This is a genomic window from Acinetobacter sp. ANC 3882 (assembly GCF_022549545.1).
Classification (GTDB): Bacteria; Pseudomonadota; Gammaproteobacteria; order Pseudomonadales; family Moraxellaceae; genus Acinetobacter.
On record NZ_JAKZGB010000015.1, the window covers coordinates 1 to 57,651 of the forward strand.

Below are 57,651 nucleotides of genomic sequence, written 5' to 3' on the forward strand. Positions count from 1 at the left end.
GAGAAATTTCTACCATTCAATCAATGAAATATTTTCGATTGATCAACCAGTAAAAATCCACACAAGTTGTTCTTCTATTCTCTTAATGATCTTCTTGCTACTTCGTCAGTAGCAAATCAACGCAATAAATACCTAACAACTTAACCAGTAAAGCTAAGTTATTTTTGCTTCATCGCGTCGGGATGTGTGCATTATAGGAGATTTTTTTTGGTGTGCAAGCTTTTTTAAACCCTTGTTTTATCGAGTGTTCTTTTTTTACACACCAATATGTTTAACAAAGCAACAATATTGCCGTAAGCATATAAAATTAAAGCAGAAATATTTTATACATATTTCTGCTTTGCTTTTTACTTAGTGCTTTTTATCTGTACACTGATAATTTTAATCGGCTGTTTTGGTACATTTTGATGCATCCCAAAGTTAGCTGTCGGTACTTTTACGATTTTATCGACAATATCCATTCCTTTCGTCACCTTACCAAAAACGGCGTAACCTGCATCCATCGGTGATTTATTTAAAAAGTTATTATCTGCGACATTAATAAAGAATTGGCTACTTGCAGAGTTTGGATCTTGGGTCCGTGCCATTGCTAAAGTACCACGGGTATTTTTCAAACCATTATTGGCTTCATTCACAATCGGTGCTTTGGTTGTCTTCTCAACCATATTTGCATCGAGACCACCACCTTGAACCATAAAACCAGGAATCACACGGTGGAAGATGGTACCTGTATAGAAGTTACTTTTTACATAGCTTTCGAAATTCTTTGCAGACACAGGTGCTTTATCATCAAAAAGTTCGATTTCGATATTCCCCATACTGGTTTTCATATCAATCATGGTATTTGCAAATAAATGGCTGCTTGCCAAAATTAAACTGGTTGCCATGAACAACTTTTTCATCATTGCTTTTCTCGACTTGAACATAGATTTGTTGTGAAAGTTCATCTTAGTTTTGCAAATCCAATTTTGCTATTTCTATTTGTTATCTTTGATAAAGAAAAACCGATGTTTCACGTGAAACATCGGTTCAAGGATTTTGTTAGTTAGTCATTAACTATGTTTATCCCAAAACTTTCTAAAGTTCTTGGCCATTTCAATGGTATTGCGTTTGGCCTTACTTGAGACAGGCGTTAGGTTAATAAAGCCATGTGTTTGATCTGGATAATCGACATATTGGACTTTGACCCCATTCTGTCTCAGCTTATGACTATAAATCGCCCCTTCATCATGCAGTAAGTCATGTCCCGCAGTAATGACATAAGCAGGTGCTAATTTTCTAAGACTTCCATAGGTGGGTGAGATCAATGGATCATCGAGTGCAACATTATGCTGTGCTGCATAATAGTCTGTCACGTAATCCACATCTTTACTGGTCAGCACCAAACCCACTCCATATGCATAGAAAGATGGATGACGGCTTTTGAAATCAACTGCTGGGTAAATCAATAGTTGCGCTTGTGGTGCATAAGCTTTCCCCACGGAGTGCTGTGCAACCACCGTACTAATATTGCCACCAGCACTGTCACCAGCGACGGCAATACGATTCTTATAAATTTTCAATTGACGGCGATTTTGATATACCCATGCCAACGCATCTTCACAAGTTTTGATCAATAGCTGTGGTGATGCTTCGGGTGCGAGTGGATAGTCAATACTGAGTACCTGTACTTTTGCATACTTGGCAATTAAGCGGCACGCTTCATCATGTGTATCCAAACCACCGACCACAAAACCACCACCATGATAGAACACGATGATCGGCAGTTTTTTATTGGGTGCTGGATGATAGTGTCTGGCAAACACCGTTCCGCTTTGTAGAGGTAGACGGATATCTTCAACCGATGCAACTGAAGTTGGTTTATTGATAATTGCCAACATTTGCGCATCAAACTGACGGCGAGACTCAATCGGATCATCACCAATAAAACCAATGCGGCCTTGTTTAATTTGCACAGCCATCAGACATTTGGTAAATGAATCTAAATCTGGATATTGGTGCGGGTAAGCTAAAATCTTAGCCAAAGATTCTTGTACGATTTTGGGGAGCTTATCGAGTGCTCGTGCAGCAGGACCTTGTCCTTTATCTAAAATCGTCTGAATTTTTTGAGGTAATGCTGTCACTTTTGTCCCCTTCTTCGCTCTATCCATAATTCTTGTTGCCTTCGACTATATGCTTTTATAAAGTCTTAGATCAAGTTCAAGATTTTAAATTATGTCGTACGCTAAAGGGCTCTTATTAAAAAGTCATTAACCATTGTGCTTATTACCACCTACTTTTTATGTCAATTCAATCGTGTTTTAAGCTTCGATTTTCCAAACAATAAAACCAGAGCCAAAGTCTTGGCTCTGGTTTTATACCACTTTTAAAGTGTCAATTTGATGAATTAAGTCGCTGTGCAAATATGTATAGCAGTACATAAATCGATTGAAATTAAAGTTGGCATCTCATTTCCAATCTCATGCTCGCAGACTTAATCAAAAATTATTGCGCAGAACCGCCTGCTGAACCAGATACAGAACCTGAAACGTCAGCAGAAGCTCCACCTGGTTGAACATCTACCGATGTACCTGCTTGCACGCCAACACCACCTTGTACACCTGATGGGCTTGCACTTGTTGTTTGAGCTGAACCAGAAGCATCCAACCCACCTTGAGTTGAGCAACCCACAGCTGTTAATGCAACACCAGATACAACCATAGAGATCAATGCTAACTTTTTCATTGTGTATTTCCTTTCATTATGACAAAAAGCAAAGTTGTCTTTGCGTTGCCTATAATTCACAATTTTTTTCTTGGACGTGATGCGTATTAGTTGCAGTTTGTTAAGCAAGCAGCATTGTTTTGCAATTTTTCTTAAATCAACTACGTTCAGGTTTCACACATTTTTGACGTGCTGCAAAATAGCTAAAGTGTTATGACTCAAGTGATTTCATCTTTATCTAGTCAATTAAAACGCCTTTATCTTATTTTTTTATAATTCATAGAAACACTGCACAATCTGCTTAAAAGATTACAATCAGATAGTTTTGATTAAAAATAAATGTAGTGCACATAAAAAACCGTGATTTTTCATCACGGTTTTTTGTAAAACACTAGTCTAGACTTAAGGCCATTGCATTTCGCCTTTAACAACTTTGGCACCCAGTTCCAAACTGCTCGACTCACCTAAAGCTGGATATTGTTTTTGCATTGTTTTGATTAATTCGGCCGAGTTTTTCGTCACTTTAACCGCTTTTTCATACTGCTTTAAATAGTCGATTGAAAAGTTAACTGCATCCAGACCTTCAGCAGCGCCTGCTTTCATATGCGCAGGGACAACAACCTTCGGATTCAAGGCTTTAATGCTTTCCAATGTTTGGACAACTTCAGTACGGTCTTTTGCTGTAGGGGTATCCGCAGTCCAAAGATGAATGCCTGATGACACTGGAATACCACCAACAACCGCTTTGGCACTCGGAATCCACAAGTAAGTAAGTTCTTTCTTACCCTTAATTTCGATGTTTTCATTTTCAAGCTTTAAAGTTTTTGCGGTGTAGGCTTGAGGAACAATAATTTGACTCGGTGCATTAGCACCCATTTTCGGTCCCCAATACGCCACTTTCAGTGCCTGAGTATCCTGAATATGTTTCACTGTTTCAGGCGTCGCAATAATTTGCACATTTGGGAAGTATTGTTTAAATACATCTAAACCAAAATAGAAATCTGGGTCGCCATAGCTGACAAAAATGGTTTTTAATGTTTTACCACTGTCTAAAATGTCAGCAGCGATACGCAATGCTTCTGATTTAGAAAATTGAGCATTCACCAATAGCACTTCTTTATCACCTTCGATCAAGGTTGAAGTCACACCGAAGTGCTCAGGTTGAGCTAGAAAGTTTTGGATTTTTAAATCTTGTGCAAAAGCAGCAGATGTTGCTGCCAAAGTAGATAAAGCAATAATATAAGGTTTAGTGTTCATCTTATCGTCTCCAATTTGATAAGGAACACTTTAAATTGCAATTATTGCTGAAGAAACACACTAAACTAAGATAAAATGTTGCATATCTTGCAACAATGATAATAAACATGGATACCTTAAAAGCCATTCAAGTCTTTGTTTGTATTGCGCATCAAGGCAATCTGAGCAAAGCTGCAGAACATTTAGATTATTCTAAAGCAATGGTGTCTCGCTATTTAGACCACCTCGAACAAACCTTTTCGACCCGACTGTTTCAACGTAATACCCGTAAAGTGTCGCTCACCCCAGCAGGTGAGAAAGCGCTAGTCTATTGTGAAAATATTTTACAACAGCAACAGCTATTAGAAGGTTTGGCCGCACCCGAACAACATAACGGGACAATTCGTTTTACTTGTGGTTTGTTTTTATTTCAGCTCGGTGTCAATGAATGTATTAAACAATTTAAAAAGCGCTATCCACAGATTCATTTTGATGTGTACCTCACAGAGAATACCGTTGATTTAATGGATGCACATGTCGATTTGGCTTTGCGTATTACTCAGAAAGTTGCAGATGGATTAATTGCTCGACCTGTCTGTCAAATCGAATCAACCTTTTGTGCACATCCTCACTATCTACAAGACCACACTCCCCTGTTACATCCCAGTCAACTCATTCAACATGAATGCATTGCCCATCACACACATAACCAATACTGGACCTTGTTTGATACAGATCAGCAACCCCAGAACTATCCATTAAATGTTACGTTTAAAAGCAATGATGTGATCGCGCTTTATCAGATGTGTCTTAAAGCACAAGGTATTGCGATGTTGCCAACATTGCTGGTGCGTAAAGATATCGCTCAACAACGTTTGCAACAGGTGTTTACCGATTTTTCAGCACCCGATCTGACCTTATCGTTGGTTTATGCATCCAGACAACATTTACCGAAAATAACCCAAGAATTTATTGCTTTTGTGATTGAAAACTTAAATTTTTACTTAAATCAGCAAAATTAAAAGATTTAAATCGACCTGAACGCTTGAATTTTGTCGCGTTGCCCATACTTCATCCCTATCTATGAATGACCAAGATGTGGCAGTTCGGGTTTAACCCTATGAGCATTAACGCCAGAAGGACTGTACATGTTTAAGAACTTTTTTCAACGGAGATCGTCAATGGCTAATGAGCACAATGAGCAAGCTCAAGACATTCAAAATGAGCAACAAACTGAACAAACTCAAGCTGAAGGTGTAGAGCAGGCAAACGAGCTTAGCGTTGAAGATTTACAAGCTCAAATCACTAAACTCGAAGAAAGCTTAAAACTCGAAAAAGCACGTACAGCCAATGCTGTTTATGAAGCACAAAAGAGTGTTGAACGTATTCAACGTGAATCTGAAAAGCATAAAGAGACTGTGCTGGAAAAATTTGCGAAAGAATTATTAGATTCTGTTGATAATTTAGAGCGTGCAATTCAAGCTGCGGGTGAAGAACAAACCCCTGTCCTTGAAGGGATTAAGCTCACTTTGAAATCGCTACTCACCACACTAGAAAAATTTGGTGTCGTTGAAGCAGATACCCAAAATGGTTTCAATGCGGATTTACACCAAGCTGTGGGAATCGACCCAAATGCGAAAGCCAATCAAATTGGCACCGTTTTACAGAAAGGCTATACCTTAAATGGTCGTTTACTTCGCCCAGCGATGGTCATGGTCGGTCAATAAGGTAAAAATTTGAGAGTTTTTTGATTTTTTTTCACAAAAATGCTTGAAAAAAACCGATTAACTCTCATATCGAATAACAAGCAAAACATTGCAACAAAATTTTAGAGGAACACAATCAATGGCAAAAATTATTGGTATTGACTTAGGTACTACCAACTCATGTGTTGCTGTACTTGAAGGCGATAAAGTAAAAGTAATCGAAAATGCAGAAGGTACGCGTACAACTCCATCGATTATTGCCTATAAAGATGGCGAGATCCTTGTAGGTCAAAGCGCGAAACGCCAAGCGGTAACCAACCCGAAAAATACATTATTCGCAATCAAGCGTTTAATCGGTCGTCGTTATGAAGATCAAGCGGTACAAAAAGACATCGGTCTTGTACCTTACAAAATCATCAAAGCAGACAATGGCGATGCTTGGGTTGAAGTCAACGATAAAAAATTAGCACCGCAACAGATCTCTGCTGAAATCTTGAAAAAGATGAAGAAAACTGCAGAAGACTATTTAGGTGAAACAGTCACTGAAGCAGTGATTACTGTTCCTGCTTACTTTAACGATGCACAACGTCAAGCGACTAAAGATGCAGGTAAAATTGCAGGTCTTGATGTTAAACGTATCATTAACGAACCAACTGCTGCGGCACTTGCGTTCGGTATGGACAAAAAAGAAGGCGATCGCAAAATCGCGGTTTATGACTTAGGTGGTGGTACTTTTGACGTATCAATCATTGAAATCGCGGACCTTGATGGCGACCAACAAATCGAAGTGTTATCAACCAATGGTGATACTTTCCTTGGTGGTGAAGACTTTGATAACGCGTTAATTGAATTCTTGGTTGAAGAGTTCAAGAAAGAACAAAGTGTGAACTTGAAAAATGATCCACTTGCGTTACAACGTTTAAAAGAAGCAGCTGAGAAAGCGAAAATTGAGCTCTCTTCATCGAATGCAACTGAAATCAACCTTCCATACATCACGGCTGATGCGACTGGTCCTAAACACTTAGTGATCAACGTAACACGTGCAAAACTTGAAGGGTTAGTTGCCGATTTAGTTGCTCGTACCATTGAGCCTTGCCGCATTGCGCTTAAAGATGCAGGTCTTTCAACTTCTGAGATTTCTGACGTGATCTTGGTCGGTGGTCAGTCTCGTATGCCACTTGTACAACAAAAAGTACAAGAATTCTTCGGTAAAGAGCCACGTAAAGACGTGAACCCTGACGAAGCAGTTGCGATTGGTGCTGCGATTCAAGGTGCAGTATTGTCTGGTGACAAAACTGACGTACTTTTATTAGACGTAACACCGTTAACTTTAGGTATCGAAACAATGGGCGGCGTATTGACTCCGATCATTGAGAAAAACACCACGATTCCTGCGAAGAAATCACAAGTGTTCTCTACAGCTGCTGATAACCAGCCTGCAGTAGACATTTCGGTTTACCAAGGTGAACGTAAAATGGCTCAACAAAACAAATTGTTGGGTAACTTCCAGTTAGGCGATATCCCACCTGCTCCACGTGGCGTACCGCAAATTGAAGTATCGTTCGACATCAACGCTGACGGTATCTTAAAAGTATCGGCTAAAGATAAGAGCACTGGTAAAGAGCAATCAATCCAGATTAAAGCAAACTCAGGTTTGTCTGATGCTGAAATCGAAGCAATGATCAAAGATGCTGAAGCGAATGCTGAAGAAGACCGTAAGTTTGAAGAGTTAGCAAAAGCACGTAACGAAGCAGATGCGCTTGTTTCTAGCTCGACAAAAGCAGTAAAAGATCTTGGTGACAAAGTCACTGAAGATGAAAAAACTGCGATCACGACTGCGGTTTCTGAGCTTGAAGCAGCAACTAAAGAAAATGATGTTGAAGACATCAAAGCGAAAACTGAAGCTTTACAAAACATCTTGATGCCAATTACACAACGTGCTTATGAACAAGCACAAGGTGCAGCTGGCGGCGCAGAAGGTTTTGATCCAAATGCATTCCAAGGTGGCGATGCAGGTCAACAACAAAAAGCGGACGATGGCGTTGTAGATGCTGAGTTCACAGAAGTAAAAGATGACAAAAAATAATTTGTCTCTTTAAAAAAAGACCGCGCAAAAGCGCGGTTTTTTTTGCTTAAAACTTATTTATAAAAAGTGACTATCAGATAGATTTAGATTGTTCAAAATACAGTTCACCCAAAATTGGCATAAACAAGGGAATCACACCACAGGCTTTAATTTCTTCAATAAACTGAGGAATATTCACACCCGGCAATAACTGCGGTGGTGCATCAATTGGCGTGACCATGCTATCCCAATGACATGGAATAATGTATTTGGGTTTCAGCAGTCGTACCACATCTTTGACATAATTCGGGCGATATTTACGTCCAATCGCACACAGGCACACAATATCTGCCTGCCTGCCCTGCAACTCTTGTTCAATAAAATCAGCCGAATCGATATGAACAACACGAAGCTGTCCTGTATCAATCCACCAATTCAGCACCAACCCATGCCGTAATTGATGAAATTTCGGTGGATAAGGTGGCGGTGTGGTCATATCCCCTGGTAACGGCACTCGCCCAAATAAAGCCTTACCATGGATTGAAGGTAAACCAACCACTTGCCATTTCCCACACTCGATCACTTCCCTTCCCTGTGTGGCCCGCATCTGTTGCTCTGGCAAAGCTGCAGAACGTGCATACATCAAGCTGGCTTCAGAACCAATGAGACGAGCCCCTGTTTGTTTACACACTTCTGGTGCATCCAGAATATGATCATAATGCGCATGCCCGATTAATACCTCATCCGCATATGGAATATAGTGTTTGACCAAGGCTGGATCACTACATAAAGGTTGAGTAAAGGTTTGCCAGAAATTTGGGCGACTAATAAAAGGATCGAGTACTAAAGTTCGATTAGCATCAGACAAGATAAATCCTGCGGTCCCCAAATATTTAATTTTTAAATTTTCAGTTTTTGCCGCCGCTGGTGAATTAGCCGTCCACGCAGTTTCAGGTGCTTTAAGTAGATATTTCAGCATGCATGTTCCTTTGCATTTTCTTTTAATTGTCAGAATGAATGGTTCCATCCTCAATATGGCAGCTATATAAATCAATCACAAGTAGAAGTCCAAAACTGAGATAGATTGCAGTCAGTACATCAAGGTTGCTTTGATACACATAAATTTATTTTCTGTATAATCCAAAACACTAAAAGAAAGATACCTAGATAGAAGATGAAAACAGATCCTGTCATAACCAAAACCAAATTTAGATTCATCCTTATTTTTTCGCTGCTGTGTATTTTTATCAGTGCAATATTTGATGCTTATGATGAAACATCTATCATGGTTAATGAATTATTAGCAACGGAACCACAAAACTGGGAGGTAATCATCTCAGGTCTTCTGGCGATTGGTCTCTTGATTGTATTGATTGGTTTGCTTCTATTCAAAGATTGGGCCAGAAAGGTCTATGTGTATAGTTTTTTCCCTCTGTTACTCTTTTATCTGTTACCGAGTTATTCTTGGACATTCATGTCTGGTCTAGGTGCTATTTTTTATGAGCTAGGCAATATTCTCTCTACACTCATCTGGGGTATTTTAGTTGTGCCTAGCCTCTACCAACCTTTATTTAAAAAAAATACTGAATGAGACTCGCCCTTATTATTGCATTGGTGCTATTTCTATTCTGGTCGGGTTATCAAACCCGCCAACATCCTCAACTTAAATTTAACTCACTCATCGACCGTATCAGCAATCCCTTTGATACTCGTCTGCGTTATCGTATTGCCGAGGTTGACCCGCGCTTTAAACTCAGCATTGAGCAAGTCAAAGTAATCAGTCAACAAGCAACGCAAATCTGGAAAGATGGCACAGGGCAAGATTATTTTGTCTATGACCCGAATGCCCAGCTAGCAATCCACCTGATCTATGATGAACGCCAACAAGAAAGTGAACAACGTCGCGAACACCTCAGTCAACTTCAATCAAATCAACAACACTGGCTAGAGAAAAAACAAAAACTTGATCAGATTGAACAACAAATTATTCGTAGTAAGCAATTTCTCGATTTAAAACAACAACAGCTTAACCAACAGATTCAACACTACAATCAAGAACAACACTATGCGCAGCAGAATCGAGCCTCAATTGCCAATCCGGAATATTTTCAGCAACGACAACAGGCCTTAGCGCAAAACGTACAGTTATTACAGCAAGAAATTAATCAATATAACCAAACAATCGTGGCGTTAAATCAGCAGATTGATGAGCTCAATGCTTTGGACCAGCAACTAAATGCTTCGGTGAGTCAATATAAGCAACGCTTTAAACCCCATTTATTCCATAAAGGTTTGTTTAATGGCAAACAGATTCTAATTTATGAGTTTGAATCTAAAGATGATCTGCGTTTAACACTCGCACACGAATTAGGCCATGCATTGGGCATACAGCATACTGATGATCCTCAGGCACTGATGCACCCGATCATGAAAGATCAAAATACAGCGCATTTCCGTTTAACCCAATCCGATCGTGATTTATTGTTGGGAAGATAATCTCTACAGAACGTTGCAGCCCAATCCACCCCAAAAACAATAAAAATTGATGGACTATAAATGTCACTTATAAACAATTTTTTATCTAAAAGTAGAAAACTTTACCATTTTATATAATATTTACAAAAGTTAACAAACAGAGGGGTTTTGGGTTTTATTCCCTAGAATTTTTCCGTTTTTCACAGCGATCAATTTAATAGCTTGATATTTTTCAAATTACGATCAAAAAACACACCAATCCTTATTTTTATCATTCTGCAAATCATTCGATTCATTTTTTTATTTTTTGGAAAAAAGTCACACTTTTTACTTTTATTTATTAACCAGATAGCATTTTGACGCTCGCAAAATAATGATGAAAAATAAGTCTTTATTTGGGGAGATTTACAATGCGAGCTCATTATCTAGTAGCCTTAATGGCTTGTATCAGCATGATAACGCCTCAACTGAGCAATGCCCAAACCAATACCAGCCCTATTGATGTACATCAGCATCAAACGATTAAAAAAACCTTACGCTACCGTATCGCTGACATTGATCCCCGTTTCAATCTCAGTCAACCGCAAGTCCTCGAATTAACCCAACAAGCCGCTAAACTTTGGGAGCAAGAAACAGGACAACAAAATTTTATTTATGACCCACAAGCTGAATTCACAATTAATCTAATCTTTGATGAGCGCCAACAACGTAGCGCTGATCGTGTACAAAGCTTAGATCAACTCAAACAGCAACAAAAACAATGGGAAAATCAAAATCAACAACTACAACAGGTAAAAAATGAAATTCAAAAAACCACTGCATCAATTGCCAGCAAACAAGCTCAATTGAACATCCAATTCCAGCAATATAATGCGGAAGTACTTCGTTTCAATCAAACACGTTCGACATCTAAAGATCTGGCTCAACAATTTTCACAAAGACAAAAAATGTTGGAACAACAATCTTTAGTACTACAGCGCGAAGTTCAGGAACATAATCAACGAACACAGCAACTCAACCAAAGCATCCAAAACTTAAACCAAAGCAATCAACAACTGGTTGCATCGGCAAGCCAATTTAATCAGGTGTTTCAGCCGCATTTACTGCATAAAGGTCATTTCAATGGCAAGCAGATTCTGATTTATGAATTTTCATCTGCAAATGATCTACGCTTAACACTGGCACATGAGTTTGGACATGCACTCGGTCTAGAGCATACTAACGATCCTCGCTCTCTGATGTACCCTGTGATCCAAAAACAAAACTTCCAGCAATTTGCACTGACCGATTCGGATAAAGATCTAGTAAAAGCCATTTATTGATAACACCAGCAGATTTTTCTTTACAAGAATTAACATTGACTAGACTATAAGTATAGTTTTTGTACAAACAGATAATTTTTTTATGTGAAATAGAATGTATTTTTTATCTCTAAGAAAAATCGATTTTTTAAGTTACCTTATTAAAATTTTAGTGATTCAGTCCACTCACAATAAAAAATAAATCGTTGTTCTCATTTTAATTTTAGATCATTTAATAAACAAATCTCTTTTATTTATCATGATTTTTCACGAGTATTTCTACAAATGTATTTTTATTCATTTTCCAGAAATATCGTAAAAACTCATAAGAAACTCTACAGGCCATCAATTTGACTAATGTTTCTAATTGAATAAAATGTGACCTCTTTCATGTTTTATCTCCCATTATGCGTCTTTTGTCTCTCCTGCTGGCTGCATGTTTTACCTTGCTAGCCCCTGCTCCCGTTTTTGCTAAAATTTCTTCGACTCTATCGATACAGTCGCAAGTTCGCTATAGCACAGAACAACCTCTGCGTTATCGTATTGCTGAGCTTGACCCACGCTTGAATATCGATCAACAACAAATGATTGAGCTCAGTAAACAGGCTGCTGCTATTTGGGAAAAAAACACGGGACAAAAATATTTCATTTATGATCCAGAAGCAGACTTTGCAATTAATCTGGTTTTTGACCAACGTCAAATTCGGAGTATGAAACGCGCAGAAAGCTTAGGTCAACTTGAGCAGGAACAACAAAATTGGCTCAATCGAAATGAGAAATTGCAGCAGATCAATGCCGAATTGACTGAAAGCAATGCTCAGCTTGAGCTACAAAAGCAAGCCTATGAAACTCAGGTTCAGCAATATCAGCAAGGCTTAGCCCAATATCAGGCGGACAACAGTAATAAAGCACTATTCTCTGCCTTACATAAACAGCAACAACAGTTGCAACAACAAGCCCTAAAGCTGCAAACAAAAATTGCTGAATACAATCAAAAAGTTCAGCAAAATCAGTTAAAAGCTGAAAAATCAAAGCAAACGCATCAACAACTCACAGCATCTGTTGATGAGTTTAATCAGACCTTCAAGCCAGAAGTGCTACACAAAGGTCAATTTGATGGAAAACAGATTTTTATTTATGAGTTTTCTTCAATCGATGACTTACGCTTAACATTGGCACATGAATTTGGGCATGCACTCGGTCTCAAACATACTCGTGACCCAAAGTCTTTGATGTATCCACGTATTAAAGAGCAAGACGCCAAAAATTTTCAACTTACAGAAACTGATTTGAAGTTACTCGGTTTGGCAGATTAAAAGCTGATCAATAGATTATCCTCAGTGGATATAAGATGATGTGCTAAGCAATAACAAGAATGGGTCGATTGTTTTGATTTATTCATGCTATTGTGGTGTTAAAACATCATCTTAGCCTTAACGGAGATCAGCATGAGTTATTATCATATCTTAATTGAAGTGAACGACCACATCAGTACGATTGAACAGACTCGTGATATCGAACTCTTAAATATTCAAGACATTAGCCCCTACTTACACTCGATTTTAATTCCTTATTTCAATGAGCATGAAATCGAGCTTGAAGAGGACAATGTTGCTTATGATGAAATTCTACATTTAGAAGTCAAACAGACTTTATTGCCGATCAAACATTTGATTGAAGAAGAACAAAAACAATTACCTAGTGATACCGATGTCACCATCACAGCTTATGAAATCTTTAATGATCGTGATTTAAGCCAAGATGTCACTGCTGTAATTTTTGATATTTTAGAAGCAGTTAAATTAGACGCGGCACCCTAAACATGAAAATAAAAAAGGTCTGCACTACGCAGACCTTTTTTATTTTATCTGATACAGATTTATTGCATCATTTGCTTCGCCTGTTCCTGACGGAAGGCACGTAAAATTTGTTGTCCTGCCCGTCCCGTTGGATTTAAGCCCAGACGAGTTTGTTCTTGACGAATGGCCTGACGACTTTTATCACCAATCAATCCATCAACCGCACCAATATCATAGCCACGTTGCACTAAAAACTGTTGAATTTCACGACGTTCTGCACGCGATGTTCCCGCATCATCGGTTGGCCAAGCGGTTAAAAATGGCGTGCCACCACGTAAACGATCTGATAAATGCGCAATGGCTAAACCATAACTTTCGGCCGCGTTATAACTATAAATCGCATCAAAGTTTTTAAAGACCAGGAACACGGGACCATTGGCACCTGCTGGAGAGATCAGTCCTGCTGGCGTACTGCCAGATAAATTACCTTGGATTAAGGCTGTACCATCCGCGCGGGTGACTCCTTGCGCAATCCAACTATTCAGTGCTTTTTTATTGCGGCGACTTTCACCAGAGATCGACATACCTTGTGGGATTTTGACTTCAAAGCCCCATGGCATACCCGTTTGCCACCCTGCTTTCTTTAAGAAATTTGCTGTCGATGCCAAGGCATCGGTGGTACTTGAAACCAAATCTCGACGACCATCGCCATCGAAATCCACCGCTAAACGTTCATAGGTCGATGGCATAAATTGGGTATGACCAAAAGCACCTGCCCATGAGCCATACAATTGATCTTGTGTTAAATCGCCACGTTGTAAAATACGCATGGTGGCAAAAAACTCACCACGGAAATAGCTTTGACGGCGACCTTCACAACTTAAAGTCCCTAAAGCCTGTAATAAAGGATATTTACCCGAAATATCGCCGTAATTACTTTCGACGCCCCACACCGCAACCACTGTTTCTGCTGGTACGCCATAGGCCTGCTCAACACGATTGAGGACCGCACGATGTTGATTTAATTTTTGCTGTCCGGCTTGTACACGTTCGTTATCCACAAGGCCAGATAAATAATCCCAGATCGGGGTCGAAAATTCAGGCTGATAATTTAATTTATCAATCACAGAATAATCAGGCGTTAAATTTTGCGTATAACGATCATAAGTTGCTCCAGAAACACCTGAAGCAATCGCTTGCGAACGCAAATTGGCAATACAGCCCTGAAAATTGGAATTTGGCGTATAATTACTGCTTACAGGTGCTGTCGTCGTTGGTGTCGAAACTGCTGTACCATTAATGACTAGCTCGGCATGCGCCTGATTAAAAAAAGTAAATAAGGCAGTGCCTAGAAAAAAAGAAAAATGACGTTTCATGACTGAACCAAAAATTTTGAATTTAAATTTCCTCTCCACCTTAACATGCTCTATCAAGATGTATAGTTTGGAAACGTAACTTTGAATTCATTTCTCAGTTTTTAAATTTAAAACCTTACTTTTAAATTCATAATTCAGGCTTTATTTTAAATTTAAAAGTTATCAACAAGCCTCATTTAAATTCAAAAATACAATCTCTGATCACAGAACGGTTTTAAATTTAAAAAATTGATCCACTTTTAAATTCATTTTTTCAGATAAAATAGTGATTGATTCAAACCAAACATAAGGAAGACAGTAAACCTTTATTTTTTATACAATTATTATAAATAAAATAGATATCCACAGCCCCATCATTTAAATTTAAAACAGGATTTCTATTTTGAATTTAAAAAGTAAAATAACTTATCCACTTTTATTTAAATTCAAATAAACACTGCTATTTTAAATTCAAAATCACCCGACCAAGTTATCCACAAAAGTTTAGTTCTTATTTTTTAAATTTAAAAAAGAATATGCAATAAAAAAGCGATCCGAAGATCGCTTTTTTAGTTATTGTGGATAAGTTTAGAGCTTCATATCCGCTGTTAATGCCAATGGTACAGGTAAAATTTGAGCCAATTGACGGCATAAACCGGTTAAATCATCCGAATTATTTGGCATCAATGTAATATGTCCCAGCTTACGACCTGTACGCTCAGACTTATTATAGAGATGTAAATGTGCACCGTTCAGTGCCAAAACATCTTCAGATTTTGGATGTTGACCAATAATATTGATCATCACCGTTGGACGAATTACTTCTGTTGAGCCTAAAGGTAAACCGGCAACCGCGCGAATATGGTTCTCAAACTGTGAGCAAATCGCACCTTCAATCGACCAGTGACCTGAATTATGGACACGACATGCCATTTCATTGGCATATAGGCCTTGTTCAGTCACAAACAATTCAAGCGTGAGTACGCCCACATAATTTAAGTGGTTCAACAAACGGGTGATATAGTCTTGTGCAACCGGCTGTAAATCAACGCTATTTGGCGCAGGAACAATTGAGTGCGACAAGATGCCATGATGATGATGGTTTTCTGCCAATGCCCAAGTTCTTACATCACCATTCTGTCCACGTACCGCAATAATCGAGACTTCACGGCTGAATTTGACAAAACTTTCTGCAATCAAGCTTTTTGCAGGACCGAGCTCAGCCCAAGCCGTGTCGATTTGATCTTCCGTACGTAATACGAACTGACCTTTGCCATCATAGCCACCTGTTACGGTTTTTAAGACAATAGGTAAGCCAAGATCAGCAACAGCTTGTTTTAAGCTCTCTAAACTATCCACAGCGCGATACGGCGCAACAGGAATGCTGAGCTCATCAAACAAACTTTTCTCAGCCAAGCGATTTTGTGCAGTCGCTAACGCAAGGCGAGGAGGGTGTAAGGTTTTGCTTTGGGTTAAAACATCCACATCCGCAACAGGTGTATTTTCGAATTCAAGACTAAATACATCTGCGCTGGCAATGAAATCCTGTAAACCCTGTGCCGCTTGGCTCGAAAATACGGGACCCAGAATCGCAGCAGGGCAATCCGTTTCCGCTTCAAAGAAAGTGCATTGAATATTAAGTGGTAATGCCGCTTGCGCCATCATGCGACCAAGCTGTCCGCCACCAAAAATGCCAATGGTTTTATTCATATCTATAACTCTTTTGCTCGGGCAAAGCCTTAAAACATCATTCTTACTCGTCTTCTTGAGGAGTTTATGCTCCTCAGGGCAAAGCCTTAAAGCAATGCTTTAAGTTTGCTTATCCTCTTACTCGGACAAAGTCCTTGTCTTGCATTCGGGCAAAGCGTTGCTTTGCTTATCCTCATTCATGACCAGGAATGTTATTACTCGATACTTTTTCTGTTTGTGCAGTACGGAAGTCCGCTACATTTTTAGCGATGTCTGGACGGGTTAAACCTAAAATCTGTGCTGCCAAAATTGCGGCATTGGTCGCACCAGCCTGACCAATCGCCAAAGTACCCACTGCAATACCTGCCGGCATTTGCACAATCGAAAGCAATGAATCAACACCATTCAAAATCGATGATTTAACCGGTACACCTAATACTGGTAAATCAGTTTTAGCCGCACACATGCCTGGTAAATGTGCAGCACCGCCAGCACCCGCAATAATCACTTGGATACCACGATCACGTGCTGTTTCAGCATATTCAAATAAACGATCTGGCGTACGGTGCGCAGAAACCACTTCAGCTTCAAAAGGAACACCCAATTGTTTGAGCATGTTAGCGGTATGTTCAAGTGTTGCCCAATCTGATTGAGAACCCATGATAATTCCGACTAAAGGTTGGCTATCTGTTGCGACCGCATTCATTGGCTTTTCCAAAACATGATAAAAATAGACAAGTATCTCGACTTACGCCAAGCACGAGGGAATAAATTGGCAAATATTATAGCCTTTTTTTCAGGCATCCCCAACAAAAGAACGCGTCAACTGATCTATGAAAAATTAGCTCTGATTTCGAAATACAAAATAGACACAGCCCATTAAACAAAACATTGCCCAGATATAGTCGAGCTTAAAAGGCTGTTTAAAGACAAAAATCATAAAGGGCACAAACACCATTAATGTCACGACTTCTTGGGTAATTTTCATTTCACCCAGACTCCAACCATGCTGGTTAAGTAGCTTGGTGGCGGGAATCATGAAACTGTATTCCAACAAGGCAATACACCAGCTAAATAAGATCGCTTGCCAGATCGGTGCATCATGCAGAATTTTCAGATGCCCATACCATGCCAAGGTCATAAAACAGTTGGAAATAATCAACAAACATAACGCTAAAAGAGTAGGGCTCAACATAATGTGATTTTATCCAGATAAGGGTTGAACAGCAGAGATGAAATGCTTGTAAAAACGCTGAAATTTTAGCATTCATCTGTGCAATTAGAACTAAACAACAACAACGAATTTTGACTATCTTTTCCATGCAAGCCTTGCTATCGTTGCGTTTGATTTTTATTGATAACGACAATCATACATACGATACCGTGCTGTATGACAAGCAGTGGAGAAGGCGCGTTATGCATCTGCATATTTTGGGTATTTGTGGCACATTTATGGGGTCTTTGGCTCTGTTAGCACGAGATTTAGGACATAAAGTCACAGGTTCTGATGCCAATGTTTATCCACCGATGTCGACTCAACTGGAAAATGCAGGTATTCAATTGATGCAGGGCTATGACCGTAGCCATTTACAACCGCATCCTGATCTTGTGATCGTCGGTAATGCCATGAAACGTGGCATTGATGCAATTGAATACATGCTGAATGAAGGCCTACCTTATATTTCTGGTCCACAATTCTTGGCAGACCATGTGCTCCAAGGCAAACATGTGCTCGGTGTCGCAGGTACACATGGTAAAACCACCACCACAACCATGTTGGCTTGGGTACTAGATCAAGCAGGTTTAAATCCAGGTTTCTTGATCGGTGGTGTACCGCTTGGTTTTAGCGAAAGCGCACGTTTAGGTGGTGGTAAATATTTCTGTGTTGAAGCAGATGAATATGATTCTGCATTCTTCGATAAACGTTCTAAGTTCGTTCATTATCATCCTAAAACCGCGATTTTAAACAACCTCGAATTTGATCACGCTGATATTTTTGACGACCTCGCTGCGATTCAAAAACAGTTCCACCATTTAGTGCGCACCATTCCAAGTGAAGGTCGTATTATTGCGCCAATTACTGAAACCAATATTGATGAAGTATTGCAGCAAGGCTGTTGGACACCTGTGATTCGTACCAGTCTAGAGCCAAATGAGCAGGCTGCTTTATCTGCTGAGTTAATCAGTGCTGATGGTAGCCACTTTAAAGTGCTTGAACACTGCAAAGTGGTCGGTGAAGTGAAATGGAATATGACAGGGCAACACAGCGTTGCCAATGCTTTAGCGACCATTGCTGCTGCACAGCACGTGGGTGTTAGTCTTGAACAGGCGTGTGAAGCATTATCCAACTTCGGTGGGGTAAAACGTCGTATGGAGCTATTAGGCACGGTTCGTGGTATCGAAGTCTATGATGACTTTGCCCATCACCCAACTGCAATTGAAACGACACTAGACGGCGCACGTAAACGCTTAGGTAAACGTAAACTTTGGGCGATCATTGAACCCCGCTCAAATACCATGCGTATGGGCAGCCATAAAGATGGTTTAGCGCATTCAGCTCGTTTAGCGGATGAGGTAATTTGGTATCAACCAGAAGGCTTGGATTGGGATTTACAGCCAATCATTGCGGCTTCATCCAATAAAGCGGAAGTCAGTCGTTCTTTAGATGACATCATTACCCGTGTGGTGAATGAAGCAGGTGAGGGCGATGCTGTGGTGATCATGTCCAATGGCGGTTTTGGTGGTTTACACCAAAAGTTGATTACGGCTTTGTCTTAATAAAGATGAACTTTGCACGGCCTCGTATATAAAGAAAGAACAAATGACTTTTGTATAGGCATTTATTACTTTGGCTGGGCAAAGTAACCAAACCCCTTTATTTGGCAGAGGGTACATCCTTGTAACCCCTGCCAAACTGGCGGCATCCATGCCGCCGTCACAATAGTAAATATCAGCAAGAAATTAATTTAACCTGAGTTCGACAAAAAAGATGATACTCGGAAACGTCATCCACAACCTGCGTAATATCAGCAAAATGCTGTTTCTGCGAAGCATAAATTAAATGCAAGAAGTGAACAGGTTTTGTGGGTGACAATGGTTTTGCCTACTTTTCCCGAAAGAAAAGTAGGTCGAGCCGAAGGCTTAGTCTAAAATTAAAATGAGACCACAGTAAGCCTCCGCTATAACCATTTAAATCAACTCAATTTATTCACCCATTTTAACGGCAAAATCTTCATTGCAATCCCCATTGGCAACCACGGCCACTGCGGTACATAGGCTTTCACAGGCTCTCTCTCAATTGCTTTGACCAAAGCCTTGCTTCCCGTCTTCTCATCAACTTCAAAAGGTAGTTTCTTGGCACCTTCATTCAGTTCAGTCCGAATATAACCAGGGAAAATCGTCGAGACTTTAATTGGTGTGCCCAACAACTCCGCACGAATCCCTTCTGCCAAATGCGCCACGGCTGCTTTGCTGGCGGCATAAGTCGATAAATGCTTTGGTAAACCACGCATCGCACTCATGGATGAAATCACCACCAAATGCCCTTTGTTTTGCGCTCTAAATATTTCAACTGCCGCTTCACATTGCGCCAAGGCAGAAATAAAGTTGGTTTCTGCCGTAGCACGATTCACTTCAAAATGACCTTTACCAATACGGCGACCATCACCTACGCCTGCATTGACAATAATTCGGTCAATGCTGCCGAATTCTTGCTGAAAGGCTTTAAACACAGTAAAAACATCATCGTAATGGGTCACATCAAGGGTCTTAATCTTGACATGAATTGAGAACTGGCTTTGCAACTGCTGTTGTAAGGCTTCTAGGCGCTCTAAACGTCGTGCGCAAAGTGCCAAATTGTAGCCCTTGGCTGCAAATTCACGCGCCATTCCTGCGCCTAAGCCCGAACTTGCACCTGTAATTAAAATCGTTTTTGCCATGCCTGCCACCTATTTTTTAAATCCATGTTAAAAGTTCAGCATCACGCGCTTTTAAATAATGATGCTCATTAAAACTGAGTAATTGCAAACGACCATCGGTCCAACGCAATGTGGTAATACTGGCATTGGCAATTGACCAGTTCAGTGCAAAAATCTGTTTGGCATCCAAACCTAACACCTTGCCAACAGCCACAGAAATGACACCGCCAGAACTGAATACCACGGCTTGACGCTGCTGGGTTGCATCTATGTGCTGACACAACAGCTGTAAGGCATTTTCTACCCGAGACTGAAAACCCAACCAGGTTTCATGATATTCATGGTCATATTGTTCTCCAATCCAACGATCAATCGCCCCATCAAAAATTTTGGCAAGGTAAGCACGTGGATTGGCCACCAATTCAACATCCTGCTTCAATAATTCAGGCTGATTAAAACGCGGTTCGTATTGTGCAAATACATGTTGGTGATCAAACTCATTCCATGCCGATTCGGTTTGAATCGGCGCATCATTAAAACTTTGCGATAATGCCAATTGCGCCGTTTGCTGATGGCGTTGCATCGAACCAGCCACAACCAATGGCGTTTGCTTCAGGGTTTGCTTAAAAAAATCACCCACGACCTGCGCTTGCTGTTCACCTTTGGCTGAAAGCTGATCATAACTTGCAGCACCAAATGATGCTTGCCCATGTCGTACCAAATAAATTGTGGTCATCGTTTTAAAATATCCTGTAGTTTTGCGCCATATTCGGCAATCAAGGGTCGTGCTTGCGGATGATCATGTGCAATCAGTTTCAAGGCCCGAATATGTAAGGCATGAATCATAATCCAGAAATCTTTAAAGGCTGGATTATCTGTTTGTTGATGGTAATAGCGATAATAAATCTGTTGGGCAATCACGGCTAAACGGAATAAACCAAACACTTCATAAAATGCCCAGTTGTCAGGCTGCAAACCTGTTTTTTCCAGATAATAATCGACCACTTGCTGTCGTGTCAGCATGCCTTTTAAATTGGTCGGCTGGCGGCGGCTGGATTTCATCAAAGCATCATCATCGTCCTGAATCCAGTAGGCGAGAGCACTACCCAAATCCATCAATGGATCACCAAGCGTCGCCATTTCCCAGTCCAGTACACCAATCACTTGAGTCGGTTGTTGTGGATCTAAAATGACATTATCAAAACGCCAGTCATTATGAATCACACAGGTTTTAGCATCGGTTGGGATATGTTCCAGCAACCACTGACGCACAAAAGCAAAATCAGGAACATTCGGTGTCAGCGCCTTACGATAACGCGCATCCCAGCCTTCGACCTGACGACGGCAATAGCCATCACCTTTACCCAGTTTTTCTAGCTCTGTGCCTTGATAAGGTACTTGATGCAGCTCAATCAATTTATCCAGAACATTCAGACACAGCTGCTGTACTTGCTGCTCATCCAGCTGTAATTCTTTGGGTAAATTCGCACGTGGAATAATGCCCTCAATCCGCTTCATCACATAGAAATCACAACCAATCACGCTGTCATCTTGGCACAGCGCAATCATTTCAGGCAGGACAGGGTAAAACGGTGCAAGATGCTTCTGCACATTGTATTCACGTGCCATATCGTGTGCTGATTTGGCTTTGGTGCCTTTCGGTGGGCGACGCAAAATCAGATCGCTATTGTCATACTGTAGCCGATAAGTCCAATTTGATGCACCACCTGAATACTGAGTGACTTGTGCTTGTCCCTGCAGCTTCACACCTTGTTTTTTTAACCAAGCTTCAACCGCTACAGTATCCAGCTCTTCGCCATGACGAATCTGACCGCCAACATCAATTACTGCCATTTGCTTTTATCCTTATCAACGACCATAGCCACGTTTTTTGAGTTCTAATTTGGCAATCATGCCTTTATGAACCTCATCTGGTCCATCGGCCAAACGTAAACTACGTGCTTGATTAAAAAATGCAGTCAGCGGGGTATCACGTGAAACGCCTTCGCCACCGTGGATTTGAATCGCCATATCCACCACATTTTGTAATACAGTCGGTGCGACCACTTTAATCGCAGATATCTCGGTTAACGCCGCCATATTACCTAAGCTATCCATCTTATACGCTGCATACAGCGTCAATAAGCGAGCTTGATCGATTTGTACACGTGCATCAGCCACACGTTCTAAATTACCGCCCAGTTTAAGAATTTCTTTACCAAAGGCTTTGCGTGACATGCCACGGTCAATCATCAACTCCAAGGCTTTTTCTGCTGCACCGATACAACGCATGCAATGGTGAATCCGCCCAGGCCCTAAACGACCTTGTGCAATTTCAAAACCTTGTCCTGCTCCCCCAATAAAGCTGCTGACTGGCACACGCACATTGTCAAAATTGACTTGTCCATGCCCATGCGGTGCATCGTAATCACCAAACACTGGCAACATTCGTTCAATACTCACGCCTTGCGTTTCAATCGGTACAAGTACCATCGAATGTTGATGATGACGGTCTTTATTCGGGTCTGGGGTATAGGCCATAAAGATAATCACTTTGGCATTGGGATCTCCCAAGCCCGATGACCACCATTTTCGGCCATTTAAGACAATTTCATCACCCTCAATCACCGCCGTGGCCTGCATATTGGTGGCATCACTGGAAGCCACCGCAGGTTCAGTCATACAGAACACTGAACGGATTTCTCCTGCGAGCAAAGGTTGCAACCATTGCTGTTTTTGTGCCTCACTACCATAGCGCCATAACACTTCCATATTGCCGCTATCAGGCGCATTACAGTTAAATACGGTTGGTGCAAGTAAGCTACGTCCAGTCAGTTCGGCAATATGAGCATATTCCTGAACCGATAAACCTGCACCCAGTTCCGCATCGGGTAAAAACATGTTCCATAGGCCAGCCGCTTTAGCCTTATCTTTCAATTGTTGTAATTGTTCAGGCCACTGCCACTTGGTCCAGTCACCATCTACATTGAGATGATGGACTTCATCCCAAAATTCCTTTTCGATCGGTTCAATTTCTTGTTGGATAAAGGCTTTTGTTCGTGCAATAAAATCCTGTGCGTGCTCAGATAATGCAAACATCATCATTTCCCTCAATGTAAAATGTGGCGAATATTGATTCGCTGCTTTACATCACCATAAGTGAAAATTTATTATGAATGAAATGATTTAATTTTATTCAAAACTATGAATCAGATTCATAATAGTCATCCACTTGACGTGGGCAATTTCCATCGCATTGATATCAATCTGTATCCTCTTTTTATTGCCATTTTTGAGCAAAACAGCATTTCAAAAGCAGCTCAACTCCTCTGTATCAGCCAATCTGCCGTCAGTCACGCCTTACAGCGGCTACGGACTCAGTTAGGCGATGAACTCTTTGTCCGTAGCGGACAAAAGATGTTGCCCACGCCATATGCCGAACAAATTTATCAACCGATTCAGGCTGCATTACTGATGATTCAGCAGATTGCAGTACCTCAACATGACTTTGTGCCAAGCATGTTACAAAGCCTGAAAATTGCCATTCACGATGAAATCGAACCGATTATTTTTCCAGAACTGGTCAATCATTTTGCCCAACTGAATTTAGATATTCAGTTTCTAAGTTCGAAACTGGATCGTAAAAATATGCTGGCCGATCTCTCTGCGCAGCAAATTGATTTTGTGATTGATCTGGTTCAACCCCATCAAGCTCATTTGCAGTTTGAAAATCTGATTGAAGACCATTTTGTGGTGTGTACCCAACAACCTGAGATGAACTTGTCGCTCTATTTATCCTCACCGCATATTGGTGTGTCATCACGGCGTACAGGCTTATTACTTGAAGATATTTATCTGAATCGACAACAACTGTCCCGACAAATTTTTCTACGCTGCCAGCACTATTCGACAGCTTTACAGGTGTTAGCGCAACACCCAAATGCCATTTTAACCATTCCTAAAAGCATTCTGAAAAACCTGCATTATGCTGAAAATCTGAATATTCATGCTTTACCCATTGAACTGCCTAAAATCAATATGGGCATGTATTGGCATGAACATGTCAAACATAATCCACGCCATCAATTTTTACGCACAGAGATTTTAAAAATTTTTAATACCCACGCATTTGATGAAGATTTGCACATTTTATAAAAGTATGTAATTCTATGCACATATTTGGATATCATTATCCATACAGAATTTGACAAGGGGAGTAGCCTCCTCCAAGCCTAAGTGCAAAACGCCTTAGGTGTCAGAGTTTCGTCATTACACTTTGCAAAAAGTCGGACTCTGAGCATCACAATCAATTGTGATGTAGGCAAGACCTTGATCATGTTGAAACAGGTGTATTAATTCATCTGGCAACTGGTCAAGGTTTTTTTATGCCCATTTGCCAGATAGGGAGTTGTGATGGAAACTATCGGTAATTTATGGCTATATGCCGTGTTCTTCGGCCTCGTCGCTGTCATGCTTGTCGTCGACTTTTTAGGCTTTAAACAAAAACAAAACCAAGATGTTCCAATCAGACAGGCTGCTTACTGGAGTATCGCGTGGGTCACTGTCGCGGTGCTGTTTGGTGGTGGTTTATGGTTCTACCTACAACAAACTGTAGGTGCAACCATTGCAAACCAAAAAACCATGGAGTATTTCGCAGGTTATCTACTGGAAAAATCATTAGCGATCGATAACGTTTTCGTTTGGTTGATGATTTTCGCAGCGTTTGCGATCCCGCCTGCTTTCCAGCGTAAAATCTTACTTTATGGCGTACTCGGTGCAATTATCTTAAGAACCATCTTTATCTTTATTGGAGCGTGGTTTGTACAAGAATTCTCTTGGGTGCTGTATATCTTCGGTGCGTTCCTAGTCTACACAGGCTTTAAGTTCCTGAAAGGACAGGATGAAGAAGACACTAATATTGAAGACATCAAGTTCCTGAAATGGTTACGCAAACATATGCGTATCACACCACAATTGCATGGTAACAGCTTCTTCGTCCGTCAAAATGGCTTACTCTGGGCAACACCTTTATTTTTAGTGTTGATCTTGGTTGAAGCGTCTGATGTGATTTTCGCTGTTGACTCCATTCCTGCGATCTTCGCAGTCACCACTGACCCGTTCATTGTTTTAACTGCAAACTTGATGGCGATTTTGGGCTTACGTGCGATGTTCTTTTTACTTTCTGGTGCGGCAAGTAAGATGCATTACTTACCTTATGGCTTAGGTATTATCCTCTTGTTCATTGGTGCGAAAATGTTATTGCTCGATGTATTCCATATGCCAATCTGGATCTCATTAGGCTTTATCGTACTGGTATTAAGCATCACCGCTTATCTATCAATACGTCATAATAAGCGCCAAGCGCAATAATAGCTTGAACATAAAAAGGGTCTCAATGCAGGCCCTTTTTTGATTTTGAACTCATCACTCAATATTTTCTATTTCTGGATCAATTGCTTGTAATAGAGGCCATTGCTGTAACCATTGTTTAGAATCGATACGCTTTTTAAACGTGGCGTAACTGACCAATGCTGGATTCCAGCAAAGTTTCAACTCAAATAAATCCTGTAAGCCAAACGGCGCAATCAATTCCAGTTCTCCTAAAGCATTTAACCGTACCGCAAGGGCTGTTGCTGTATCAGGCCATAACGATAAAGCCTGTTCAATCGACAGCAACGGCAGAATCCGTTCCCCATTATCTTTGCAATACCATGTATGCACCAATGCTTGATTGACCACATCCCATTGCTGTTGTGGAAACAATTGTTCTAGATGCTGTTGCAACTGCTTTTGTGAATATTGATCCCTTTCTGTTGCATCATAATAAATCACATCTACATCACTATATTTCAAATCAAAAGATTGACCATGTAAATGCGCCCACACGCTATTTCGTAGCACACCAGCACTTAAATACGCCTGGGGATGTAAATGAGATAATGTCTGCAATATTGCAGAAAGCGCAGGGGATTGAGTAATCATCTCGAAAAGGATCGATTGATAATACTCATGCGTGTTTTTCATGCTTCGATCAGCTGCATATATTTATTGAATCCACACATAATCATGCCTTAGTGCTCTGTACTTTAAAAGCACAGATCAATATCATATGTCGGCTTTCCTAATCAGAAACATAATAAAACAAGGCTGTTCACCAATTTATGTTGATCATGCCAATTAAAATGAGTGGGGTCTCATGCGTTCTAAAAAAATTAACTTAGTGGTCGTACCGTTATTATTAACGGCATGCAGCCATAATGATGGGCCATTGGTTCAAGATGTCTACAACAGTCAATATGACTGTGCAGCAGACTGGAATACTGAAACCTGCGAAGAAGAAAATAGCTCAGGCAGTAGCGGCTCCACTGCTGGGGTTCGCTATTATGGTGGCTTTGGATCAGGACGTTATTTAGGTCCACAGTATTATCAAAACAACCGTGAAGTCTCATTCCGTGGCAATAGCTTACGTCCACGTAGCAATCTCAGCGTTGGGCAACCCTCCATTTCAACTACGGCAAAAACCTATTCTGCATCATCTCCTGTCCGTGGCGGCTTTGGTCGTGGCGGTTTTTCCTTTGGTGGTTAATTTCAAAAACTGATATTTAAAATGAAAAGAAAAATCTTCAGCCCACGTACAGATTGGCAAATTGAACACCAAAATATTGGCTTTGATTATTATAATTTACCCTCACTGGATGGCTCAATTTACTGGTCGGAAGGCATTGCCTACGAATTTAGCCTGAAACAAATTGAACAGCTTGAAGATGCCGCCAATGAATTACATCAAATGTGTTTATCGGTTGCAGGTGATCTGATTCAGCGCGGTAATTACCCCGATTACTTCCATCTACCCACTGCGGCAATCGCACATATTGAGCAATCGTGGCAACAGAATGCACCGATGTTGTATGGACGTTTTGACTTCGCTTACGATGGCCGTAACATCAAAATGCTGGAATACAATGCAGATACGCCAACGGGCTTACTTGAAGCATCTGTGGCGCAATGGTTATGGATCGAACAAGTTTCAGGTATTCCCAATCGAGATCAATTTAATAGTATCCATGAAGACCTGATTAAACGTTGGAAAACCATTCTTCCGCGTGGAAGTCATCTCCATTTTGCTGCATGTCAGGAAGCAGGGCGAGAGGATTGGGGTAATCTAGAATATTTAATGGATACTGCCTTTCAAGCCCATCTGCAAGTCTCTGAACTCTCGATGGAGAACATCGGATGGAACGGACAAGGCTTTGTTGATTTAAATCATCATCCCATTCAAAACCTGTTCAAGCTTTATCCATGGGAATGGATTTGGGAAGAATCTTTTGCGCAATATCTCAGCCCTCAAACACAGTGGATTGAACCTTGTTGGAAAATGCTGCTCTCTAATAAAGCAATTTTAGTCGAGCTGTGGAAACGCTATCCCAATCATCCTCTTTTACTCGAAACTCACGCGTTTGATCCACAGAAAAAGTACGCTGAAAAATGGGTAAAAAAACCAATTTTGGCAAGAGAAGGGGCCAATATTCGGGTGTTACAAAATGGTCAAGATCAAGGCGCTGCCTCAGGAAGCTTTTATTTTGAAGATTATGATAAGTATGGTTATGTGGTGCAAAAATGGGTGGACACACCATCATTTTCGGGTCAATTACCAACCTTAGGTTTATGGATGGTCGGACATCAATGTGCGGGGATGTCCATTCGAGAAGACTGCTATGACATTATTGGCAATGATGCTCATTTTGCTGCACATTATTTTGTAGAATAAAAGACGTAATTTATATAAATCATCTACAGTTTTATTTTTTTAAAGCTCCCCCCACATTCTCTCGTGCTAGGCGGCATGGATGCTGCTAGTTTAGCTGTGATACATGGATGTATCATCAGCTAAACAGAGGATTTTTGTTACTTTTGATCCATCAAAATAAGCTAAATACCTATATCAAATAATGGAACAAACGAGATCCATAGAATCATTACTATTGATTTAAATCGTATGTGTTGCCACACGTTTCATATACGCGATCAAGCGAGTAAAAAATAAAATCTGCAAAAAAATCGTAAACGCTGAAACGCACCACTCATACCATATGTCAAACATAGTATCAGCCAAACCAAAATATTGATAAATCGCCAACAGCACAATACCAAAGACAATGCCTGCAACGGTTGTCTGCATCAAAATAGGAAATGATAGGGCCGTTATCCGATTTAAGAAATGAATGCCTTGATAGCCACCATTGGCCTGATAAGTCCGTTGAATTCCGATTAACATAATCAAAAGAGTCAGTACTGCTTCAACCCCAATTACACGCGCATCAGAATAAGGCGAGTACATACCGTAGTAATACACCACACTCACCACCAATGCTGCTGCAAGATAATAGTTTTTATAATGTTGTTTACTTAAAGTGTCCTCAGCCAACTCATGCGCCAAAGCTTTAGTATTCCAATAATACATACGTATTTTTCTCAAGAAGTATCATTATTGCTGACAATTTACGCATTTCCACTCAAAAGTAAAGTGAATTGATTCAATCTATTACTCACATTTATACACGTTTTAACGGCTTTAATTAGCCGAATAATCCAGTAAATTTGGCAAAATCAGGTACAATCAACCGAAAAAAGTAAAATTGTAGGTTGTTATGACTTTGGCTAATCCAATCACGGTGATTCGTGGTCGTTTCTTAGATATTCAAAAAACCGTTTCCCAAGCTGCTGAAATTGCCGATCAAGTTCGTTATATCGAAGATGGTGTCCTCATTACGGAACAAGGCAAAATTCGCTGGTTTGGCACGTGGAACGACGCTCAAGCCCATCTTCCTGCAAACGTTGATATTCAGCATTATCCAGAACAATTGATCATTCCAGGCATGATCGATACACACATTCACTTCCCACAAACCGAAATGGTCGGTGCCTACGGCGAACAGCTGCTAAGCTGGTTGAACACCTATACTTTCCCCACGGAAATTCAGTTCAAAGACAAAGCGTATGCACAAGACATTGCCAAGTTTTTTGTCAATGAACTGCTTAAAAATGGCACCACCACTGCATTGGTATTCTGTACGGTTCATCCTGAATCTGTAGATGCCTTATTCGAAGCTGCAGAACAGCACCAGATGCGTTTAATCGCAGGTAAAGTGATGATGGATCGTCATGCACCAGAAGCCCTATGTGATACCGCAGAGAGCGGCTACGATGATTCTAAAGCACTGATTGAAAAGTGGCATGGGCAGGGTCGAGCGTTATACGCGATCACACCGCGTTTTGCGCCAACATCTACGCCTGAACAGTTGGAAAAAGCAGGACAACTTAAAGCACAATTTCCAGATGTCTATATGCATACACATTTAAGTGAAAACAAAGATGAAATCGCTTGGGTGAAAGATTTATTCCCTGAACAAAAAGGCTATTTAGATGTTTACCATCATTATGGTTTAACGGGCCAACGTTCCGTATTTGCCCATTGCGTTCATTTGGAAGATGCAGAATGGAAATGCATGCATGATACCGACTCTGCCATTGCCTTCTGTCCAACTTCAAACCTGTTCTTGGGTAGTGGTTTATTTCCATTGAAAAAGACCTGGGAACAGCAAGTTAAAGTCGGTTTGGGTACAGACGTTGGGGCAGGGACCTCGTTTAGCTTATTGCAAACCGTAAATGAAGCCTACAAAGTCCAACAGTTACAGGGCGACAAACTCTCTGCATTTGAATCGCTGTATCATGCAACTCTGGGTGGTGCAAAAGCCTTGGATTTAGATGACAAGCTCGGTAACTTTAACTTAGGTAAAGAAGCTGATTTTGTAGTGCTCAATCTCAAACCAACGGCATTGCAACAATTACGTCAATCCCGTTCAAAATCGGTCGAAGACAGCGTATTTGCACTATTCACCATGGGTGATGACCGCAATATTGAGGCAACCTATATTTATGGACAGAAAGCCTACAGCCAAAACTAAACGTTTAAACAAACAAAGACTTGGGTGGTTTTTCGTTGTTGTTGGATGTGCTGTTCTGTTAAAACGTGACAGCGCATCTGCTCAAAATGAAACATTTTCTTCACCATCAAAAGGTGCATGAAAAGTGATTTTGTTTTAAAATTGGCAGATTAGCTCAAGATTTCGAGGTGTTGCAGGTCAACACCTTTTTTATTTTCCCGTTTTTAAGTTTTAGGAATCTACCGATGACCATTGCAATGCGCATTATGATTTCAAGTGAAGAGATTCAAGCCAAAGTGAAAGAACTTGGCGAAAAAATCAATGCACACTATGCTCAAAGTGATAAAGAACTGGTATTGATTGGCTTGTTGCGTGGGTCAGTTATTTTTATGGCAGACTTATGCCGTGCAATTGAAAAGCCACACGAACTCGATTTTATGACCGTTTCTAGCTACGTTAATGGCACGACGATTTCATCACGCGACGTAAAGATCCTCAAAGATCTCGATGGTGAAATTCACGGTAAAGATGTACTTGTGGTTGAAGACATTATCGACTCAGGCAACACCTTAAGCAAAGTGGTCGAGATGCTTCAAACACGTAATCCAAACTCAATTGAACTGTGTACCTTGGTAAGTAAACCATCACGCCGTGAAATTCCTTTGGAAGTAAAATTTTTAGGTTTTGAAGTCGAAGATCGTTTCATTGTGGGTTATGGTTTGGATTTCGATCAAAAATATCGTCACCTACCTTTTATCGGTGAGATTGGTCTTTAATTTATAAACCTCATTCGCATTTCTTCAATGCTTATGACATATGTAATAAGCTAATCGTTGCTGTTACATAAGGTGCTTTCGGGCACCTTTTTTATTGCTTTAATTTAAACAAACCTTGCTAAAGAATGCACAAAAATACGACACAAATAGGCAATCCACTACAGACAAAGCAAGATCAGATCAAGCAGGATAGTAAGAAATATCACTGTTAAAACAAGGAGAAAGACAATGTGGTCTCTAATTGTGGCAATCGTCGTTGGTTTTTTTGCTGGTTTAATTGCCCGAGCGCTACATCCAGGTGAGGATAAAGCAGGCTTTATCGTAACAACATTATTGGGTATTGCAGGTTCATTACTGGCTACGTATGGTGGCCGCTTACTCGGCTTATATGCCGAAAATTCGGCAGCTGGTTTTATTGCTTCCGTACTGGGTGCCGTGATTATTTTATTTATCTATAAGTTAGTCACCAAAAAAAGCTAAACAAATAAACAACTCCCAATTCATTTTCAGCAATGGATTGGGAGTTGTCCTTTCTAGATTTATAAACCCAACTCTTTCCAAATCATTTGAATTTCTTCAGCACTACGCCCGCCAACCATTTTTAAACCATTGCCAAAAATCAATGTCGGTGTACCATCCACACCCAATTTACGTCCTAACTCAAGATTACGTTCAATTGGGTTGGCACAGCTTTTTTCTTTCGGCTGCACATTTTTTTGCAACAAGTTTTTCCAGGTGTAAGCTTGGTTTGCGTCACACCAAACCGATTTAGCCACTGCAATGGATTGTGGTTTTAATGGATACATAAACGTATAAATCGTGACGTCATTGAGCTTATCTAGCTCTGCTTCTAATTTTTTACAATAAGAACAATTTGGGTCTGAGAATACAACAAGCTCATGCTTTCCAGTACCTTTCACTGTTTTAATGGCATCTTTAAAAGGCAATTGTTTCCAGTCAATCGAGTTTTGTTTTAGCACTAGATCTTTAGTGAGATTTTTTTGATCTTTTAAGCGAACCATAGAGCCCACAAACATATGTTCTGCACTTTCATCTAAATAAATAATCTGATTATCCAGACTTGCACTATATAGGCTGGGCATTTCTGTGGTTTGAATATTGGTCACTTGAATATTGGGATACTGCTTGGCTAAATTGTTTTTTAAAGTCTCTACATTGGCGAAACTCATTGCAGAAACACAACTTAATAATGAGAACATCCCAATTTTTTTTAACATGACTGACACTCTATTCAAAAATCAGTGGCTATTGTAATGACTCTCTAATCGACAAACAGCTTAGCTTACTGAGCAACAACCAAAAATCAACCAACCCTAGCCATGTTTCACGTGGAACATTGCAGCTTATAGATCCATGAAACAACCTGCCAAACTTAAGCGATATATTTGGTAAAAAACTGACAATATTGATACATCATATTGATATTTATTTAATATTTCAAAAACTCAGTAGCTCACAGCTTTTCTTTTTGGAATAATCTGTTCCAATTCGTCAGGAAGCAGGGAATTGTTCGATAAAAAAGTATCAACTCAAAGGAAATAGATATCGATAGGTAACCTCAACTTTTAAGTCATCAAAATATGTTTGTATTATCGAACGATTTTAGTCATATCATAGGAATGGACACCGTTTCATCTTAAAATTTAGGTACATCAATGTATAGTGCGGAACTATTAGAAGAAGCCAAAACCTTTATGTTTCATATGCTCACCAAAGTGGTGGAATATGGCGGTTCAGATTTATTTATCACTGCAGATTTTCCACCGAGCATTAAACTTCAAGGCTTAATGCGACCTTTGGGACAACAAGCCTTAACAGCAGATAAAACCAAGCTGTTTGCCTATAGCTTAATGAATGAAAAACAACGCCAAGAATTTGAAAATGAATGGGAATGCAATTTTGCAATCAATGTGCCCAATGTTTCACGTTTCCGTGTCAATGTCTTTAAGCAACAGCTACAGATTGGTATGGTGATTCGTACGATTACTTCTGAAATTCCAACCTTCCAAAAGCTCAAACTCCCAGAATCCTTGAAAAATGTGATTATGGAAAAACGTGGTTTAGTGCTGGTGGTCGGTGGAACAGGTTCAGGTAAATCCACCTCATTGGCGGCCATGATTGACCACCGCAATGAAAACTCAGCAGGACATATCATCACCGTTGAAGATCCTGTGGAATACGTACATAAACACAAAAAATCCATGATTACCCATCGTGAAGTCGGTGTTGATTGTCATTCATGGCAGCATGCTTTGAAAAACACCTTACGTCAGGCACCCGATGTGATTCTGATTGGTGAAATCCGTGATACCGAAACCATGGAACATGCCATTGCCTTTGCTGAAACAGGTCATCTTTGCTTGGGCACCTTACATGCCAACAACGCCAATCAAGCTTTGGATCGGATTATTAACTTTTTCCCAGAAGAACGCCGTAATCAATTGCTCATGGACCTTTCATCCAATATGAAAGCGATTATTTCGCAACGTTTGGTAAGGACTCAAGACGGTCAAGGTCGCCGTGCAGCAATTGAAATTTTGTTGAATACCCCGTTAATTGGAGACAATATTCTAAAAGGGCAATTCCACGCGCTGAAAGAGATTATGAGCAAATCACGCGAGCTGGGTATGCAAACCTTCGATCAGGCGCTATTCGAGCTCTATAACGAAGGCGCAATCAGCTACGATGAGGCTTTACGTAATGCCGATTCAGTCAATGAATTGCGCTTACAGATCAAGCTAAAAAGTACGCGCCAAGAAGGTTCGCCTGTCGCCATGATGACCGCTTTAAATGTAGTACAAGAACAAAAGACGGAAGAGGAGCAAGAACAAGGTTAATTGAACAGTTGCTTAGATCACATCACGATCTAAGCAACTTATCTTTGATTTAATTGATTATTTCCCAATACAGAACGAACCAAAAATCTTACCCAGCAGATCATCGGCACTAAAATCACCTGTGATTTCACCTAATGCATTTTGCGCCAAACGTAATGACTCTGCCACCAGTTCACCCGCATTAAATACTACAAGTTGCTCACGTGCTTCGGATAAATAGCGCTGAGTACGCTTCATTGCGTCTAAATGACGTGTTCGAGCAATAAAGGTGTCTTCCTCAGGCTGGAAGCCAGCATGTGCTGTAACCGCCTCTATGAGCGCTTGAACACCCATATCCTGTTTTGCAGAGACACTGATATGACGGAAGCCTTGATAATCACTTAAGGCAGCATCCTGACCCGTTAAATCGCATTTATTGCCAATCAATAGCAAACGTTTTGGCTCAAGATGCTCTGCAAAATATTCATGAGCCAATTGCAAAGGTTCATCCCCCTGATTTAGGTCATAAACCAATAGCAATAGATCAGCCTGTTCAATCTCTTTGATGGCACGACGAATACCTTCTTGCTCGACGATATCACCAGTTTCACGTAGACCTGCAGTATCGGTTAGGGTAATCGGCAAACCATTTAAGCTGATCTTTTCATGCAATACATCACGAGTGGTGCCTGCGATATCAGTCACGATCGCGCGCTCATGCCCAGCCAATGCATTTAACAAGCTGGATTTACCCGCATTCGGTTTGCCGGCAATCACCACCTGTAAACCTTCACGCAATAGCTGTCCTTGGCGTGCAGACTGCTGTACCGCTTGAACCGAGTCCTGTACATCATCCAATAACGCTAAAATCTTGCCATCGGCAAGGAAATCAATTTCTTCTTCTGGAAAATCAATGGCCGCTTCAACATGCAAACGCAAGTGAATCAGTTTTTCTAAAACTGTATTAATTTTGGTTGAGAATGCACCTTGCAAAGAGCGGACCGCAGAACGTGCTGCAGCTTGTGAGGTTGCGTCAATCAAATCGGCAATTGCTTCTGCTTGTACCAAATCCATTTTGCCATTTTCAAAGGCACGCATGGAAAACTCACCCGCTTTTGCAGCAGTCGCGCCCAAATCGAGCAACCGTGCCAGCAACGCATTTTGGATGACAGGGCCACCATGTCCCTGTAATTCCACTACATCTTCACCCGTAAACGAATGCGGATTTGGAAAACATAACACAATCCCTTCATCCATCACCGAGCCATCGGCATCACAAAACTGACGGAAGCCTGCCATTCGTGCAGCAGGAAGTTTTTTCTGAGTGAGTTGTTCTGCTATCGCATAGGCTTTCGGTCCAGAGAGTCGAATCACCCCCACACCACCACGACCTAATGGGGTAGCAATCGCAGCAATAGTGGTTTGATGTTGCATGTTAAATTCACCTAAAAACGAGCGGGTTATACAATGGACAACCCTAAATACAGACAAAGAAAAATCCGCCTAAGATTACCATCTTAAGCGGATTTATTCAGTAAAAGTTCGAACTTAAGCGCTCGGCTCAACCTTGTTGAGACGGTCTTTTTCGACACCTTTGTTAATAAACCATTGTTGCAAAATGGTAATACTGTTGTTGACGATCCAGTAAAGCACGAGGCCCGCAGGGAAGAACAACATGAATACCGTAAACATGATTGGCATGATACGGAATACTTTTGCCTGCATTGGATCAGTTGGCTGTGGGTTCAACATTTGCTGAACAAACATGGTCACACCCATGATCAACGGCAAGATAAACCATGGATCCATTGCTGATAAATCTTGAATCCAGCCTAACCATGGTGCATGACGGAGTTCAACAGATTCCATCAATACCCAGTACAAGGCCAAGAAAATCGGCATTTGTAATAATAACGGCAAGCAACCAGATAATGGATTGACTTGTTCACGCTTATACAAGGCCATCATTTCTTGTGAGAAACGCATACGGTCTTCACCAAATTCTTCTTTCATGCGTTGCATTTCAGGTGCAATCACACGCATTTTCGCCATTGAGCGATAACTTTTTGAAGAAAGTGGCCATAAAATCAGTTTCACCAAGATCGTCAATAGAATAATTGACCAGCCCCAGTTACCAATGATGTTATGGAAGAATTGCAGACCTAAGAATAACAATTTAGCAATCGGCCATAACCAACCATAATCTACAGTTTGGTTTAAACCATCAGCCAAGTCTTTCAGTTCAGACTGAACTTTTGGACCAGAATAAAGCTTAGCATCCACTTCCATTGACGTACCCGCTGGTACATTAATCACTGGAGAAGTGAAGCCCATGATATTCATGTGATCAGCAGACTGACGAGATTCCAGCTTAGCAACATAGGGTTGACCATCAGCTTGAGTAAGTTTTAAATTCCCAGGAATCCAAGCACTTACAAAATAATGCTGAACGATAGCAACCCAGCCACCTTTTGCATCAACATTTAGTTTTTCATCATTAAAATTGGTAAATTTTAACTTGTTATAGTGTGCATCTGGTGCACCCCAAGCGCCACCCAGATAGGTTCCCAAAGTGAAAATACCTTGCGAAGATTTACCTGGATCGTCTGAATTATCACGCTTTAACTGACCAAACATTTGACCTTGCCAGTTTTGCTGACTACGGTTAATGACTTGGTGTTTTACCGTAATCGGATAATCACCCTGCGTGAAGGTGAACGATTTGATCACTTCTACGCCTTCTGGTGTTTTAAATACCAACGGCACAGTCAAAACTTGATGTGTTTTACCATCTTTCGATGCGACGCTTTTTGCATCCGCCAAAGTATATGCTGTTTTTTCAACATCATACATTGGACGACCACTACGGCTGCTATCAGGTCCATTTAAACCAATTAAGCCAGATTGAGCGACGTAAGTACGTTTCGCATCACTTTCCAGCATAACGAAAGGTTTTTCGCTGTCTTTGCTTTCATCGTGGCTTAACAATTCAATACGAACAATATCACCACCCTTTGGATTGATCCAAAGATGATAAAGATCAGTTTGTACTGAAATCAATTGCTGACTCACAGAAGGTGTTTCTGTGGCTTGTGATGCAGTCACATTTGCTTGTGGCAAGTCTGAAGCCGCTGTTGCATTTTGAGCATTTGGCAAATCTGCAGATACGTCATGCGCACTTACAACAGCCGCTTGTTGTTGCGGAGCTGGTGTCGCATGACCGTAATCTTTTTGCCAAGCCAAAATAAGCAAATATGCGGTAACAAACATGGCTCCAAGAATTGCAAATCTGGCCCATTGTTGCATATCTATTATCCCAAATGGTTAGAGAGATTTTGCTTGAATAAACGATCACGAAAGGGTACAGCAACGTGATGCATTTGAGAATCTATTTGATGAAACGAAATAAAACGAAGTGCTTTGCGTGGGACCGGATCATAGCCTGAACCACCCCAAGGATGACAACGGCAAATTCGCTTAGTCGAAAGCCATACACCTTTTGCTGCACCATGTGTCTGCAGTGCTTCAATTGCATATTGAGAGCAAGTGGGAATATAGCGACAACGAGGACCCAATAAGGGACTAATTGCAATTTGGTAACATCTTATCAACCAATGTAGTAAACGTACCATTGGAGATCTCTAATTTTGGAGGGATGTCACAACGACTTTAGAATGCTTCTTTGCTAAGCGTTGTAATTTTTGCCAAGCAAAATCTAATTGTTGATGTAATTCTTGATTTGCGATTGCTTCTATACCAACTTTAGGCATCACCACAATATCGATATCAGCATTAAATTGCGCTTGATGTAAGCGAAAGCTCTCCCGAGCAAGACGTTTTATTCGATTTCGTTCATGCGCACGGCGCACCTTTTTTTTAGCAACAACAATACCCAAACGGCTTTTCGGCTGTTCGGTTAATTTTGCTAAAAAAAGGAAATGGGGCTGATGCACTTTAAAAAGCGCACCATCAAATACACTTTTATAATCTGCAGCACAACGAATACGAGATTCAGTGCCAAAACTGTAAAGTGTCATCACCCAAGTCTGGTCAGCTTAACAGTATTAAACAGTTAAGCTATGACGACCTTTTGCACGACGACGAGCTAAAACTTGACGACCAGCTTTTGTTGCCATACGAGCACGGAAACCATGAACACGCTTACGCTTTAATTCAGATGGTTGGAAAGTACGTTTCATATCGAAACTCCCAAAAATGATCTTTCTATAAAGGTCCGCGATTTTATGGTGCAAAGCTCAGTCTGTCAATGGAAAATCAAAATCTTTACATTTTGTTTGTTCTGTTTGACATCAGTAGAGAAAGGCGAACTTTATCTGTTGAGTTGAAAACAAAAAATATACACATGCTATCTATTTAAATTATATCAACATTACGTTATATTCACACCTTAATCACAAGCTTATCAACAATTCATTTTGTATTTTAAATTTAATTCTTGGATTTTGAATTTAAATTTCGATATGCTCAGTTATCCACAATTCGAGTGAACCTTATAAGTAAATTCAAATTTTAAAATTTAAATTTATTACTATTAGAGTGGATTTATTCTGTGGAAAGGCGTGTTTTTTTATAAATAAACATATAGTTACTTTGTGGATAACCATGTTTTTATCATTTTTATAGTTTGTGGATAACTTGACGGTTAAAACTATCCACAGCTTGTGCAAAAAGTTATGCACATGTGGTTTTAAATTTGAATTTATAAACGATTGCTTTCTTTTTCAGCAAAAGTCTCATAAATTTGCCTGACAGATGTGGATAACTTGGTTAGAATGGCGACCCCTTCGGAAGATGGGGCTGGTGATTTCTTTGTTTTTGAATTTAAAAAATGGATATATAGGGGATGCACATGCTCTGGACAGACTGCTTAACTCGCTTGCGACAAGAGCTCTCTGACAACGTCTTTGCGATGTGGATTCGTCCTTTGGTTGCTGAAGAAGTTGACGGTGTGATGCGTTTATATGCACCCAATCCTTATTGGACTCGTTATATTCAAGACAATCATTTAGAGTTGATTTCGATTCTTGCTGAGCAATTATCAGAAGGTCGAGTACGTCAGGTTGAAATCTTGGTTGATTCGCGTCCAGGTACCATTTTGTCTTCTCATGAGCAACCTGCAACCACGACAGCTGCTTTAACCACACAAGTTTCTGTTCCAACAAAAATTAAAAAAGAATCAGATTTGGTACAACCCAATCAGAATGTCAGCAAAATACCCAAGAAAAGACAGTTAAATTCCTTATTTACCTTTTCACTCTTTGTGGAAGGCCGATCAAACCAGATGGCTGCTGAAACATGCCGTAAGGTTTTAACCCAATTGGGTGCATCGCAGCACAATCCTCTATTTTTATATGGTCCAACTGGTCTGGGTAAAACACATTTAATGCAAGCAGTGGGGAATGCGTTATTACAAGCAAAGCCCAATGCACGTGTGATGTATATGACTTCAGAAAGTTTTGTACAAGACTTTGTGAGTTCTTTACAGAAGGGTAAGGTTGAAGAGTTTAAGAAAAATTGTCGTTCTTTAGATTTGTTATTGGTCGATGATATTCATTTACTTGCTGGTAAAGAAGCAAGTCTGGTTGAATTTTTCTATACTTTCAATGCTTTACTTGATGAATCTAAACAGATTATTTTAACCTCAGACCGTTATCCAAAAGAACTCACTGAACTCGATCCACGTTTGGTCTCTCGTTTTTCTTGGGGGCTCTCTGTTGGTGTTGAGCCACCAGATATTGAAACTCGAATCGAAATTTTGCTGAAAAAAGCTGAAAATAGTGGCGTTGATTTACCTCGTAACTGTGCTTTATTTATTGCTCAACAAGTTGTTGCCAATGTGCGTGAGCTTGAAGGTGCCCTCAATAAAGTGGTGGCGATTTCACGTTTCAAAGGTACAGTCATTGACCTTGATGTGGTGCGTGAATCTTTAAAAGATGTTTTGGCAATTCGTGCACGGACCATTAGTGTGGAAAATATTCAGCGTGTGGTGAGTGAATATTTCCGCATCCCACTCAAAGAATTGGTTGGACCAAAACGTACCCGTATTTATGCACGCCCGCGTCAGTTAGCTATGGGGCTTGCACGCGAATTAACTGGAGACAGTTTTCCTGAAATTGGAATGGCCTTTGGTGGTCGTGACCACAGTACCGTGATGCATGCTTGTGAAAAAGTTACGAGTTTGCGTGAAGAAGATCCAATTTTTAATGAAGACTATAAAAATCTGCTTCGTTTGCTGCAAAGTTAATCTTGGGCGTCGTGATATTTGATCTTTGCGATGAAAATAGGGCTGAATGAAGACAATCAGCCCAGTAAATATCTATTTTTTGGCAAGCTGTTCAATATAGCCTTAGTCTCATTTAGCGATTTTTCATGCAAAAACAAGGCACAACCTTCTTTACTTGAATCAGCAAAAGTGAATTGGGCGATTAAATGTCTATAGACCCTACTTTCAGAGTTGCAAACTGCTTTTAAGTGCAGCATAGTACACTGCTAACATTCATATCAGCTTCTGTTGTAAGAGGAATAAAATCGTGCGTTTGAAAATCGCTAAAGAAAGTTTAGTCAATGTTTTATCACATGTGGTGGGGGCTGTTGAACGTCGCCATACCTTGAATATTCTTTCAAATGTCAAAATTCAAACCACCCAACAGGCCTTAACGATTACGGGTTCTGATTTAGAAGTTGAATTGGTTGCAAGCACAACGTTAGCTGATGGTGCTTGTTTAGAAGCAGGTGAAACAACAGTTCCTGCACGTAAATTAGTCGAAATTTGTAAATCTCTTCCAACAGCAGCCTTGATTGATTTGCAAATTACAGAAGACCAACGCTGTATCTTAAAATCGGGCAATAGCCGTTTTGTGTTAGGTACGCTTCCTGCTGAAGATTATCCATTGTTAACCACTGAAAATAGTCAGGGTACACAAGTTCAGGTAACGCAGCGCGAATTGAAGCGATTATTTGAAAAAACAGCCTTTGCAATGGCTGTACAGGATGTTCGTTTTTATTTGACTGGTACTTTACTGGAAATTGATCAAAATCAATTGCGTACAGTAACAACTGATGGACATCGTTTAGCTTTGTGTGAAGTGTTGGCCTCATCAACAGCTGCATCACCGATGCAGGCAATTGTTCCGCGTAAGGCGGTTGGTGAATTACAACGTTTATTGAGTATTGAAGATGAACAGTTGACCCTGTTGATTGGACGTGAATTGTTGAATGTCACCATTAATACGCCAAGCCGTGATAAAGAGCAGGGTGATATTACCGTGCGTTTCACCACCAAGTTGATCGATGGAAAGTTCCCAGATTATCGCCGTGTGATTCCAAAAAATGGTGATAAGCATGTTTTTATTGCTCATGATGTATTCAAGCAATCTTTACAACGTGTTGCTATTTTAAGTAATGAAAAACTTCGTGGTGTTTTCTTGAATTTTAATCAAGATTCATTGCAGTTGCGTGCCAATAACCCAGAACAAGATGAGGCGGTCGAAGATATTGCGATTCAATATCAAGATGCACCTTTAGAAATGTCATTTAATGCGCAATATATCCTTGAAGTACTTGGTGTACTGGATGGTGATGACGTGAAAATGAGCATGAGTGAAGCCAATCAGTCGGTGCTTGTTCAAGATCCAGCGCATCCTGATCAAACTTATGTCGTGATGCCAATGCGAGTTTAATGACGATTGATGTTTGAGTTTTAAAGCATGCAAATCACGCGTTTAAATATCGAACGTGTACGTAATTTAAAGACGGTTGCACTCCATGAGTTGCAACCGTTTAATATTTTTTACGGCGCAAATGGTTCTGGAAAAACTTCAGTTCTAGAGTCGATTCATTTGCTGGCAACAGGCCGTTCATTTCGCACCCATATTCCAAAACATTACATTCAATATGAAGCAGGGGATGCAATTGTTTTTGCGCAATCGGCCAGTGAACGTATTGGTATGCAAAAGTTGGCTTCGGGCGAACAGGTGATTAAAGTCAATGGCGACACCATTGCGACTCAAGGTCAATTGGCAAAATTATTGCCTTTACAACATATCGATCCACAAAGCACCGATATTATTGATCATGGCGCAAAGCCAAGACGCCAGTTGTTAGACTGGTTAATGTTCCACGTGGAACCTGAGTTCTATTTTGCATGGCAGTACTATTCTCGCGCACTAAAACAACGTAATAGTTTGCTCAAGACACGACGTAACCTAACTTTGGCTGATTTAGAGCCTTGGAATAAAATGCTGAGTGATTATGGCGAAATGCTGCACTCACAACGGGTCAGTATTGTTGAGCAATGGAACCAATTTTTCCATGAAGATTTAAAGCAACTTCTACCCAATCTTGAGATAGAACTGGAATACAATCCTGGCTTTCATACTGAGCAAGGCCTATTGCAGGACTTGATTCAGCAGCATCAAAAAGACCTTGATCGGCGCTATACCGAGTATGGTCCGCATCGCGCTGATTTACGTTTAAAAACGCCTTTTGGCAATGCGGATGATGTGTTATCTCGTGGGCAAAAAAAGTTGTTAATCATGGCATTAAAACTGTCACAAATTGCAATGCTACATGCGAGTAATAAGGAAACTGTGGTATTATTAGATGATCTGACAGCAGAGTTAGATGAGACTGCACAACAGCGTTTAATTGAGCGATTGAGTCAGTTAGGGAGTCAAGTTTTTATGACCACCTTAGACCATGCATCGGTATTAAAACACTTACAGGATTTGTCGATTTCTTTTCAATTATTCCACGTTGTTCACGGTCAAGTCAGTCTTGCTGCACCATAATTTTATTTTTCATCTTTAAATAGATCAATATTACTAGGGAGTAACCATGAGTTCAGAGTCTCAATCAGTCTCTCAAACAGAACAAACAAATGAAAAGGCTTATGATTCCTCTAGTATTAAAGTATTACGTGGATTAGACGCGGTTCGTAAACGTCCTGGCATGTATATCGGTGACACCGATGACGGTACAGGTTTACACCATATGGTGTTTGAGGTGGTGGATAACGCCATCGATGAAGCTTTAGCAGGACACTGTGACGAGATTTTAGTGACCATTCACGAAGATGAATCTGTTAGCGTAACCGATAACGGTCGTGGTATTCCAACCGATATTCACCCTGAAGAAGGGGTGTCGGCAGCAGAGGTAATTCTGACCATTCTGCATGCGGGTGGTAAGTTCGATGACAACAGCTATAAAGTGTCTGGTGGTTTGCATGGTGTGGGTGTATCGGTTGTAAATGCGCTGTCTAAAAAATTGCATTTAACTATCCATCGTGCTGGTCAAACCCATGAGCAAGAATACGCGCATGGCGATCCGCAATATCCACTAAAGGTCGTGGGTGAAACTGATAAATCGGGTACAACGGTTCGTTTCTGGCCGAGTGAACTCACTTTTAGCCAAACCATTTTCAATGTTGATATTTTGGCTCGCCGTTTAAGAGAACTCTCTTTCCTAAACGCAGGTGTGCGAATTGTATTGCGTGATGAGCGTGTAAACTTCGAACATGTTTATGATTATGAAGGTGGTCTATCTGAGTTCGTTAAATATATTAACGAAGGTAAAACCCATTTAAATGAGATTTTCCATTTCACTGCGGATACGGATAGCGGTATTGCCGTTGAAGTTGCATTGCAATGGAATGAAAGTTATCAAGAAAACGTTCGCTGCTTTACCAACAATATTCCACAAAAAGATGGTGGTACGCACCTTGCAGGTTTCCGTGCTGCATTAACTCGCGGTTTAAACCAGTATCTTGAAAGTGAAAATATTCTTAAGAAAGAAAAAGTCGCTGTCACAGGTGATGATGCGCGTGAAGGCTTAACTGCAATTATTTCAGTGAAAGTGCCAGATCCAAAATTCTCATCACAAACCAAAGAAAAATTGGTCTCGAGTGAAGTGAAACCTGCGGTAGAGCAGGCCATGAACAAAGAGTTTTCAGCTTATTTGCTGGAAAATCCACAAGCGGCGAAATCGATTGCTGGCAAAATTATTGATGCAGCACGTGCGCGTGATGCAGCACGTAAAGCACGTGAAATGACACGTCGTAAGAGTGCTTTAGATATCGCTGGTTTACCAGGTAAATTGGCAGACTGTCAGGAAAAAGATCCAGCATTGTCTGAACTTTATCTGGTCGAGGGTGACTCTGCGGGCGGTAGTGCCAAACAAGGTCGTAACCGTAAAATGCAGGCAATTTTACCGCTAAAAGGTAAGATCCTGAACGTTGAACGTGCACGTTTTGACAAGATGATTTCCAGTCAGGAAGTGGGAACTTTGATTACCGCTTTGGGCTGTGGGATTGGACGTGAAGAATACAATCCAGACAAATTACGTTATCACAAAATCATTATCATGACCGATGCGGACGTGGATGGTTCACATATTCGTACCTTGTTATTGACCTTCTTCTTCCGTCAAATGCCAGAATTGGTCGAACGTGGATATATTTATATTGCACAGCCGCCATTGTATAAGTTGAAAAAAGGCAAGCAAGAGCAGTACATCAAAGATAATGATGCACTTGAAACCTTCCTGATTTCAAACGCGATTGATGAACTGGCTTTACATGTCAGTGCTGAAGCACCTGCGATTACTGGCACGGCAATCGCAAGTGTCATTGCTGATTATCAAGTGTCGCAAAAGAGCTTACAACGTCTCACTCAACGCTATCCTGCAAGTTTGTTGGATGGTTTACTTGAGCTTGAAGCCTTTAAAGCAGATCACAACCATGAACGTGACTATGTCGAATCATGGGCTGAGCAATTACGTGTTGCGATTGAAACATTACAACCAAGCTTACGTCCTGAGATTACCTTAGAATCATTTGAGCGTGAAAATGCACAAGGTGAGAAATCAGCGCATTATTGGCCACGTGTTACGGTCTATGTGCATAACTTACCGCATTCTTATTTACTCGATGCGGGTCTGTTAAATTCTGCTGAGTATGCACGTTTATTGAAGAACTCTAAGAGCTGGTTCAAGCTGATTGAAGAAGGAGCTTACCTACAAAAAGGTGAGCGTCGCATCCAAGTCAGCAATTTCCATCAAGTGTGGCAGCACATTTTGCAAGACTCACGTCGCGGTATGATGATCCAACGCTATAAAGGTTTGGGTGAGATGAATGCTGAGCAACTTTGGGAAACCACGATGGATCCTGAAAACCGCAATATGTTGCAGGTGACCATTGATGATGCGATTGAAGCAGATCGTATGTTCTCATGCTTGATGGGTGATGATGTAGAACCACGTCGTGCCTTCATTGAAGAAAATGCGTTAAATGCAGATATTGATGCTTAATTAATTTAGGCATCAATACCAAATAACATGGCTTATCTTTTGCGCTGTTGTAAAAGATAAGCTCTCCATCCTGCAACCAACAGGGGTAGCAGGGTGATCATTAGAAAAATAACATCTGCAATACCATCCATCAGCAGCATTCCAATAATCCCTGAAACACTGCATAAAGCCAGTAGCCATAAGACACTTAACTTATTCCACAGTTGCATTATTGACTCCTTTTAGGCTTTTTTGCTGACGTTTTGCCCACCATAACCATGCGCCATTTAGGGTGATAAATAAGGTGAGTAAGGTACATAGACTCCATAAAATCTTTAAGGGCATACCACCATAATTGCCAAAATGCAAAGGTTGTGACAGTAAGATGGCTTTCAGATAGGTGGGCAATTCTTCAACCGTATCGACGTGTCCTGTCTCAGCATTAACCAAGGCGACTTTCAGCATTTTTTCCTGTAAGCCCTCATTGCCTTGCAGCAAGACCATGTAATGTCCCTGAGTTGAATATTCTGTTTTTGGGTAGAACACACTGGTGGGGTGCCAACCGACTTCACCTTTCTGTGCAGCCGCATAAACCTGATCAATGCTTAAGTTTGGATGAGTCACGCTGGCATGTTGATATTTGTCTTGGAGGGCTTTTAGTTCAGTGATTTGCCACACACCAATCGCAACCGTACCAAAGCCGAGTAAAAAACCTGTCAAAGTTACCACCAAAGCCCAACCTAAAATCGCGGAACCGATTAAATTATGCAAATCGAGCTGTAACAAGCGCTGACCTTTGCCAATGCGGATAATGCCAAAAAAGAATTTTTTGACATAGGGGGCATAGACCACCAATCCTGAAACCAGTGATAAGAACACTAAAAATGCAATCAATGCACCAATCAATTGTCCAATAAAACCTAAAAACCAGTTGGCGTGCAGTTCCAGTAAGAAGCCCGTTAGGGTATCCCGTTCATTCGGTTGCTGAATCAATGTCGCAGAACCAATATCTGCAAATAACCAACGTGCTTGTTCAAAGCTTTGCTCTGGTTTGGCCATACCGATCAATAACACACCTGGATGATGCTCAGGATCGTAGCCTGTACTGATAATGTACTCATTGGGATAAGTTTTCTGTGCTGTCGCAATTGAATCAGCTAATGGTCGTTGTTGCTGTATTGAGGAGTGTAGGGCTGTCGGTTCAACACCGAGCGCATGATCGATTTCCTCATGAAAAATCAGTATCACTCCAGTGATGGATAAAATCGCAAAGGGGATCACGATCACTAAGCTGACCCAACGATGAATCCATAAGTTGATGCGAAACCAGCGCGAGTTGGTTTTTTTAATGGCAGTTGCTGTTTGCTTCATAACTGGCTTTCCAATGAAGGTGAGTACATTGGCTTCCTTAAGATTCGTGTTTTTATAAAGTGATTCTATTTTTATTGATAATTATTTTCATTACTATTTACGATTGTTTTTTACGTTCCACGTGAAACCTTACACGGAATAAAATGATTAAAAAAAGGTAGCCGAAGAAATCAACTACCTATCAGTGATCTATTGAAGCTTGAGCTGAATGAGTCTGGAAATGATGACTAGCCAAATATTTGATCAGTTTTCAACAAAGTCGCTGACTTGAATTAATGCATGGCCAAACAAATAGCCTGCCGTGACTAAAACACTGATCCAGAGCAAAGCGCCTAAAATGTTGTACACCACAAAGTGGCTATAATTCATGTTGCTTGAACCTGCAGCCAACGGCGCAAATGAACGAGCAAAAGGAATAAAGCGAGCCAGTAGAATGGTTTTCCCACCATGCTTTAAGAAGAACACATTGGTTTTTTGCAGATATTCTTGTTTAATAAAGCGTGACTTAACATTGAAAATACGATCGCCAAAATGACGGCCAATATGGTAATTCACCATATAACCCAATGCCGCGGCGAAAAACAGTAAGCTGATCATGTAGCCAAGATGCATGATTTCAACCACGGAGCATAATGCCCCCACCGTCAATAACAGACTGTCGCCTGGTAAAAAGAACATAAAAACAAAGGCGGTTTCTGAAAAGATAATCAGAAAAAGGATGAAATAAATCCATAAGCCATATTCTTGAACCAAGACAGGCAAAATATGTTCAAAATTAAAAATAAAATCTAAAGAATTCATTCAGTTTGTATAATCCAAAATAGAGTACTCACCAAATTAAAGTACAAAAAATGTGAAATGAATTTAACCCTCAGGATTCATTCGTTAGTGATAACTATACAACAGTGGGAGCCGAGTATATCGAGCCTGAAGCTAAAGCTCAATTTTCTGAGAAAATTCCAATTTTTACCTTATCTTAAATTATCGACAAATTCATGACACTTTTAATGATATTCATAGTGTTTTTAAGTATCTGCATCCTTTTTAGATCAGAAAAATGAAGAGTTGTTTTTAAAATGATGCGATCCATACATGCAACAAATGAGCATGTATGGATCAATACGAACTTAGTCAGTAAAGGAACCTTCTAATTCTTCCAGTTCCATCATCAGCTCTAACAGCTGTTCTTCATGCTGTTCCAACTTGGCCTTCAGCTCATTTTGTTCATTCATCAGCTTGATCAAATCATCTTTGCGATTGGCATCATACAGTGCACTGTCTGCCAACGCATGTTCAATTTCGGCTAAGCGAGGCTGAACCTTTTCAATTTGAGCTTCGACTTTTTCAATATTTTTACGAATTGGACGAGTCAATTCACGGCGGCGGGCAGTCTCTTTACGTTGCGCTTCTTTGTCAACTTTTCCAGCTGGGGTATTTACTGTTTGCTGCTGTGATGCATTCTGCGCATTGATTTGTTGCTGGCGTGCTTCACGTAACCATTTGGCGTAGTCTTGCAAATCACCCTCAAATTCAGTGCATTTACCGGCATGAACTAACAGTAGGTCATCACAAACACTGGCAATCAACTGACGTTCGTGCGAGACCAAAACTACAGCCCCTTCAAAATCTTGCAATGCCATTGTTAGGGCATGGCGCATATCCAAATCCAAATGGTTGGTTGGTTCGTCTAGGATCAAAACATTTGGACGTAACCATACAATAAGGGCCAAAGCGAGACGCGCGCGTTCACCGCCAGAGAAGCTTTCGCATGGAGTGTCCATACGTTCACCGCTAAAGCCAAATCCACCTAGAAAGGCGCGTAATGCAGCTTCACTGATTTTTTTGTCGGCAATACGGGCCAGTTGTAGCATTGGACTGGCATTGGCATCTAATGCATCCATTTGATGCTGAGCAAAATAACCAATATTGAGCAGTTCAGAAGCCTTACGTTCACCAGCCAAAAGTGGCAAATCCCCGACCAAAGTTTTGATCAACGTTGATTTACCGGCACCATTCATCCCTAATAAACCGATACGTGAACTAGGGGTGATTTGCAGACGAATCTTTTCGGCAATCATTTTATCGCCGTAACCAATGGTGGCTGCATCTAAACTTAGTAAAGGTGAACTCATTTTGGTCGGTTCACGGAAGCTAAAGGTAAATGGTGTATCGACATGTGCAGGGGCAAGCTGTTGCATCCGCTCAAGTCGCTTGATACGGCTTTGCGCTTGACGGGCCTTAGTCGCTTTTGCCTTAAAACGATCAATAAACTTTTGTAAGTGTGCACGTGTTTCTTGCTGTTTCTCAAACGCTTGTTGTTGTTGCGCTAAACGTTCGCTACGTGTGGTTTCAAAGGTTGAATAGTTGCCCGTATATAGCGTCAGTTCCTGATTTTCAATATGTAGAATATGGTCGGTAATGGCATCGAGGAAATCACGGTCATGTGAAATCAGAACTAGTGTACCTTCATACGCTTTAAGCCAGTCTTCTAACCACAAGATTGCATCTAAATCTAAGTGGTTGGTTGGCTCATCCAGTAATAAGAAGTCTGAACGGCTCATCAAGGTACGTGCAAGATTTAAACGCATACGCCAGCCGCCAGAGAAGCTCGCCACATTTAAACGGATTTGATTATCCAGAAAACCGAGTCCAGCCATAAGTTGCGCAGCTTTGGCAGGTGCAGCATAGCCATGAATTTCATCAAAACGGCCATGAAGTTGCGCCAACTCATCATTACTGAGTTGATCTGGATGCGCTAATTTTTCTTGAATGTCCCAGTATTCTTCATCGCCAGACAAGACAAAATCAATTGCTGGCATTTCTAAGGCTTTAATTTCTTGCGCCATATGCGCAACAGTCCAGACTGCTGGGCGGGTCAGATTGCCCTCATCTGCGACCAAGTCACCTAAAAATGCAGCAAACAGAGTTGATTTACCTGCACCATTTACCCCTGTGAGACCAATTTTCCAACCTGGATGGAGCTGCATCGATGCTTTTTGGAACAGAACACGCCCACCGCGGCGTAATGAAACTTGGTCAAACTGGATCATGAGTATGCAAAATAGCGAATAGATAGCTGCATTTTAAGGTGATCGCCCATGAATGCAAATTTTTATATTGAAGATCAACTTGTTTGGATTGAGCTGATCAATCAATTATAAAATAGAGCAAAAGCTCTATTTTTGTGACGCGAATCAGATTATCATTTAAATTATATGAAAAAATAAGTAATTAGACTAAAAGTACAGCAATAGGATTTAAGGATGAAGAAGGGAATTCTTGCATTGGGGGCAATGCTGATTTTGGGCGTGCATACAGAAACACAGGCAGCGACCAAGATTTGTGTTTTTGATCTGCTTGGCAAATCCGGAGAGGCTTATAAGGCCATGGAGGAATGGGCTTTAGCTGCGAAAGCTTGGCGCGGTGATAGTTATTTGATCAGTTACCAAAATGAAGCACTGGCTGAAAATGACTTCGAACAAGGCAAATGTGATGGCGTGTATATGACCTCCATGCGTGCACGCCGTTATAACAAATTTGCAGGTTCAATTGATGCCATTGGCGCTGTTCCGAGTTATGCCATTGCACAGAAAGCAATTAGTTTTGCTTTGGATAAACGCAATCAACGCCGTTTGATCAGCACTGTAGATCATGAAAACTATGAAGTTGCTGGAATTTCACAAATTGGTTTAGCTTATATTTTTGTCAAAGACAAGAAAATGAATACCATTGAGCAAATCAAAGGCAAGAAATTTGCTGTTCTTGGTTATGACGAAGCACAAAAAATTGTGGTCAAAAGTTTGGGAGGGCAAGCGGTTCTTGCAGATGTGTCTGATATCGCCAAAAAGTTTAATAATGGGCAGGCCGATATTATGGCTGCACCCGCGTATGCCTATAAACCATTAGAGTTGCATAAAGGGTTGGGCAATGATGGAGCGATTATTACCTTTCCTGCTGTGAATATGACTATGGATTTAATTATTCGCCCTGAAAAATTCTCCAGTAATTTTGGGCAAAATTCCCGTGCATGGTTCTTAGGTCGTCTCAATACCAACTTTGCTCTGATCCAACGTCTTGAATCAGAATTGCCTGCAAAATACAAAATAAATCTCAGCACTGAAGATAAAACCCGTTATCAGCAAATCCTGCGTGAAGCACGGATGGGATTGACCAAACGTGGTATTTACGATGCCACCATGATGAACGTACTCAAACGTGCGCGTTGCACCGTGGATCGGACCAATTTTGAATGTACCTTAGGTGGCGAATAAACTCAGATACAGAGGGGTAAGATGTTCAGCATCTTCCTTTTGAGTCGATATTGGCCTAAAACATTAAAATGTGATCAAGATTGTTAAAACCAATGAAAACCCGATGTATGTATATAAAAGCGCTATGCATTTAGGCAAAAGCTGACTATATTTATCGAGCACTGATGGAAAATTGTGCAAGATAGTAAAATAAGGGAAAACGAGATGAAAAAAGGACTTTGGGCATTGAGTGCTACGGCTCTATTTGTCATGACTACTCCTGTGCAGGCAAAACAACAAATTTGTGTTTTTGATTTATTGGGTAAGGCTGGGGAGTCTTATAAACTGATTGAAGAATGGAAGCTTGCCTCTAAAACATGGCAAGGTGATGTAGAATTAATTCCTTATCAAGATGAAGAAAAAGCAGAAAAAGATTTCGATGCGGGCAAATGTGATGGCGTGTATATGACCTCCATGCGTGCACGTAAATATAATAAATTTGCAGGTTCTGTCGATGCTGTCGGTGCAGTCACCAGTAATGCGATTGCACAAAAGGCGATTACTTATGTACTGGATAAACGCAATCAACATCGTTTAACTGCAACGGTCAATGGTGATAAATTCGAAGTCGCAGGGATTATCCAAGTGGGATTGGCGTATATCTTTGTTCGCGACAAAAAGATCGATACCATTGAAAAAGCCAAAGGTCGAAAATTTGCATATTTACATTATGATCAAGCACAAAAAACCATTGTTGAAAGCATAGATTTGGTCGCTGTCCCATCTGATATCTCTGATTTTGTGAAAAAATTTAATAGTGGTCAGGTGGATGTGATTGCGGCACCCGCATATGCCTATAAGCCGCTCGAAATTAGTAAAGGCTTAGCCAATGGTGCGCTGTTTAATTTTCCTGTGGTGAACATTACAGGTGACTTGATTATCCGTCCGAGCCAATTCCCGAATGGATTTGGTCCACAATCTCGACAATGGTTCGTTAATAAACTGCCAAGTAACTTTGCCATGGTGCAACGTTTAGAAGCAGGAATGAACGCGAGAAAAATTACCTTGTCGAACGAAGATAAAGTCCGTTATCAAAAAATGTTACGTGATGGTCGTATGAATTTAACCAAGCAAGGCGTGTACGATGCTAGTATGATGAATGTACTGAAGCGTGCCCGTTGTACGGTTGAACGGACAAACTTTGAGTGTACTTTGAGTGGTGAATAACAAGGAGAACAGCAGTACAAAAATATAAATCTATAAACAAAGGTAGGCATATATAACAAATTTGCCTATGAAAATAATAGAAATAGATAAAACAGGGTAAAAAATATACAAACTAGATATAAAAATAGAGTATAAGCTCTATTTTTTTTCAGAAAACATGATTAATATTTGCTTCGAACAAGGAGACAAACATAAAGTTTGTGAAGGGATGAAAAATATGAAAAAAATTGCACTTGCTATTGCAGCAACTTCGATCTTAGGTGTATCTGCTTCTACTCAAGCAGCAATTGACGTGTGTGTATTCGACTTATTAGGAAAGTCAGGTGAATCATACAAAATGATGCAAGACTGGGCACTCGCAGCAAAAAGCTGGGGTGCTGATGTCAACCTTCTCGCGCTTACAGATGAGCAGGTTGCGGATAACAACTTTAAAGCAGGTAAATGTGCTGCCGTTGCAATGACAGCAATGCGTGCTCGTCCATATAATAAATTTGCTGGTTCGGTAGATTCATTAGGTGGTGCACCAAGTAATGAAGTTGCACAACGTGCAATTACTTATGTTCTAGACGCACGTAATGCAGCAAAAATGACCACCACTTTAGGTGGGAATAAGTATGAAATTGGTGGTATCGCTCCAATGGGTGCCGCATACATTTTCGTACGTGACAAGAGCATTAACTCAATTGAAAAAGCAGCGGGTAAAAAATTCGCAGTATTGGGTTATGACGATGCGCAAAAAATCATGGTACAACGCGTAGGTGCTCAAGCTGTACTTTCTGATATCTCTAACTTCGCTGCTAAATTTAACAATGGTCAAGTGGACATGGTAGGTGCGCCTGCTTATGCCTATAAGCCATTAGAGTTAAGCAAAGGTTTGGGTACCAATGGTGCGATGTTTAACTTCCCTGTACTACAAGTAACAGCGGATCTAGTTTTACGTCCAGAAAAATTCCCAGCAGGTTTTGGTCAAAAATCTCGTGATTATTTTGTGAAGCAACTTCCAAAAGCATTCTCAATGATCAAGCGTTATGAAGCTGAAATCCCAGCGAAATACAAAATGAATTTAACGCCTGAAGACAAATTGAAATATCAAAAATTAATGCGTGATGGCCGTTTAGAAATGACTAAACGTGGTATTTACGATGCTGGTATGATGTCTGTATTGAAAAAAGCGCGTTGTTCAGTAGATAAAGCAAACTTTGAATGTGCATTACCTGGTGAATAATCAGTAATTGCGATACATCATACTTAAAGCCTAGATTCATCTAGGCTTTTTGTTTTTTAGGCTTTGTCATTTGAGTCATTGTCTTTATTTTGAAAGATCGTAATCATACTCGTATATAAAAAGCCAAATGAAATCTTGAAGATTTAAAATATGTTTTAATCGGGAAGATTGGACATGATTGAACAAAAACATATTTTCATTTGAAAGCCCAGAGCAGGATATAAGGTAATTCTTTAATTTTTGGGTGCGATGCAACAACAATCAGCATAGATGCAAAGGAAAAATAAAATGCAATGGTTTAAAACATTATTACTCGCAACAGGTATTGCTGCGGTATCTGTAGGCGCTCAGGCAAAACAAACAATTTGTGTATTCGATATCGTGGGTAAAAGTGGCGATGTCTATGCATTGATGAAAGATTATCAGCTTGCTGCAAAAACATGGGGTGCTGATATTGAACTGAAAGTCGCGACCAATGAAGCTGTAATCGCAGAGGACTTTAAAGCGGGTAAATGTGATGGCGTCAGTATCACAGGTATGCGTGGTCGCCAGTTCAACCCATTTACTGGATCATTGGATGCGATCGGTGCAATTACCGACCTTAAGCTTGCTGTAAAGGTGATGCAAGGCTTGGCGAGTCCAGCTTTTGCCAAAGCGATGGTGAATGGTAAATATGAAGTCGTCGGAGTTATCCCTGTTGGTGATGCCTATTTGCTGGTGAATGACCGTAATATCAATACTGTTGCCAAGGCGGCAGGTAAGAAAATCGCCGTTTTAGATTATGACGAAGCTCAAAAAATTATGGCTTCGCAAGTCGGTGCACAAGCGGTCAGTTCAGATATCACCAACTTTGGTGCAAAGTTTAACAATGGTCAGGTCGATATTATTGGTGCGCCAGCGGCAGCATTCAAACCTTTAGAATTATATAAGGGCTTGGGAACTAAAGGTGCGATTGTGAATTATCCGATTCTACAAGTGACAGGTAATTTAATTATTCATCCAGATAAATTCCCTGCTGGTTTTGGTCAAAAATCAAGAGAATGGGTCAAAGCACAGTTACCGCGTGCATTTACGATTCTTGGAAAAATGAAAGCAGATATTCCACAAAAATATTGGATGGAAGTACCAGCGTCTGACAAACCAGGCTATCAAAAGTTGATGCGCGAAGCTCGTATTAATCTGACTGCAAAAGGCATTTATGACAAGCGAATGATGAAATTGTTATGGCAATTCCGTTGCCGCGAAGATGCAAAGAACTTTGAATGTGGTCTACAAGATGAGAACTATAAATAATCTTGTAAAAAGTCATTAACAGGACTTTAAACTTCAAATACAGACCCGATATTGAGTATGCTATACTAAATATCGGGTCTTTTATTTATTAAAGACGTATTGAAGTCTGAGGAATGTGCATCATGAACGCCCAAGCTCTAGAATTGTCAGATAATGCTGCCAAAAAAGTTCGCCAATTGCGCGAAAGTGAAGGGAATAACGACCTTATGTTACGTGTCTATGTAACAGGTGGTGGATGTTCAGGATTCTCTTATGGCTTTAATTTTGCTGAAAGCGTCAATGAAGATGATGCTGAGTTCATGAATGGCGATGTAAAAATGTTGGTCGATTCTTTGAGCTACCAGTATTTGATCGGTTCAGTTGTTGATTACCTTGAAGGGTTGGAAGGTTCACGCTTTGTGATCCAGAACCCGAATGCGACGACAACTTGTGGCTGTGGTTCATCGTTCTCGATCTAACAGATTCTAGATATAAAAAAAGCTTCTCCAATTGAGAAGCTTTTTTTGCTTTATACCGTGGTTATTGTTCCAAGGATACGATCCCCAGCTGCCCCTGTCACAGCGGGTAAATTGCCACTCAGCTGTTGTACGAAGCGCATCGCCAGCCACGCAAAAGCAGTTGCCTCTACCCAAGTTGGTGCTAGACCAAGCGCATCCGTTGTTTGCACGGACCAATTATGTTTACGTAGGCGCCAACGCAGTTGTTCAAGTAGATGCGAGTTATAGGCACCACCACCACAGACATAAATTTCACCTGTCGGCATCCATTCCTTGCTACGATAAATTGCTTTCTTAATCGCACGTGTGGTGAGTTTCATTAAGGTCGCTTGAATATTCTCTGGCGTATCTTCTAATTCTTCATATTCTAGACCACTACGCCAATCACTCAGCTGTTCATCGAGCCATTCCAGATTAAAGTCTTCGCGTCCTGTACTTTTAGGGGGTTCTTTGGCAAAAAATTCATGGGTCTGTAAACGATCTAACAATGAACGCACTGGATTACCGTACGCCGCCCAATCGCCATTTTCATCATAAGGATGTCCAGTGTGACGATGGCACCATGCATCCATCAAAATGTTGGCAGGGCCAGTATCAAAGCCATATACGCCGTTTAAATCATTTGCAGGCAGCATACTGACGTTTGCAATCCCACCTAGGTTTAAAATGACACGGTGGATACTGTCATGGAGGAATAAGGCTTGATGGAAGGCGGGCACTAAAGGCGCACCTTGGCCACCTGCTGCCATATCACGACGACGGAAATCAGACACGACAGGGAGTTGCGTGATTTCGGTAATGATATTGGGGTCACCAATTTGTAAGGTAAAACCGTGTTCAGGACGATGGCGAATGGTTTGTCCATGCGAACCAATGGCTTTAATTTGAGTACGATCTAAATTATTCTTTTCAATCAATTCATTGATGCCATGACCAATCATTTGCGCCAAAGCGACATCGGCTTTACCCATACGATCAATTTCATTGTCGTCTGGAAGCGTTAATGCCATCAATTCATCGCGTAATTCAGGCTCAAAAGGCACAGTCAGCGTAGCATGCAGCGTTAAAGGATCAAATGAAGTTGCAACAATATCAACACCATCCATGCTCGTGCCTGTCATTACACCAATATAGATTGCGCTCATATACAACTTATCCTGCAAGATGCTGAAAAAATGTTAGTATATCGCACAAATTGAATAACTGATGTGTTTAGGTTTTGTGATGTCAAATTTCTTGCCAGCCGAAGAACAGCTTGCTCTCATTCAACGAGGCACGCACGAGATTATCTCTGAAGAAGATTTACTTAAAAAACTGAAAGAGAATCGTCCACTCCGTGTAAAAGCAGGCTTTGACCCAACGGCTCCTGATTTACACTTAGGACATACGGTTCTAATTAATAAATTAAAAACCTTTCAAGATTTGGGACATGAAGTCACTTTCTTGATTGGTGACTATACAGCAATGATTGGTGACCCAACGGGTAAAAGCGCAACGCGTCCGCCGTTGTCACAAGAACAAGTGATTGCCAATGCGAAAACCTACCAAGAACAAGTTTTTAAAATCCTAGATCCGAATAAAACCAAAGTCCGTTTTAACTCGGAATGGTTTAATCAAAAATCTGCGGCTGATCTCATTCAATTGGCAAGCCAGCAAACCGTATCACGTATGTTAGAACGTGATGACTTTACCAAGCGTTATAACAACCATCAGCCGATTGCGATTCATGAATTCTTGTACCCATTGGTACAAGGCTACGATTCGATTGCACTTGAGGCCGATGTTGAGTTAGGCGGTACAGACCAGACCTTTAACTTGTTGATGGGTCGTACTTTACAAGGCCGTTATGGTCAGGAATCACAAGTGTGTATTACTGTGCCGATTCTTGAAGGTTTAGATGGCGTCAATAAGATGTCTAAATCTTTAGGCAACTATATTGGCGTATTTGACACACCAGGCGCGATGTACCAAAAAATCTTGTCAATGCCAGATAGCTTGATTGAGCGTTATTTTGATTTACTGAGCTTTAAGTCACTCGATGAAATTAAAGTCTTGCTTGATGAAATGGCTGCAGGTCGCAACCCGCAAGAAATCAAACGGATCTTGGCACTTGAGCTAGTTGAACGTTTCCATGATGCAGAAGCAGCAGAAAATGCACATAAGAGTGCAGGTAACCGTGTCACTGAAGGTGAAGTGCCAGAAGATACACCAGAAGTGACGATTTCTCGTGGTGAGTTTGGTGGCGAGTTATTTATTGCAACCATTCTGCGTGTTGCTGGTTTAAACCCGAATGCGGCTGCTGCAAAAGATGCAGTTGGTCGTGGTGCAGTAAAAGTCGACTGGAATGTGGTTGATATGAGCTTCTCTGTAAAAGAGAATGTCACTTTAATCATTCAGTCAGGCAAAAAAGCCATTGCACGTGTGACTTTCACTGACTAAATCGAAATGAAAATAATAAAAAGCAGGCCATGAGCCTGCTTTTTATACGTAAATAGCTGATAAAAACAACGAAAACACTGGTTTTGTAGAAAAAAGAAACATGCAAAAGAAAATAATAAAAAATGGGGTTGCACCCAGTCTGAAATACTGTAGAATGCACATCCATCGGCGGTGATGCAGATAAAAACTTGTTGAGAAACAAGGATTTGGCTTAAGGGTTAAATTTTTGGGTTTGAGAATAA

At 40.7% G+C, this 57,651-nt stretch carries 53 protein-coding genes; 27 read left to right on the forward strand and 26 right to left on the reverse strand.

Annotated elements, in window-relative coordinates; all coding sequences use genetic code 11:
• Positions 1–347: 347 nt before the first annotated feature.
• From MMO42_RS17700 to MMO42_RS17715, 4 genes are all read right to left on the reverse strand, one after another.
• Positions 348–902, reverse strand: coding sequence for a peptidylprolyl isomerase (locus MMO42_RS17700; protein ID WP_212749627.1), 555 nt, complete (start codon positions 900–902; stop codon positions 348–350).
• Positions 903–1,052: 150 nt separating this feature from the next.
• A complete protein-coding gene (locus tag MMO42_RS17705) occupies positions 1,053–2,123 on the reverse strand; it encodes an alpha/beta hydrolase (RefSeq protein ID WP_241321530.1) in 1,071 nt (356 codons plus the stop codon).
• 361 nt (positions 2,124–2,484) lie between these two features.
• Positions 2,485–2,724, reverse strand: coding sequence for a hypothetical protein (locus MMO42_RS17710; protein WP_005186334.1), 240 nt, complete (start codon positions 2,722–2,724; stop codon positions 2,485–2,487).
• 381 nt (positions 2,725–3,105) lie between these two features.
• Entirely contained in the window at positions 3,106–3,960 is an 855-nt protein-coding gene (locus tag MMO42_RS17715) for an MBL fold metallo-hydrolase (RefSeq protein WP_241321531.1), read from the reverse strand.
• 107 nt (positions 3,961–4,067) lie between these two features.
• Between MMO42_RS17715 and MMO42_RS17720 the strand changes: the two genes are divergently transcribed.
• From MMO42_RS17720 to dnaK, 3 genes are all read left to right on the forward strand, one after another.
• Positions 4,068–4,961: a LysR family transcriptional regulator gene (locus MMO42_RS17720; protein ID WP_241321532.1), complete on the forward strand. Its 894-nt coding sequence runs from the start codon at positions 4,068–4,070 to the stop codon at positions 4,959–4,961.
• Between the two features lie 159 nt (positions 4,962–5,120).
• Positions 5,121–5,666, forward strand: coding sequence for a nucleotide exchange factor GrpE (grpE, locus tag MMO42_RS17725; RefSeq protein WP_005186322.1), 546 nt, complete (start codon positions 5,121–5,123; stop codon positions 5,664–5,666).
• Between the two features lie 118 nt (positions 5,667–5,784).
• On the forward strand, positions 5,785–7,731 hold the full coding sequence (gene dnaK / locus MMO42_RS17730) for a molecular chaperone DnaK (protein WP_005290692.1): 1,947 nt from the start codon (positions 5,785–5,787) through the stop codon (positions 7,729–7,731).
• A 73-nt stretch (positions 7,732–7,804) separates the two neighbouring features.
• Here the strand turns inward: dnaK and MMO42_RS17735 are convergent, their stop codons facing one another.
• On the reverse strand, positions 7,805–8,689 hold the full coding sequence (locus MMO42_RS17735) for an MBL fold metallo-hydrolase (RefSeq protein WP_241321533.1): 885 nt from the start codon (positions 8,687–8,689) through the stop codon (positions 7,805–7,807).
• A gap of 195 nt (positions 8,690–8,884) precedes the next feature.
• On the opposite strand from MMO42_RS17735, the gene MMO42_RS17740 reads away from it, so the two are divergent.
• The 5 genes from MMO42_RS17740 (at position 8,885) to MMO42_RS17760 (ending at position 13,306) form a co-directional block, all read left to right on the forward strand.
• On the forward strand, positions 8,885–9,301 hold the full coding sequence (locus MMO42_RS17740; protein ID WP_241321534.1) for a hypothetical protein: 417 nt from the start codon (positions 8,885–8,887) through the stop codon (positions 9,299–9,301).
• The gene (locus MMO42_RS17745; protein WP_241321535.1) at positions 9,298–10,206 is read left to right on the forward strand and encodes a matrixin family metalloprotease; all 909 of its coding nucleotides are present in this window, start codon (positions 9,298–9,300) and stop codon (positions 10,204–10,206) included. The genes MMO42_RS17740 and MMO42_RS17745 overlap by 4 nt, the downstream gene beginning before the upstream one ends.
• Positions 10,207–10,595: 389 nt before the next feature.
• Positions 10,596–11,507 carry a matrixin family metalloprotease gene (locus MMO42_RS17750; protein WP_241321536.1) on the forward strand — a complete coding sequence of 304 codons (912 nt, stop codon included), beginning with the start codon at positions 10,596–10,598 and terminating at the stop codon, positions 11,505–11,507.
• Positions 11,508–11,893: 386 nt separating this feature from the next.
• Positions 11,894–12,802 carry a matrixin family metalloprotease gene (locus MMO42_RS17755; RefSeq protein WP_241321537.1) on the forward strand — a complete coding sequence of 303 codons (909 nt, stop codon included), beginning with the start codon at positions 11,894–11,896 and terminating at the stop codon, positions 12,800–12,802.
• 132 nt (positions 12,803–12,934) lie between these two features.
• Positions 12,935–13,306: a hypothetical protein gene (locus MMO42_RS17760; RefSeq protein WP_241321538.1), complete on the forward strand. Its 372-nt coding sequence runs from the start codon at positions 12,935–12,937 to the stop codon at positions 13,304–13,306.
• 59 nt (positions 13,307–13,365) lie between these two features.
• Here the strand turns inward: MMO42_RS17760 and MMO42_RS17765 are convergent, their stop codons facing one another.
• The 4 genes from MMO42_RS17765 to MMO42_RS17780 form a co-directional block, all read right to left on the reverse strand.
• The gene (locus tag MMO42_RS17765) at positions 13,366–14,661 is read right to left on the reverse strand and encodes a lytic murein transglycosylase (protein WP_241321539.1); all 1,296 of its coding nucleotides are present in this window, start codon (positions 14,659–14,661) and stop codon (positions 13,366–13,368) included.
• 567 nt (positions 14,662–15,228) lie between these two features.
• Positions 15,229–16,356 (reverse strand): 5-(carboxyamino)imidazole ribonucleotide synthase, encoded by a 1,128-nt coding sequence (locus tag MMO42_RS17770; RefSeq protein WP_347005713.1) that lies wholly within the window; start codon positions 16,354–16,356, stop codon positions 15,229–15,231.
• Positions 16,357–16,522: 166 nt separating this feature from the next.
• The gene (gene purE, locus MMO42_RS17775) at positions 16,523–17,035 is read right to left on the reverse strand and encodes a 5-(carboxyamino)imidazole ribonucleotide mutase (RefSeq protein WP_005290665.1); all 513 of its coding nucleotides are present in this window, start codon (positions 17,033–17,035) and stop codon (positions 16,523–16,525) included.
• A 135-nt stretch (positions 17,036–17,170) separates the two neighbouring features.
• Positions 17,171–17,524 (reverse strand): DMT family protein, encoded by a 354-nt coding sequence (locus MMO42_RS17780; RefSeq protein WP_005290663.1) that lies wholly within the window; start codon positions 17,522–17,524, stop codon positions 17,171–17,173.
• A gap of 221 nt (positions 17,525–17,745) precedes the next feature.
• Between MMO42_RS17780 and mpl the strand changes: the two genes are divergently transcribed.
• Positions 17,746–19,107, forward strand: a complete 1,362-nt coding sequence (gene mpl, locus MMO42_RS17785; RefSeq protein ID WP_241321541.1) for a UDP-N-acetylmuramate:L-alanyl-gamma-D-glutamyl-meso-diaminopimelate ligase — start codon at positions 17,746–17,748, stop codon at positions 19,105–19,107.
• Between the two features lie 416 nt (positions 19,108–19,523).
• On the opposite strand, the gene MMO42_RS17790 is transcribed toward mpl, so the two are convergent.
• The 4 genes from MMO42_RS17790 to MMO42_RS17805 are packed head-to-tail and all read right to left on the reverse strand — an operon-like array spanning position 19,524 to position 23,345.
• Positions 19,524–20,267: an SDR family oxidoreductase gene (locus tag MMO42_RS17790; protein WP_241321542.1), complete on the reverse strand. Its 744-nt coding sequence runs from the start codon at positions 20,265–20,267 to the stop codon at positions 19,524–19,526.
• A 16-nt stretch (positions 20,268–20,283) separates the two neighbouring features.
• Complete coding sequence (locus MMO42_RS17795; RefSeq protein ID WP_241321543.1) at positions 20,284–20,982, reverse strand: histidine phosphatase family protein; 699 nt, start codon at positions 20,980–20,982, stop codon at positions 20,284–20,286.
• Positions 20,979–22,100 (reverse strand): phosphotransferase family protein, encoded by a 1,122-nt coding sequence (locus MMO42_RS17800; RefSeq protein ID WP_241321544.1) that lies wholly within the window; start codon positions 22,098–22,100, stop codon positions 20,979–20,981. Before MMO42_RS17800 ends, MMO42_RS17795 begins: the two co-directional genes overlap by 4 nt.
• A gap of 15 nt (positions 22,101–22,115) precedes the next feature.
• On the reverse strand, positions 22,116–23,345 hold the full coding sequence (locus MMO42_RS17805; RefSeq protein WP_241321545.1) for an acyl-CoA dehydrogenase family protein: 1,230 nt from the start codon (positions 23,343–23,345) through the stop codon (positions 22,116–22,118).
• Positions 23,346–23,450: 105 nt separating this feature from the next.
• Between MMO42_RS17805 and MMO42_RS17810 the strand changes: the two genes are divergently transcribed.
• Both MMO42_RS17810 and MMO42_RS17815 read left to right on the forward strand, forming a co-directional pair.
• Positions 23,451–24,401 carry a LysR family transcriptional regulator gene (locus MMO42_RS17810; RefSeq protein ID WP_241321546.1) on the forward strand — a complete coding sequence of 317 codons (951 nt, stop codon included), beginning with the start codon at positions 23,451–23,453 and terminating at the stop codon, positions 24,399–24,401.
• Between the two features lie 258 nt (positions 24,402–24,659).
• Positions 24,660–25,616 carry a TerC family protein gene (locus MMO42_RS17815; RefSeq protein ID WP_005290640.1) on the forward strand — a complete coding sequence of 319 codons (957 nt, stop codon included), beginning with the start codon at positions 24,660–24,662 and terminating at the stop codon, positions 25,614–25,616.
• A 54-nt stretch (positions 25,617–25,670) separates the two neighbouring features.
• Here MMO42_RS17815 and MMO42_RS17820 read toward each other — a convergent pair whose 3' ends face one another.
• Positions 25,671–26,270: a nucleotidyltransferase family protein gene (locus MMO42_RS17820; RefSeq protein ID WP_241321547.1), complete on the reverse strand. Its 600-nt coding sequence runs from the start codon at positions 26,268–26,270 to the stop codon at positions 25,671–25,673.
• Between the two features lie 172 nt (positions 26,271–26,442).
• On the opposite strand from MMO42_RS17820, the gene MMO42_RS17825 reads away from it, so the two are divergent.
• Both MMO42_RS17825 and MMO42_RS17830 read left to right on the forward strand, forming a co-directional pair.
• Positions 26,443–26,832 (forward strand): hypothetical protein, encoded by a 390-nt coding sequence (locus MMO42_RS17825; RefSeq protein ID WP_005290634.1) that lies wholly within the window; start codon positions 26,443–26,445, stop codon positions 26,830–26,832.
• A gap of 21 nt (positions 26,833–26,853) precedes the next feature.
• Entirely contained in the window at positions 26,854–28,014 is a 1,161-nt protein-coding gene (locus MMO42_RS17830) for a glutathionylspermidine synthase family protein (RefSeq protein ID WP_241321548.1), read from the forward strand.
• Positions 28,015–28,233: 219 nt separating this feature from the next.
• Here MMO42_RS17830 and MMO42_RS17835 read toward each other — a convergent pair whose 3' ends face one another.
• The gene (locus tag MMO42_RS17835) at positions 28,234–28,707 is read right to left on the reverse strand and encodes a hypothetical protein (protein WP_241321549.1); all 474 of its coding nucleotides are present in this window, start codon (positions 28,705–28,707) and stop codon (positions 28,234–28,236) included.
• 187 nt (positions 28,708–28,894) lie between these two features.
• Here MMO42_RS17835 and guaD point away from each other — a divergent pair, with 187 nt between their 5' ends.
• The 3 genes from guaD to MMO42_RS17850 all read left to right on the forward strand — a co-directional run bounded on the left by guaD (position 28,895) and on the right by MMO42_RS17850 (position 31,446).
• Positions 28,895–30,211, forward strand: coding sequence for a guanine deaminase (gene guaD / locus MMO42_RS17840; RefSeq protein ID WP_241321550.1), 1,317 nt, complete (start codon positions 28,895–28,897; stop codon positions 30,209–30,211).
• Positions 30,212–30,435: 224 nt separating this feature from the next.
• On the forward strand, positions 30,436–30,966 hold the full coding sequence (hpt, locus tag MMO42_RS17845; RefSeq protein ID WP_005290621.1) for a hypoxanthine phosphoribosyltransferase: 531 nt from the start codon (positions 30,436–30,438) through the stop codon (positions 30,964–30,966).
• A gap of 228 nt (positions 30,967–31,194) precedes the next feature.
• Positions 31,195–31,446, forward strand: a complete 252-nt coding sequence (locus MMO42_RS17850; protein WP_005290618.1) for a GlsB/YeaQ/YmgE family stress response membrane protein — start codon at positions 31,195–31,197, stop codon at positions 31,444–31,446.
• 59 nt (positions 31,447–31,505) lie between these two features.
• On the opposite strand, the gene MMO42_RS17855 is transcribed toward MMO42_RS17850, so the two are convergent.
• Complete coding sequence (locus MMO42_RS17855; protein ID WP_241321551.1) at positions 31,506–32,204, reverse strand: DsbC family protein; 699 nt, start codon at positions 32,202–32,204, stop codon at positions 31,506–31,508.
• 438 nt (positions 32,205–32,642) lie between these two features.
• Here MMO42_RS17855 and MMO42_RS17860 point away from each other — a divergent pair, with 438 nt between their 5' ends.
• The gene (locus MMO42_RS17860) at positions 32,643–33,824 is read left to right on the forward strand and encodes a PilT/PilU family type 4a pilus ATPase (protein ID WP_241321552.1); all 1,182 of its coding nucleotides are present in this window, start codon (positions 32,643–32,645) and stop codon (positions 33,822–33,824) included.
• A gap of 57 nt (positions 33,825–33,881) precedes the next feature.
• Here the strand turns inward: MMO42_RS17860 and mnmE are convergent, their stop codons facing one another.
• The 5 genes from mnmE to rpmH all read right to left on the reverse strand — a co-directional run bounded on the left by mnmE (position 33,882) and on the right by rpmH (position 38,002).
• Positions 33,882–35,237: a tRNA uridine-5-carboxymethylaminomethyl(34) synthesis GTPase MnmE gene (mnmE, locus tag MMO42_RS17865; RefSeq protein WP_005290607.1), complete on the reverse strand. Its 1,356-nt coding sequence runs from the start codon at positions 35,235–35,237 to the stop codon at positions 33,882–33,884.
• A 114-nt stretch (positions 35,238–35,351) separates the two neighbouring features.
• Positions 35,352–37,109, reverse strand: a complete 1,758-nt coding sequence (gene yidC, locus MMO42_RS17870) for a membrane protein insertase YidC (RefSeq protein ID WP_241321553.1) — start codon at positions 37,107–37,109, stop codon at positions 35,352–35,354.
• A 5-nt stretch (positions 37,110–37,114) separates the two neighbouring features.
• Positions 37,115–37,435: a membrane protein insertion efficiency factor YidD gene (gene yidD / locus MMO42_RS17875; RefSeq protein WP_005146289.1), complete on the reverse strand. Its 321-nt coding sequence runs from the start codon at positions 37,433–37,435 to the stop codon at positions 37,115–37,117.
• Between the two features lie 9 nt (positions 37,436–37,444).
• Positions 37,445–37,840 carry a ribonuclease P protein component gene (gene rnpA, locus MMO42_RS17880; protein WP_004656857.1) on the reverse strand — a complete coding sequence of 132 codons (396 nt, stop codon included), beginning with the start codon at positions 37,838–37,840 and terminating at the stop codon, positions 37,445–37,447.
• A gap of 27 nt (positions 37,841–37,867) precedes the next feature.
• Positions 37,868–38,002 (reverse strand): 50S ribosomal protein L34, encoded by a 135-nt coding sequence (gene rpmH, locus MMO42_RS17885; RefSeq protein WP_000831329.1) that lies wholly within the window; start codon positions 38,000–38,002, stop codon positions 37,868–37,870.
• A gap of 671 nt (positions 38,003–38,673) precedes the next feature.
• Between rpmH and dnaA the strand changes: the two genes are divergently transcribed.
• The 4 genes from dnaA (at position 38,674) to gyrB (ending at position 45,128) form a co-directional block, all read left to right on the forward strand.
• Entirely contained in the window at positions 38,674–40,068 is a 1,395-nt protein-coding gene (gene dnaA / locus MMO42_RS17890) for a chromosomal replication initiator protein DnaA (protein WP_241321554.1), read from the forward strand.
• Positions 40,069–40,354: 286 nt separating this feature from the next.
• On the forward strand, positions 40,355–41,503 hold the full coding sequence (dnaN, locus tag MMO42_RS17895; protein WP_005146294.1) for a DNA polymerase III subunit beta: 1,149 nt from the start codon (positions 40,355–40,357) through the stop codon (positions 41,501–41,503).
• Between the two features lie 27 nt (positions 41,504–41,530).
• Positions 41,531–42,613 (forward strand): DNA replication/repair protein RecF, encoded by a 1,083-nt coding sequence (gene recF / locus MMO42_RS17900; protein WP_005290596.1) that lies wholly within the window; start codon positions 41,531–41,533, stop codon positions 42,611–42,613.
• Positions 42,614–42,659: 46 nt separating this feature from the next.
• Positions 42,660–45,128 (forward strand): DNA topoisomerase (ATP-hydrolyzing) subunit B, encoded by a 2,469-nt coding sequence (gene gyrB / locus MMO42_RS17905; protein ID WP_241321555.1) that lies wholly within the window; start codon positions 42,660–42,662, stop codon positions 45,126–45,128.
• Positions 45,129–45,160: 32 nt separating this feature from the next.
• On the opposite strand, the gene MMO42_RS17910 is transcribed toward gyrB, so the two are convergent.
• From MMO42_RS17910 to MMO42_RS17925, 4 genes are all read right to left on the reverse strand, one after another.
• Complete coding sequence (locus MMO42_RS17910; protein WP_241321556.1) at positions 45,161–45,337, reverse strand: hypothetical protein; 177 nt, start codon at positions 45,335–45,337, stop codon at positions 45,161–45,163.
• Entirely contained in the window at positions 45,321–46,478 is a 1,158-nt protein-coding gene (locus tag MMO42_RS17915; RefSeq protein WP_241321557.1) for a PepSY-associated TM helix domain-containing protein, read from the reverse strand. The genes MMO42_RS17910 and MMO42_RS17915 overlap by 17 nt, the downstream gene beginning before the upstream one ends.
• A 243-nt stretch (positions 46,479–46,721) precedes the next feature.
• Positions 46,722–47,279: a VTT domain-containing protein gene (locus MMO42_RS17920; RefSeq protein WP_005146304.1), complete on the reverse strand. Its 558-nt coding sequence runs from the start codon at positions 47,277–47,279 to the stop codon at positions 46,722–46,724.
• A 326-nt stretch (positions 47,280–47,605) separates the two neighbouring features.
• A complete protein-coding gene (locus MMO42_RS17925; protein ID WP_241321558.1) occupies positions 47,606–49,528 on the reverse strand; it encodes an ATP-binding cassette domain-containing protein in 1,923 nt (640 codons plus the stop codon).
• 213 nt (positions 49,529–49,741) lie between these two features.
• Here MMO42_RS17925 and MMO42_RS17930 point away from each other — a divergent pair, with 213 nt between their 5' ends.
• The 5 genes from MMO42_RS17930 (at position 49,742) to erpA (ending at position 54,931) form a co-directional block, all read left to right on the forward strand.
• A complete protein-coding gene (locus MMO42_RS17930) occupies positions 49,742–50,749 on the forward strand; it encodes a putative solute-binding protein (protein WP_241321559.1) in 1,008 nt (335 codons plus the stop codon).
• Positions 50,750–50,953: 204 nt separating this feature from the next.
• On the forward strand, positions 50,954–51,955 hold the full coding sequence (locus MMO42_RS17935; protein ID WP_241321560.1) for a putative solute-binding protein: 1,002 nt from the start codon (positions 50,954–50,956) through the stop codon (positions 51,953–51,955).
• Between the two features lie 217 nt (positions 51,956–52,172).
• Positions 52,173–53,180, forward strand: a complete 1,008-nt coding sequence (locus tag MMO42_RS17940) for a putative solute-binding protein (protein ID WP_241321561.1) — start codon at positions 52,173–52,175, stop codon at positions 53,178–53,180.
• A 288-nt stretch (positions 53,181–53,468) separates the two neighbouring features.
• Positions 53,469–54,473, forward strand: coding sequence for a putative solute-binding protein (locus MMO42_RS17945; RefSeq protein ID WP_005290573.1), 1,005 nt, complete (start codon positions 53,469–53,471; stop codon positions 54,471–54,473).
• 122 nt (positions 54,474–54,595) lie between these two features.
• The gene (gene erpA, locus MMO42_RS17950; RefSeq protein WP_005186235.1) at positions 54,596–54,931 is read left to right on the forward strand and encodes an iron-sulfur cluster insertion protein ErpA; all 336 of its coding nucleotides are present in this window, start codon (positions 54,596–54,598) and stop codon (positions 54,929–54,931) included.
• 50 nt (positions 54,932–54,981) lie between these two features.
• On the opposite strand, the gene MMO42_RS17955 is transcribed toward erpA, so the two are convergent.
• Entirely contained in the window at positions 54,982–56,115 is a 1,134-nt protein-coding gene (locus MMO42_RS17955; protein ID WP_005290569.1) for an anhydro-N-acetylmuramic acid kinase, read from the reverse strand.
• Positions 56,116–56,176: 61 nt separating this feature from the next.
• On the opposite strand from MMO42_RS17955, the gene tyrS reads away from it, so the two are divergent.
• On the forward strand, positions 56,177–57,409 hold the full coding sequence (gene tyrS / locus MMO42_RS17960; protein WP_167251606.1) for a tyrosine--tRNA ligase: 1,233 nt from the start codon (positions 56,177–56,179) through the stop codon (positions 57,407–57,409).
• Positions 57,410–57,651: the final 242 nt, after the last annotated feature.

Bases quoted from the DNA above. Each gene is read 5' to 3' on its own strand.
- MMO42_RS17700 (WP_212749627.1), bottom strand. From the start codon at position 902: ATGAAAAAGTTGTTCATGGCAACCAGTTTAATTTTGGCAAGCAGCCAT.
- MMO42_RS17710 (WP_005186334.1), bottom strand. From the start codon at position 2,724: ATGAAAAAGTTAGCATTGATCTCTATGGTTGTATCTGGTGTTGCATTA.
- MMO42_RS17715 (WP_241321531.1), bottom strand. From the start codon at position 3,960: ATGAACACTAAACCTTATATTATTGCTTTATCTACTTTGGCAGCAACA.
- MMO42_RS17720 (WP_241321532.1), top strand. From the start codon at position 4,068: ATGGATACCTTAAAAGCCATTCAAGTCTTTGTTTGTATTGCGCATCAA.
- grpE (WP_005186322.1), top strand. From the start codon at position 5,121: ATGGCTAATGAGCACAATGAGCAAGCTCAAGACATTCAAAATGAGCAA.
- dnaK (WP_005290692.1), top strand. From the start codon at position 5,785: ATGGCAAAAATTATTGGTATTGACTTAGGTACTACCAACTCATGTGTT.
- MMO42_RS17735 (WP_241321533.1), bottom strand. From the start codon at position 8,689: ATGCTGAAATATCTACTTAAAGCACCTGAAACTGCGTGGACGGCTAAT.
- MMO42_RS17740 (WP_241321534.1), top strand. From the start codon at position 8,885: ATGAAAACAGATCCTGTCATAACCAAAACCAAATTTAGATTCATCCTT.
- MMO42_RS17745 (WP_241321535.1), top strand. From the start codon at position 9,298: ATGAGACTCGCCCTTATTATTGCATTGGTGCTATTTCTATTCTGGTCG.
- MMO42_RS17750 (WP_241321536.1), top strand. From the start codon at position 10,596: ATGCGAGCTCATTATCTAGTAGCCTTAATGGCTTGTATCAGCATGATA.
- MMO42_RS17755 (WP_241321537.1), top strand. From the start codon at position 11,894: ATGCGTCTTTTGTCTCTCCTGCTGGCTGCATGTTTTACCTTGCTAGCC.
- MMO42_RS17760 (WP_241321538.1), top strand. From the start codon at position 12,935: ATGAGTTATTATCATATCTTAATTGAAGTGAACGACCACATCAGTACG.
- MMO42_RS17765 (WP_241321539.1), bottom strand. From the start codon at position 14,661: ATGAAACGTCATTTTTCTTTTTTTCTAGGCACTGCCTTATTTACTTTT.
- purE (WP_005290665.1), bottom strand. From the start codon at position 17,035: ATGAATGCGGTCGCAACAGATAGCCAACCTTTAGTCGGAATTATCATG.
- MMO42_RS17780 (WP_005290663.1), bottom strand. From the start codon at position 17,524: ATGTTGAGCCCTACTCTTTTAGCGTTATGTTTGTTGATTATTTCCAAC.
- mpl (WP_241321541.1), top strand. From the start codon at position 17,746: ATGCATCTGCATATTTTGGGTATTTGTGGCACATTTATGGGGTCTTTG.
- MMO42_RS17790 (WP_241321542.1), bottom strand. From the start codon at position 20,267: ATGGCAAAAACGATTTTAATTACAGGTGCAAGTTCGGGCTTAGGCGCA.
- MMO42_RS17795 (WP_241321543.1), bottom strand. From the start codon at position 20,982: ATGACCACAATTTATTTGGTACGACATGGGCAAGCATCATTTGGTGCT.
- MMO42_RS17800 (WP_241321544.1), bottom strand. From the start codon at position 22,100: ATGGCAGTAATTGATGTTGGCGGTCAGATTCGTCATGGCGAAGAGCTG.
- MMO42_RS17805 (WP_241321545.1), bottom strand. From the start codon at position 23,345: ATGTTTGCATTATCTGAGCACGCACAGGATTTTATTGCACGAACAAAA.
- MMO42_RS17810 (WP_241321546.1), top strand. From the start codon at position 23,451: ATGAATCAGATTCATAATAGTCATCCACTTGACGTGGGCAATTTCCAT.
- MMO42_RS17815 (WP_005290640.1), top strand. From the start codon at position 24,660: ATGGAAACTATCGGTAATTTATGGCTATATGCCGTGTTCTTCGGCCTC.
- MMO42_RS17820 (WP_241321547.1), bottom strand. From the start codon at position 26,270: ATGAAAAACACGCATGAGTATTATCAATCGATCCTTTTCGAGATGATT.
- MMO42_RS17825 (WP_005290634.1), top strand. From the start codon at position 26,443: ATGCGTTCTAAAAAAATTAACTTAGTGGTCGTACCGTTATTATTAACG.
- MMO42_RS17830 (WP_241321548.1), top strand. From the start codon at position 26,854: ATGAAAAGAAAAATCTTCAGCCCACGTACAGATTGGCAAATTGAACAC.
- MMO42_RS17835 (WP_241321549.1), bottom strand. From the start codon at position 28,707: ATGTATTATTGGAATACTAAAGCTTTGGCGCATGAGTTGGCTGAGGAC.
- guaD (WP_241321550.1), top strand. From the start codon at position 28,895: ATGACTTTGGCTAATCCAATCACGGTGATTCGTGGTCGTTTCTTAGAT.
- hpt (WP_005290621.1), top strand. From the start codon at position 30,436: ATGACCATTGCAATGCGCATTATGATTTCAAGTGAAGAGATTCAAGCC.
- MMO42_RS17850 (WP_005290618.1), top strand. From the start codon at position 31,195: ATGTGGTCTCTAATTGTGGCAATCGTCGTTGGTTTTTTTGCTGGTTTA.
- MMO42_RS17855 (WP_241321551.1), bottom strand. From the start codon at position 32,204: ATGTTAAAAAAAATTGGGATGTTCTCATTATTAAGTTGTGTTTCTGCA.
- MMO42_RS17860 (WP_241321552.1), top strand. From the start codon at position 32,643: ATGTATAGTGCGGAACTATTAGAAGAAGCCAAAACCTTTATGTTTCAT.
- mnmE (WP_005290607.1), bottom strand. From the start codon at position 35,237: ATGCAACATCAAACCACTATTGCTGCGATTGCTACCCCATTAGGTCGT.
- yidC (WP_241321553.1), bottom strand. From the start codon at position 37,109: ATGCAACAATGGGCCAGATTTGCAATTCTTGGAGCCATGTTTGTTACC.
- yidD (WP_005146289.1), bottom strand. From the start codon at position 37,435: ATGGTACGTTTACTACATTGGTTGATAAGATGTTACCAAATTGCAATT.
- rnpA (WP_004656857.1), bottom strand. From the start codon at position 37,840: ATGACACTTTACAGTTTTGGCACTGAATCTCGTATTCGTTGTGCTGCA.
- rpmH (WP_000831329.1), bottom strand. From the start codon at position 38,002: ATGAAACGTACTTTCCAACCATCTGAATTAAAGCGTAAGCGTGTTCAT.
- dnaA (WP_241321554.1), top strand. From the start codon at position 38,674: ATGCTCTGGACAGACTGCTTAACTCGCTTGCGACAAGAGCTCTCTGAC.
- recF (WP_005290596.1), top strand. From the start codon at position 41,531: ATGCAAATCACGCGTTTAAATATCGAACGTGTACGTAATTTAAAGACG.
- gyrB (WP_241321555.1), top strand. From the start codon at position 42,660: ATGAGTTCAGAGTCTCAATCAGTCTCTCAAACAGAACAAACAAATGAA.
- MMO42_RS17910 (WP_241321556.1), bottom strand. From the start codon at position 45,337: ATGCAACTGTGGAATAAGTTAAGTGTCTTATGGCTACTGGCTTTATGC.
- MMO42_RS17915 (WP_241321557.1), bottom strand. From the start codon at position 46,478: ATGAAGCAAACAGCAACTGCCATTAAAAAAACCAACTCGCGCTGGTTT.
- MMO42_RS17920 (WP_005146304.1), bottom strand. From the start codon at position 47,279: ATGAATTCTTTAGATTTTATTTTTAATTTTGAACATATTTTGCCTGTC.
- MMO42_RS17925 (WP_241321558.1), bottom strand. From the start codon at position 49,528: ATGATCCAGTTTGACCAAGTTTCATTACGCCGCGGTGGGCGTGTTCTG.
- MMO42_RS17930 (WP_241321559.1), top strand. From the start codon at position 49,742: ATGAAGAAGGGAATTCTTGCATTGGGGGCAATGCTGATTTTGGGCGTG.
- MMO42_RS17935 (WP_241321560.1), top strand. From the start codon at position 50,954: ATGAAAAAAGGACTTTGGGCATTGAGTGCTACGGCTCTATTTGTCATG.
- MMO42_RS17940 (WP_241321561.1), top strand. From the start codon at position 52,173: ATGAAAAAAATTGCACTTGCTATTGCAGCAACTTCGATCTTAGGTGTA.
- MMO42_RS17945 (WP_005290573.1), top strand. From the start codon at position 53,469: ATGCAATGGTTTAAAACATTATTACTCGCAACAGGTATTGCTGCGGTA.
- erpA (WP_005186235.1), top strand. From the start codon at position 54,596: ATGAACGCCCAAGCTCTAGAATTGTCAGATAATGCTGCCAAAAAAGTT.
- MMO42_RS17955 (WP_005290569.1), bottom strand. From the start codon at position 56,115: ATGAGCGCAATCTATATTGGTGTAATGACAGGCACGAGCATGGATGGT.
- tyrS (WP_167251606.1), top strand. From the start codon at position 56,177: ATGTGTTTAGGTTTTGTGATGTCAAATTTCTTGCCAGCCGAAGAACAG.